The sequence below is a fragment of the Streptococcus sanguinis SK355 genome (genome assembly GCF_000212855.1).
In the GTDB taxonomy this organism is placed as follows: domain Bacteria; phylum Bacillota; class Bacilli; order Lactobacillales; family Streptococcaceae; genus Streptococcus; species Streptococcus sanguinis_A.
On the sequence record NZ_GL890993.1, the window covers coordinates 1,279,025 to 1,336,695 of the forward strand.

Annotated in this window: 58 protein-coding genes and 3 pseudogenes (1 of these 61 cut by a window edge); 53 read left to right on the forward strand and 8 right to left on the reverse strand. The window is 41.6% G+C overall.

The window, feature by feature from the left end:
• The 15 genes and pseudogenes from HMPREF9389_RS05030 to HMPREF9389_RS04955 form a co-directional block, all read left to right on the forward strand.
• Positions 1-267, forward strand: a pseudogene (locus tag HMPREF9389_RS05030) (methicillin resistance protein FmtA); the annotation flags it as partial.
• A 22-nt stretch (positions 268-289) separates the two neighbouring features.
• Positions 290-1,141, forward strand: a complete 852-nt coding sequence (locus HMPREF9389_RS05025; RefSeq protein ID WP_002929784.1) for a CPBP family intramembrane glutamic endopeptidase — start codon at positions 290-292, stop codon at positions 1,139-1,141.
• 27 nt (positions 1,142-1,168) lie between these two features.
• Positions 1,169-1,993, forward strand: a complete 825-nt coding sequence (locus HMPREF9389_RS05020) for a CPBP family intramembrane glutamic endopeptidase (protein ID WP_002929786.1) — start codon at positions 1,169-1,171, stop codon at positions 1,991-1,993.
• A gap of 128 nt (positions 1,994-2,121) precedes the next feature.
• Complete coding sequence (locus tag HMPREF9389_RS05015; RefSeq protein WP_002897963.1) at positions 2,122-3,030, forward strand: CPBP family intramembrane glutamic endopeptidase; 909 nt, start codon at positions 2,122-2,124, stop codon at positions 3,028-3,030.
• Between the two features lie 202 nt (positions 3,031-3,232).
• Complete coding sequence (locus tag HMPREF9389_RS05010; RefSeq protein WP_002897962.1) at positions 3,233-3,520, forward strand: autorepressor SdpR family transcription factor; 288 nt, start codon at positions 3,233-3,235, stop codon at positions 3,518-3,520.
• Positions 3,498-4,007 (forward strand): hypothetical protein, encoded by a 510-nt coding sequence (locus tag HMPREF9389_RS05005; protein ID WP_002906985.1) that lies wholly within the window; start codon positions 3,498-3,500, stop codon positions 4,005-4,007. Before HMPREF9389_RS05010 ends, HMPREF9389_RS05005 begins: the two co-directional genes overlap by 23 nt.
• Before the next feature lie 494 nt (positions 4,008-4,501).
• Complete coding sequence (locus HMPREF9389_RS04995) at positions 4,502-5,290, forward strand: YhfC family intramembrane metalloprotease (RefSeq protein ID WP_002929789.1); 789 nt, start codon at positions 4,502-4,504, stop codon at positions 5,288-5,290.
• A 28-nt stretch (positions 5,291-5,318) separates the two neighbouring features.
• Positions 5,319-5,549, forward strand: coding sequence for an ArsR family transcriptional regulator (locus HMPREF9389_RS04990; RefSeq protein ID WP_328262173.1), 231 nt, complete (start codon positions 5,319-5,321; stop codon positions 5,547-5,549).
• Positions 5,536-6,033 (forward strand): DUF1648 domain-containing protein, encoded by a 498-nt coding sequence (locus HMPREF9389_RS04985; protein WP_002929792.1) that lies wholly within the window; start codon positions 5,536-5,538, stop codon positions 6,031-6,033. The genes HMPREF9389_RS04990 and HMPREF9389_RS04985 overlap by 14 nt, the downstream gene beginning before the upstream one ends.
• Before the next feature lie 47 nt (positions 6,034-6,080).
• Positions 6,081-6,767: a Crp/Fnr family transcriptional regulator gene (locus HMPREF9389_RS04980; RefSeq protein WP_002929793.1), complete on the forward strand. Its 687-nt coding sequence runs from the start codon at positions 6,081-6,083 to the stop codon at positions 6,765-6,767.
• A gap of 289 nt (positions 6,768-7,056) precedes the next feature.
• Complete coding sequence (gene arcA / locus HMPREF9389_RS04975) at positions 7,057-8,286, forward strand: arginine deiminase (protein ID WP_002929794.1); 1,230 nt, start codon at positions 7,057-7,059, stop codon at positions 8,284-8,286.
• 50 nt (positions 8,287-8,336) lie between these two features.
• On the forward strand, positions 8,337-9,353 hold the full coding sequence (gene argF, locus HMPREF9389_RS04970) for an ornithine carbamoyltransferase (protein WP_002900826.1): 1,017 nt from the start codon (positions 8,337-8,339) through the stop codon (positions 9,351-9,353).
• A 166-nt stretch (positions 9,354-9,519) separates the two neighbouring features.
• A complete protein-coding gene (gene arcC, locus HMPREF9389_RS04965; RefSeq protein ID WP_002929795.1) occupies positions 9,520-10,467 on the forward strand; it encodes a carbamate kinase in 948 nt (315 codons plus the stop codon).
• 204 nt (positions 10,468-10,671) lie between these two features.
• Positions 10,672-12,183, forward strand: coding sequence for a YfcC family protein (locus HMPREF9389_RS04960; protein ID WP_002929796.1), 1,512 nt, complete (start codon positions 10,672-10,674; stop codon positions 12,181-12,183).
• 21 nt (positions 12,184-12,204) lie between these two features.
• Positions 12,205-13,542, forward strand: a complete 1,338-nt coding sequence (locus HMPREF9389_RS04955) for a dipeptidase (protein WP_002929797.1) — start codon at positions 12,205-12,207, stop codon at positions 13,540-13,542.
• 127 nt (positions 13,543-13,669) lie between these two features.
• On the opposite strand, the gene HMPREF9389_RS04950 is transcribed toward HMPREF9389_RS04955, so the two are convergent.
• The 3 genes from HMPREF9389_RS04950 to HMPREF9389_RS11730 are packed head-to-tail and all read right to left on the reverse strand — an operon-like array spanning position 13,670 to position 15,374.
• Positions 13,670-14,140 (reverse strand): arginine repressor, encoded by a 471-nt coding sequence (locus HMPREF9389_RS04950; protein ID WP_002929798.1) that lies wholly within the window; start codon positions 14,138-14,140, stop codon positions 13,670-13,672.
• 16 nt (positions 14,141-14,156) lie between these two features.
• Positions 14,157-15,185 carry a tRNA preQ1(34) S-adenosylmethionine ribosyltransferase-isomerase QueA gene (queA, locus tag HMPREF9389_RS04945; protein ID WP_002929805.1) on the reverse strand — a complete coding sequence of 343 codons (1,029 nt, stop codon included), beginning with the start codon at positions 15,183-15,185 and terminating at the stop codon, positions 14,157-14,159.
• Positions 15,186-15,194: 9 nt separating this feature from the next.
• On the reverse strand, positions 15,195-15,374 hold the full coding sequence (locus tag HMPREF9389_RS11730; protein WP_002929807.1) for a hypothetical protein: 180 nt from the start codon (positions 15,372-15,374) through the stop codon (positions 15,195-15,197).
• 134 nt (positions 15,375-15,508) lie between these two features.
• Here HMPREF9389_RS11730 and HMPREF9389_RS04940 point away from each other — a divergent pair, with 134 nt between their 5' ends.
• The 32 genes and pseudogenes from HMPREF9389_RS04940 to HMPREF9389_RS04795 all read left to right on the forward strand — a co-directional run bounded on the left by HMPREF9389_RS04940 (position 15,509) and on the right by HMPREF9389_RS04795 (position 43,739).
• Positions 15,509-16,216, forward strand: a complete 708-nt coding sequence (locus HMPREF9389_RS04940) for a glucosamine-6-phosphate deaminase (RefSeq protein ID WP_032906445.1) — start codon at positions 15,509-15,511, stop codon at positions 16,214-16,216.
• A gap of 151 nt (positions 16,217-16,367) precedes the next feature.
• Positions 16,368-17,723, forward strand: a complete 1,356-nt coding sequence (locus tag HMPREF9389_RS04935) for a DUF1958 domain-containing protein (RefSeq protein WP_080560764.1) — start codon at positions 16,368-16,370, stop codon at positions 17,721-17,723.
• A gap of 94 nt (positions 17,724-17,817) precedes the next feature.
• On the forward strand, positions 17,818-18,987 hold the full coding sequence (locus tag HMPREF9389_RS04930; protein WP_002929816.1) for an MFS transporter: 1,170 nt from the start codon (positions 17,818-17,820) through the stop codon (positions 18,985-18,987).
• 115 nt (positions 18,988-19,102) lie between these two features.
• Positions 19,103-20,053, forward strand: a complete 951-nt coding sequence (locus HMPREF9389_RS04925) for a competence protein CoiA (RefSeq protein WP_002929818.1) — start codon at positions 19,103-19,105, stop codon at positions 20,051-20,053.
• Positions 20,054-20,223: 170 nt separating this feature from the next.
• Positions 20,224-20,616 carry a DUF1310 family protein gene (locus tag HMPREF9389_RS04920; RefSeq protein ID WP_002929821.1) on the forward strand — a complete coding sequence of 131 codons (393 nt, stop codon included), beginning with the start codon at positions 20,224-20,226 and terminating at the stop codon, positions 20,614-20,616.
• 321 nt (positions 20,617-20,937) lie between these two features.
• Complete coding sequence (locus HMPREF9389_RS04915; protein ID WP_002929825.1) at positions 20,938-21,324, forward strand: DUF1310 family protein; 387 nt, start codon at positions 20,938-20,940, stop codon at positions 21,322-21,324.
• Positions 21,325-21,533: 209 nt separating this feature from the next.
• A complete protein-coding gene (locus tag HMPREF9389_RS04910) occupies positions 21,534-21,941 on the forward strand; it encodes a DUF1310 family protein (RefSeq protein WP_002929827.1) in 408 nt (135 codons plus the stop codon).
• A 137-nt stretch (positions 21,942-22,078) separates the two neighbouring features.
• Positions 22,079-22,489, forward strand: a complete 411-nt coding sequence (locus HMPREF9389_RS04905; RefSeq protein ID WP_080560765.1) for a DUF1310 family protein — start codon at positions 22,079-22,081, stop codon at positions 22,487-22,489.
• Between the two features lie 136 nt (positions 22,490-22,625).
• Positions 22,626-23,012, forward strand: coding sequence for a DUF1310 family protein (locus HMPREF9389_RS04900; protein WP_032906448.1), 387 nt, complete (start codon positions 22,626-22,628; stop codon positions 23,010-23,012).
• Positions 23,013-23,298: 286 nt separating this feature from the next.
• Positions 23,299-23,685, forward strand: a complete 387-nt coding sequence (locus tag HMPREF9389_RS04895) for a DUF1310 family protein (protein ID WP_002929835.1) — start codon at positions 23,299-23,301, stop codon at positions 23,683-23,685.
• Positions 23,686-23,895 carry a hypothetical protein gene (locus HMPREF9389_RS04890; RefSeq protein WP_002929836.1) on the forward strand — a complete coding sequence of 70 codons (210 nt, stop codon included), beginning with the start codon at positions 23,686-23,688 and terminating at the stop codon, positions 23,893-23,895.
• Between the two features lie 123 nt (positions 23,896-24,018).
• Positions 24,019-24,406: pseudogene (locus HMPREF9389_RS04885) on the forward strand (DUF1310 family protein).
• Positions 24,407-24,573: 167 nt separating this feature from the next.
• Positions 24,574-24,961: pseudogene (locus tag HMPREF9389_RS0111290) on the forward strand (DUF1310 family protein).
• A gap of 167 nt (positions 24,962-25,128) precedes the next feature.
• Positions 25,129-25,512: a DUF1310 family protein gene (locus tag HMPREF9389_RS04880; protein ID WP_002902670.1), complete on the forward strand. Its 384-nt coding sequence runs from the start codon at positions 25,129-25,131 to the stop codon at positions 25,510-25,512.
• 1 nt (position 25,513) lies between these two features.
• The gene (locus HMPREF9389_RS04875; RefSeq protein WP_002929840.1) at positions 25,514-27,103 is read left to right on the forward strand and encodes a hypothetical protein; all 1,590 of its coding nucleotides are present in this window, start codon (positions 25,514-25,516) and stop codon (positions 27,101-27,103) included.
• Positions 27,100-27,474: a hypothetical protein gene (locus HMPREF9389_RS04870; protein WP_002929841.1), complete on the forward strand. Its 375-nt coding sequence runs from the start codon at positions 27,100-27,102 to the stop codon at positions 27,472-27,474. Before HMPREF9389_RS04875 ends, HMPREF9389_RS04870 begins: the two co-directional genes overlap by 4 nt.
• A gap of 35 nt (positions 27,475-27,509) precedes the next feature.
• Positions 27,510-27,818, forward strand: coding sequence for a hypothetical protein (locus HMPREF9389_RS04865; protein ID WP_002929842.1), 309 nt, complete (start codon positions 27,510-27,512; stop codon positions 27,816-27,818).
• Positions 27,819-27,979: 161 nt separating this feature from the next.
• The gene (gene pepF / locus HMPREF9389_RS04860; protein ID WP_032906451.1) at positions 27,980-29,782 is read left to right on the forward strand and encodes an oligoendopeptidase F; all 1,803 of its coding nucleotides are present in this window, start codon (positions 27,980-27,982) and stop codon (positions 29,780-29,782) included.
• A gap of 1 nt (position 29,783) precedes the next feature.
• The gene (locus HMPREF9389_RS04855; RefSeq protein ID WP_002929848.1) at positions 29,784-30,467 is read left to right on the forward strand and encodes an O-methyltransferase; all 684 of its coding nucleotides are present in this window, start codon (positions 29,784-29,786) and stop codon (positions 30,465-30,467) included.
• 113 nt (positions 30,468-30,580) lie between these two features.
• Positions 30,581-31,588: a peptidylprolyl isomerase PrsA gene (gene prsA, locus HMPREF9389_RS04850; protein ID WP_002929849.1), complete on the forward strand. Its 1,008-nt coding sequence runs from the start codon at positions 30,581-30,583 to the stop codon at positions 31,586-31,588.
• Between the two features lie 140 nt (positions 31,589-31,728).
• Positions 31,729-32,310, forward strand: a complete 582-nt coding sequence (locus HMPREF9389_RS04845) for an LURP-one-related/scramblase family protein (RefSeq protein ID WP_173361645.1) — start codon at positions 31,729-31,731, stop codon at positions 32,308-32,310.
• A 37-nt stretch (positions 32,311-32,347) separates the two neighbouring features.
• Positions 32,348-34,966: an alanine--tRNA ligase gene (alaS, locus tag HMPREF9389_RS04840; protein WP_002929853.1), complete on the forward strand. Its 2,619-nt coding sequence runs from the start codon at positions 32,348-32,350 to the stop codon at positions 34,964-34,966.
• A 241-nt stretch (positions 34,967-35,207) separates the two neighbouring features.
• Positions 35,208-36,230, forward strand: a complete 1,023-nt coding sequence (argC, locus tag HMPREF9389_RS04835) for an N-acetyl-gamma-glutamyl-phosphate reductase (RefSeq protein WP_002929854.1) — start codon at positions 35,208-35,210, stop codon at positions 36,228-36,230.
• 17 nt (positions 36,231-36,247) lie between these two features.
• On the forward strand, positions 36,248-37,441 hold the full coding sequence (argJ, locus tag HMPREF9389_RS04830; protein WP_002929858.1) for a bifunctional glutamate N-acetyltransferase/amino-acid acetyltransferase ArgJ: 1,194 nt from the start codon (positions 36,248-36,250) through the stop codon (positions 37,439-37,441).
• 11 nt (positions 37,442-37,452) lie between these two features.
• Positions 37,453-38,190: an acetylglutamate kinase gene (gene argB / locus HMPREF9389_RS04825; RefSeq protein WP_002929860.1), complete on the forward strand. Its 738-nt coding sequence runs from the start codon at positions 37,453-37,455 to the stop codon at positions 38,188-38,190.
• 2 nt (positions 38,191-38,192) lie between these two features.
• Positions 38,193-39,335: an acetylornithine transaminase gene (locus HMPREF9389_RS04820; RefSeq protein ID WP_002929863.1), complete on the forward strand. Its 1,143-nt coding sequence runs from the start codon at positions 38,193-38,195 to the stop codon at positions 39,333-39,335.
• 309 nt (positions 39,336-39,644) lie between these two features.
• Positions 39,645-39,854, forward strand: coding sequence for a helix-turn-helix transcriptional regulator (locus HMPREF9389_RS12385; protein WP_032906456.1), 210 nt, complete (start codon positions 39,645-39,647; stop codon positions 39,852-39,854).
• Between the two features lie 97 nt (positions 39,855-39,951).
• Positions 39,952-40,716, forward strand: a complete 765-nt coding sequence (locus HMPREF9389_RS04815; RefSeq protein ID WP_002929865.1) for a DUF3169 family protein — start codon at positions 39,952-39,954, stop codon at positions 40,714-40,716.
• A 28-nt stretch (positions 40,717-40,744) separates the two neighbouring features.
• Positions 40,745-41,287 carry a DUF3267 domain-containing protein gene (locus tag HMPREF9389_RS04810; protein ID WP_002929866.1) on the forward strand — a complete coding sequence of 181 codons (543 nt, stop codon included), beginning with the start codon at positions 40,745-40,747 and terminating at the stop codon, positions 41,285-41,287.
• Positions 41,284-41,985 carry a CPBP family intramembrane glutamic endopeptidase gene (locus HMPREF9389_RS04805; protein WP_002929867.1) on the forward strand — a complete coding sequence of 234 codons (702 nt, stop codon included), beginning with the start codon at positions 41,284-41,286 and terminating at the stop codon, positions 41,983-41,985. Before HMPREF9389_RS04810 ends, HMPREF9389_RS04805 begins: the two co-directional genes overlap by 4 nt.
• 21 nt (positions 41,986-42,006) lie before the next feature.
• Positions 42,007-42,660, forward strand: coding sequence for a CPBP family intramembrane glutamic endopeptidase (locus tag HMPREF9389_RS04800; protein ID WP_002929868.1), 654 nt, complete (start codon positions 42,007-42,009; stop codon positions 42,658-42,660).
• 161 nt (positions 42,661-42,821) lie between these two features.
• Positions 42,822-43,739 carry a diacylglycerol/lipid kinase family protein gene (locus HMPREF9389_RS04795; protein WP_002929871.1) on the forward strand — a complete coding sequence of 306 codons (918 nt, stop codon included), beginning with the start codon at positions 42,822-42,824 and terminating at the stop codon, positions 43,737-43,739.
• A gap of 111 nt (positions 43,740-43,850) precedes the next feature.
• Here the strand turns inward: HMPREF9389_RS04795 and nrdF are convergent, their stop codons facing one another.
• The 5 genes from nrdF to HMPREF9389_RS04775 all read right to left on the reverse strand — a co-directional run bounded on the left by nrdF (position 43,851) and on the right by HMPREF9389_RS04775 (position 50,424).
• The gene (gene nrdF / locus HMPREF9389_RS04790; protein ID WP_002896021.1) at positions 43,851-44,810 is read right to left on the reverse strand and encodes a class 1b ribonucleoside-diphosphate reductase subunit beta; all 960 of its coding nucleotides are present in this window, start codon (positions 44,808-44,810) and stop codon (positions 43,851-43,853) included.
• A 23-nt stretch (positions 44,811-44,833) separates the two neighbouring features.
• On the reverse strand, positions 44,834-45,682 hold the full coding sequence (locus tag HMPREF9389_RS04785) for a DUF4238 domain-containing protein (protein ID WP_002929873.1): 849 nt from the start codon (positions 45,680-45,682) through the stop codon (positions 44,834-44,836).
• Between the two features lie 6 nt (positions 45,683-45,688).
• On the reverse strand, positions 45,689-47,848 hold the full coding sequence (gene nrdE / locus HMPREF9389_RS04780) for a class 1b ribonucleoside-diphosphate reductase subunit alpha (protein ID WP_002929875.1): 2,160 nt from the start codon (positions 47,846-47,848) through the stop codon (positions 45,689-45,691).
• Positions 47,849-48,008: 160 nt separating this feature from the next.
• Positions 48,009-48,227 (reverse strand): glutaredoxin-like protein NrdH, encoded by a 219-nt coding sequence (nrdH, locus tag HMPREF9389_RS0111300; RefSeq protein ID WP_002897920.1) that lies wholly within the window; start codon positions 48,225-48,227, stop codon positions 48,009-48,011.
• A 418-nt stretch (positions 48,228-48,645) separates the two neighbouring features.
• On the reverse strand, positions 48,646-50,424 hold the full coding sequence (locus HMPREF9389_RS04775) for a serine hydrolase domain-containing protein (protein WP_002929878.1): 1,779 nt from the start codon (positions 50,422-50,424) through the stop codon (positions 48,646-48,648).
• Between the two features lie 237 nt (positions 50,425-50,661).
• Here HMPREF9389_RS04775 and HMPREF9389_RS04770 point away from each other — a divergent pair, with 237 nt between their 5' ends.
• The 6 genes from HMPREF9389_RS04770 to HMPREF9389_RS04745 all read left to right on the forward strand — a co-directional run.
• Positions 50,662-51,240 carry a TetR/AcrR family transcriptional regulator gene (locus HMPREF9389_RS04770; protein ID WP_002929881.1) on the forward strand — a complete coding sequence of 193 codons (579 nt, stop codon included), beginning with the start codon at positions 50,662-50,664 and terminating at the stop codon, positions 51,238-51,240.
• Between the two features lie 191 nt (positions 51,241-51,431).
• On the forward strand, positions 51,432-51,695 hold the full coding sequence (locus tag HMPREF9389_RS04765; protein ID WP_002929889.1) for a phosphocarrier protein HPr: 264 nt from the start codon (positions 51,432-51,434) through the stop codon (positions 51,693-51,695).
• A gap of 1 nt (position 51,696) precedes the next feature.
• Positions 51,697-53,430 (forward strand): phosphoenolpyruvate--protein phosphotransferase, encoded by a 1,734-nt coding sequence (ptsP, locus tag HMPREF9389_RS04760; RefSeq protein ID WP_002929890.1) that lies wholly within the window; start codon positions 51,697-51,699, stop codon positions 53,428-53,430.
• 237 nt (positions 53,431-53,667) lie between these two features.
• Positions 53,668-55,092, forward strand: a complete 1,425-nt coding sequence (locus HMPREF9389_RS04755) for an NADP-dependent glyceraldehyde-3-phosphate dehydrogenase (protein ID WP_032906458.1) — start codon at positions 53,668-53,670, stop codon at positions 55,090-55,092.
• A 386-nt stretch (positions 55,093-55,478) separates the two neighbouring features.
• The gene (gene glgB, locus HMPREF9389_RS04750; RefSeq protein WP_002917499.1) at positions 55,479-57,389 is read left to right on the forward strand and encodes a 1,4-alpha-glucan branching protein GlgB; all 1,911 of its coding nucleotides are present in this window, start codon (positions 55,479-55,481) and stop codon (positions 57,387-57,389) included.
• Positions 57,390-57,395: 6 nt separating this feature from the next.
• Positions 57,396-57,671, forward strand: the beginning of a protein-coding gene (locus HMPREF9389_RS04745) for a glucose-1-phosphate adenylyltransferase (protein WP_002929892.1). 867 nt of this gene lie beyond the right edge of the window; the window shows 276 of its 1,143 coding nt (coding positions 1-276); the start codon lies at positions 57,396-57,398; its stop codon lies off the right edge, out of view.

Consider the following 57,671-nt stretch of genomic DNA (forward strand, 5'->3'; position numbering starts at 1 on the left):
CTGATTCTGGTCAGCTTGGTCAATCTAGCAGGTCTCGTCATAGTTGCCGTTTCGGGGAAGTACATGCCCGATTATCGTTGGCAAGTTATTCTCTTTGCCCTGCTTGCACTGATTTTCTTGGTTAATGCTGGGTTGCCAATCTTTCTGCGTTCAAAATTCCAAGTCAGCAAGGGTCGAAAAATCTTGACCTACTTGACCAGCAGCGCTTCACTTATCGTCGTTCTCAATATCCTTTATTGGAGCCTTTACCAGTGGTGGACTTTATAAATAACAGAAAGGAGCATTTCACATGCAGACTTCCATTTCAACTTCAACTATTAAAAAATTTCTCATCTGGGCTTATGGCATAGGTTGGTTTCTTATGATCTTCTTATGTTATTTCTCTCAGCAAAAACAAAACGTCATAGCCTCGGTCTTCTCTATTTCCGCTATGTTTGCGCCGAGTATCGCGGCTCTTATTTCCAAAGCTCCCATTAAAGAGGCCGGTTGGCGACCTAATCTGAGCAAAAAGTGGAAGTCCTATGCTGCAGTCTGGCTCTGGATTGCCTTTTATGCTATCTTTGGTGCGGTAGTTTATTTTAGCATTTTTCCCCAGCACTTTTCACTAGCCTTTAGCCTGCTTGCTAAAAGCATTGGAACTAGCAATCCAGCTCTAGTTCAATCCACGGTTTGGCAGTATGTCTTTAATTTTCTAACGTGGATAAATTTACTTTGTATCATTCCAGCTTTAGGTGAAGAGTTAGGCTGGCGGGGTGTGCTTTATCCTTATCTTAAGGAGCGCTACGGTCGGACGAAGGGTCGCTTTATCGGTGGTCTGATTTGGGCTTCGTGGCATTTACCTATGTTACTGTTTGCGGACAAATTATCACTAGACACCATTCTCTATATCTTTCCTTACTATATTATGGCGATTACTATGGGCTTCTTGTTAGATATTTATTATGTAAAAAGCAAAACCATTTGGTTGCCTGCTTTTGGTCACTCCACTATTGATACACTTGGCCCCCTGACTTCTTTGTTGGTCGCAGGAAATGTCAAACCTCTTGCCTATCTCGGGCCTGGAGCCAATGGGCTATTTGTAGGCTTACTAGCCATTGTAGTGGTTACTTGGCTAACCAAGCGGGAGGCGAAAGAAAACTAGAATTGAAAAAAGAAAGGAGCATTTTATATGCAAAACACAATTTCAACTTCAACCATTAAAAGGTTTCTAGCATGGGCGTTTGGGCTCGCTTGGCCAGGTATGCTAGCCATAGCTTACTTTTATGCGAACAATCAGAAACTTGTCGGTAACATTTTATCCGCAAGTGTGGTAATGTTCGCCCCTATGGTGGCTGCTTTTTTGGCTAAAGCTCCTGTCAAGTCTATCGGCTGGAAATTGAAGCTCGCCAGTAAATGGCGCGATTACCTAGCCTGCTGGTTAGCCATTTGTAGCATTATACTTGGCGGCGCACTTGTCTATTTTGCTGTCTTTCCGCAGCATTTGGCTTTTGCCCTGAACCCACAAGTCGCCCTTCAAATTTTAATGATTCTTACGGTCTTAACTCTAGTCATCAGTCTTTCTGGCTTGGGCGAGGAAGTCGGCTGGCGGGGTATTCTCTATCCTTATTTGAAAGAGCGCTACGGACGGACTAAGGGACGCATCATTGGTGGTCTCATCTGGGCTATTTGGCATTTTCCTGTCAATATGATTGGAGCAGGGACGCTGGGTGAGCGTTTCTTAAATTTAATTCCCTATTATATCATGGCTATTTCTTTTGGGATTATCCTTGATATTTACTATGTACGTAGCAAAACCATTTGGCTGCCAGCCTTTGGACATGGGGTCATTGATGCCGTTGCCATGATAACTACCGTTTTCACTGTTAGTGGGGTAGAAACGTTTAAATTCCTTGGTCCTGGTCCAACTGGACTTTTTAGCGCTCTCATTGCTCTTGTCATTGCCGTTTGGCTGACCAAGCGCGAAGAGAGAGAAAGTCAGCAGGGGATTTCTTAATCTTTTTTAGGTGATTTTTCTACCACTTACTAGCGCAATCTAACCACTTACCAAAAAGAGCTTGATTTGGTGTACTTCTTTTGTTAGGATAAGGGTGTAGGGGAAAATACACCTTAAGGAGGTCACACATGACACATACTTATCAAAAGACAGCCCATCGCTCTAGTCTGGAAATCTTGCAAGAAGAAGCAGGGGCAAAAAATTGGTGGCTGAGCCTGCCGCTGGCTTTTCTTGCGATTGCTGCGGGAAGCCTCATCAGCGGAGCTTTGTCCCAATGGCTCTTGCTGCCGAGCATGACGGACGCCAATCGCTTACTGATAGGCATCGTTTCTTTATCCGTCTTTTTAGGTAGCAGTTTACTCATCATTCTCTTCGTCGCTAAATTTTGGGAGCGGCGCAGCCTTGCCAGTTTTGGACTTTGGAAGGAAAAATTAGGGTTCAATCTGCTGCTTGGTACAGCACTGGGTTTCTTCTTAGTCCTTCTGGCTGTGGGCTTTAATCTGCTCGGCGGACAGCTCCACATTCAAGTCGAAAAGCAGTTCAATCTAGGAATTTGGCTCTTTTTCCTGGTCAATTTCTTCTTTCAGGCGCTGGCTGAAGAGATGATTTACCGCGGCTTTGTCATGAACAAACTCCGCACCAAGCTGGACTTGCTACCGGCTGTCCTGCTCAACTCCCTGCTCTTTGCGGTTATCCACATTTTTAAAGGTGGAACGCCCGTCCTTTATATCCTCAATGTCTTTCTGACCGGGATTTTCCTTTCCCTCCTTTTTGCACTGACGGACAATCTCTGGCTGGTCATAGCGCTGCATGCGGCTAATAACATGATTTATCTAGGTGTCTTTGGAGTGATTGGGACGGGCAACAATCTCCAGCACGGTAGTTTCTTACAGACGACTTTGACCAGTCAAGCCAACAGTTTCTTAGCAGGAACGCCAAGCGAACCTCTATCAGGCGGGCTGATAGCAGTCATCGTTATGGCGCTGGCTGCTCTTCTCACCGCCTATCTAGCCAAGAAAAAGCAAGTGTTTAGCTAAGCCCTCCTTGTCTTTTATCCTCAAAAACAGTATAATGGAGAAAAGAATTTGAAAGTTCTCTAAATAGTTTTAGGAGGATTGCTGGCAGAAAATCTTGTCCGTTTGAGTAGCGCCTTGCTTACATTTGTAGGAGCCATGACTTATCTAGAGCTAGTTGCTTTGTTTGTCCTTAGCTAGAAATCAATTTTAAGAGGTATCAAAATTGGGAATTAGTGAAACCATGAAAGCCCTAGCTGATCCAGTTCGGCGGGAAATATTAGAAATATTAAAAAAAGGTCCTAAGTCGGCTGGTGAAATCGCTCAAGTCTTCGATTTGACGGGAGCGACGGTATCCTACCATTTGTCCCAGTTGAAAAAAGCGGGGCTCATCTATGAAGAACGGCAGAAAAATTACATTTACTACCATTTAGATGCTACGGTTTTTGAGGAAATTTTGGTCTGGATTGCCGCGCTAGGAGGGAAAAATAATGAAAACGAAACTGAGAAATAACCTTAGAGAATTGCTGCTGACTTTCTTGGTTATTTGGCTGCCACTTGCTTATGCCTTATGGATTTATCCTAGTTTGCCAGAGAATATTAGGATCAATTTCACGTCGCCGATTAGCCCGACATTTAAGTATGTACCCAAATTTCTCTTTATCTGGGGTCTGCCAATCTTTATGACTTTGGCACAGCTGATTGTTTATGGGGCAACGGCTTACCGAGAAATCACCAAGCCAGCTTTTGCCCGCTTCGTCCTTTGGATTGTTCCCTTGACCCATATCATTGTCTATCTTTCTATTTTGTTCTATGCTCTCGATTCTCACTTCAATGTTAATAAGATTGCCTTGATTTTTTCAGGCTTGATGTTTATGATTTCTGGGAATTATATGCCCAAGAAAGTGGTGGTGGAAGAAAAACCAGCGCCGCGTTGGCTAGCCTACCTCTTTATCCTAGTCGGATTGACAGCCGTACTAGTGGGACTTTTTCTTTTGTAAATCAAGTGAAAACAAAGTGCACAGATTGTGCGCTTTTGTTTAGTCTCATTCTGACTCTTTGTCAACTGTAGTGGGTTGATGAGAAGTTATAATCTGGAGAGGACTAAATCAGTCCTCTCCTTTTTGATGTTCAAAGCGATGATTTCTTTATGAGTTCCAGCATCTAGAACATCCAAGATTATGATGTTAGGGTCTTTTATTCCCAGTAAGTTTGTGATAAAATTGAACTGTTCCATAAGAGTCTTTCTAATGATGGTTTTGTCGCTTTTCATTATAGGTCTTATGGGACTTTTTTTCTACAACAAATAGGCTCCATTATTCCTACAGTGGTTTTACCCACTACAGAAATTATAGAGCCGTTTTTTATTGCAGTAGAGCTTGATAATTTTTAGATTGAAGTTATTTAGAAAAAATTCGAAATAGATTTGACAGAAAGAAAGGAAAGATGTATAATCTATTTAGAAAAAAACCAAAACAGTTTAGGAGAAAAAACGATGATTTCCATTCATATCTTGATTGCTATGCTGCTGATTTTAGGGGCAGTCCTTGTTCCTTTGGTTTATTTTAAAAAGACCAAGCACATTTCTCTATTAGTCTTTCTTTTAGGGGGGGTTGGTTTTTATTTATCGAGTCAAGTTTTGGAAAATATCTTGCACCGTATCGTTTTACAGCCTCAGGCTGATGGGACTATCGCTTTGCAGACGGAAAATCCTTGGCTATATGTCCTTTATGGTATTGCTGCGGCAGCTATTTTTGAAGAAACAGCCCGCTGGGTCATCTTTTACTGGCTGCAAAAGAAGCGTCCACTGACCTTTAGGGATGGTGTGGCCTATGGCTTGGGGCATGGTGGTATTGAGGCTCTGTTTATTGGTATTGTCAGTCTCTTAAACTTTTGGGTTATAGCTCAAGTAGTGACTCAGGGGAATGCCCAGACGCTGGCTCAAATTCCTCAAGCAGTTATTGACAATGTCCGCTCTATGAGCGCTGGCAGCATCTATCTTTTAGCTTTTGAACGGATCTTGGCTATTCTCATTCAAATCCTACTAACATTCTGGGTTTGGAAGGCGGTCAAGGAGAAGGCTCCAGTGTATTTTTTAGCTGCTCTGGGACTTCACGCCCTGATTGACCTAGCGCCTGCTCTGGCTCAGGTAGGCTTTCTTCCGCCACTGGCTGTTGAGGCTCTGCTCTTAGTAGAAGTAGTGGCACTAGTCTTTCTGACCAAGAAAATCTTGAAAGTTTACCTGAAAGAAAGGTTCAATCATGGGGATCAGTCAAACGCTTAAAGCTCTAGCTGACCCAGTTTGAAGGGGGATTCTGGAAATGCTCAAGCATGGTCCGAAGTCTGCAGGGGAAATTGCCCAAGCTGTTGAGCTGACGCCTGCGACGGTATCCTACCACCTCTCTCAGCTAAAGAAAGCCGGTCTGCTCATAGAAGAAAAGCAGAAGAACTTTATATATTACAGCTTAGATGTCACTGTTTTTGAAGAAATTCTTGTCTGGTTTCAATCTCTTGGAGGAGGAAACGAAAATGAAAAAAAATAGTTTAGAAGAATTAGGCTGGGCACTTGGCGTCATGCTCTTGCCAGTTTTATATGCCATCTGGGTCTATCAAAAATTACCGGAAAACCTGGCTATTCACTTTGACTTATCTGGAAAAGGAAATGCTTTTTTACCTAAGTTTCTAATAGTATCTGCTTTTCCAATTGTCATGATGCTGCTAGAAGTTATGATCTATTGGACAACCATTGCCAAAGATATCTTGAATAGAACCTTTAAGCACCTTATTCGTTGGATGTTTCCTCTTACCTTTGTTTCGCTGTATCTAGCTACTATTTATCGGGGCTTAAATGAGAGTTTTGATGTGCGTAAAATAGCAACTATGCTAGTTGCTTTGGTTTTCATAATTGTAGGCAATTACTTGCCCAAAAAAGTACAAGCTGACAGAAATTCCATGAATAGAAAATGGGCACACCTCTTTGTTTTGTTGGGATTTCTTACTTTTATAGTCAGCATTTTCTATTTGTAAGCGGATTTATGCTATAATGGTATCAAGTATCAAATAAAAGGGTTATCATGATTACCAAGGAGCATTATCAATTTATCCGGCAGCACCCTGCCTTTGTCAATCTGCCAGTGGAGCTTTTCGATAAATTAGCAGTGGAGATTCAGTATCGCAAGATTCCAAAAGGGCAAATTATCTTTTTTGCAGGAGACCGGCGTGAGCGCCTTTTTCTCTTGTCTCAAGGCTATGTTCGGATTGAGCAGTATGATTCGACAGACACATTTTCTTATATGGATTATGTCAAGAAAGACAGTGTTTTCCCCTATGGAGGTATGTTTTTTGATGAGCGCTATCATTACACAGCCATCGCTGTCACCAATGTCGAATATTTGTCCATTCCTATCGATTTGTTTGAAGATTATTCAAAGAAGAGTGTGGACCAGCTGTTGTTCATTACCAAGCGCCTATCGCAAATCCTGGAATTTCAGGAATTGAGATTGCGCAATGTCGTAGCGGCCAGTGCCAGTGAGCGTGTTATCCAGTCTCTGTCGCTGCTCTGCATGGATTTGTGCAAGGAGGGGGATAGCCTGCCCTTTCCTATCAGTATGAAAGAGTTGGCAAAACTAGGAGCCACAACTCGGGAAACGGTCAATCAAGTTCTGAAAAAGCTCTTGGATGAAGGTCGGATTGAATACGAACATAAAAAATTAACTTTTAAAGAGAAAGAGTATTTTATGAAATATCTTGCTGGAAGCTAATCGGTTCTGATTAGCTTCTTTTTTGTTAAATAAATTCAAAATATTCTAATATTAACCATGTACTGATTTTATTTTTAAAAATAAATATTCACAAAAATAATATAATGCATAAAATATTCAAAGAAAACGCTTTAAAGAAGAATATTATAAAAATAGAAATAGAAAAAAGCAAAGGATTTGACATTTGCAATGTAGGATTTTTCTTGAAAGCGGTAGCATTAAATGCTAGAATAGTACATGTAAACGGGCTTAGGAAAACCTAAACCGCAAAGAAAAAGGAGGATAGTAGATGTCTACACATCCAATTCGTGTTTTCTCAGAAATTGGAAAACTGAAAAAAGTTATGTTACACCGTCCTGGCAAGGAGTTAGAAAACTTGCAGCCGGACTACTTAGAACGTCTTCTTTTTGACGATATTCCTTTCTTAGAAGATTCACAAAAAGAACATGACAACTTTGCTCAAGCGCTTCGTAATGAAGGAGTTGAGGTGCTCTATCTTGAGCAGCTGGCTGCTGAGTCACTGACTTCCCCAGAAATCCGCGAGCAATTCATCGAAGAATATCTGGAAGAAGCCAATATTCGCGGCCGTGAAACCAAGAAGGCTATTCGTGAACTGCTCCGTGGTATCAAAGATAACCGAGAGTTGGTTGAAAAAACGATGGCAGGGGTTCAAAAAGTTGAATTGCCAGAAATTCCTGAAGAAGCAAAAGGCTTGACGGACTTGGTAGAATCTGATTATCCATTCGCTATTGATCCGATGCCAAACCTTTACTTCACACGTGACCCATTTGCTACGATTGGTAATGCTGTATCGCTTAACCACATGTATGCGGATACTCGTAATCGTGAAACTCTCTACGGTAAATACATCTTCAAATACCACCCAGTATATGGTGGAAAAGTAGATTTGGTATACAATCGTGAAGAAGATACACGTATCGAAGGTGGGGACGAACTGGTTCTTTCAAAAGATGTGCTGGCGGTTGGTATTTCACAACGTACAGACGCAGCTTCTATCGAAAAACTCTTGGTCAATATCTTCAAGAAAAATGTTGGCTTCAAGAAAGTTTTGGCCTTTGAATTTGCCAACAACCGTAAGTTCATGCACTTAGACACTGTCTTCACTATGGTTGACTATGACAAGTTCACGATTCACCCAGAAATCGAAGGTGATCTTCGCGTTTACTCTGTGACTTATGTTGATGACAAACTTAAGATTGTTGAAGAAAAAGGTGATTTAGCAGAAATCTTGGCAGAAAACCTTGGTGTGGAAAAAGTTCACCTGATTCGCTGTGGTGGTGGCAATATCGTAGCTGCTGCACGTGAGCAGTGGAACGATGGTTCTAACACCTTGACCATCGCACCTGGTGTGGTAGTGGTGTATGACCGTAACACCGTTACTAACAAGATTTTGGAAGAATACGGCTTGCGTTTGATTAAGATCCGCGGAAGTGAATTGGTTCGCGGTCGTGGTGGACCACGCTGTATGTCTATGCCATTTGAACGTGAAGAAATTTAGGAATCCAGTATTTTACTGATACTCAAAGAATAGAAAGAGGAAATAATAGAATGACACATTCAGTATTCCAAGGACGTAGCTTCTTAGCAGAAAAAGACTTTAGCCGTGCTGAGTTAGAATACCTTATCGGTCTTTCAGCTCACTTGAAAGATTTGAAAAAACGCAATATTCAACACCACTATCTTGCTGGCAAGAATATCGCTCTCTTGTTTGAAAAAACATCTACTCGTACTCGTGCAGCTTTTACAACAGCAGCCATTGACCTGGGAGCACATCCAGAATACCTTGGTGCAAATGATATCCAGCTTGGTAAGAAAGAATCTACAGAAGATACTGCTAAAGTTTTGGGCCGTATGTTTGACGGGATTGAATTCCGTGGCTTCAGCCAACGCATGGTAGAAGAATTAGCAGAATTCTCAGGTGTTCCAGTTTGGAATGGTCTGACTGACGAATGGCATCCAACTCAAATGTTGGCTGACTACTTGACAGTTCAAGAAAACTTTGGCCGCCTGGAAGGTTTGACATTGGTATACTGTGGTGATGGACGTAACAATGTTGCCAACAGCTTGCTGGTAACGGGAGCTATCCTTGGCGTCAACGTTCACATCTTCTCTCCAAAAGAACTCTTCCCAGAAAAAGAAATCGTTGAATTGGCAGAAGGCTTTGCTAAAGAAAGCGGCGCACGTATCCTCATCACAGAAGATGCTGACGAAGCAGTTAAAGGTGCAGACGTACTTTACACAGACGTTTGGGTATCTATGGGTGAAGAAGACAAGTTTGCAGAACGCGTTGCCCTCCTCAAACCTTACCAAGTAAACATGGATTTGGTGAAGAAGGCTGATAACGAAAACTTGATTTTCTTGCACTGCTTACCAGCATTCCACGATACAAATACTGTTTACGGTAAAGATGTCGCTGAAAAATTCGGCGTAGAGGAAATGGAAGTAACAGACGAAGTCTTCCGCAGTAAATATGCTCGTCATTTCGACCAAGCAGAAAACCGTATGCATACAATCAAAGCGGTTATGGCTGCAACTCTTGGAAACCTCTACATTCCAAAAGTATAATCTTACCTAAGAAACCGTCTACCAACAGCTATGAGGGCTGCGACTAATAGCTTTAGTCCGGCCCTCTTTTATATGATAAGAAATGTTCATTTTCTTATTGAAAATTTGAAAATCTACTAAAATAAATTGGAAGCGCATTCATTAGGGCGCAATTAAGGAGAATTTAATGGCAAATCGTAAAATCGTTGTAGCCTTGGGAGGCAACGCCATCCTTTCATCTGACCCCTCAGCGAAAGCACAGCAGGAAGCCTTGGTGGAAACTGCTAAGCACTTAGTGAAATTGATTAAAAACGGGGATGACCTTATCATTACCCATGGAAATGGTCCACAGGTAGGGAACTTGCTGCTGCAACAGTTGGCAGCGAACTCTGAGAAGAATCCTGCTTTCCCACTAGACTCTCTTGTGGCTATGACAGAAGGCAGCATCGGCTTCTGGCTGCAAAATGCTCTGCAAAATGCTCTCTTGGATGAAGGTATTGAAAAGAATGTCGCTTCTGTTGTGACGCAAGTAGTAGTTGATAAGAACGATCCAGCCTTTGTCAACCTCAGCAAGCCAATCGGTCCTTTCTACTCAGAAGAAGAAGCAAAAGCGGAAGCTGAAAAGAGCGGAGCGACTTTCAAAGAAGATGCTGGCCGCGGTTGGCGTAAGGTTGTTGCTTCACCAAAACCAGTGGATATCAAGGAAATTGAAACGATCCGTACACTTTTGAATCAAGGTCAAGTAGTGGTAGCTGCAGGTGGTGGCGGGATTCCTGTCGTTAAAGAAGACAATGGCCATCTTACTGGTGTTGAAGCCGTTATTGACAAGGACTTTGCTTCTCAGCGCTTGGCTGAGTTGGTTGATGCGGACCTCTTCATCGTCTTGACTGGTGTGGACTATGTCTTTGTTAACTACAACAAACCAGACCAAGCAAAACTGGAACATGTGAATGTTGCTCAATTGGAAGAGTACATCAAGCAAGAACAATTTGCACCAGGCAGCATGCTTCCAAAAGTAGAAGCAGCTATCGCCTTTGTCAATGGCAGTCCAGAAGGTAAAGCAGTTATTACCTCTCTGGAAAATCTGGGAGCTCTGATTGAGTCTGAGAGCGGCACGATTATTGAAAAAGGCTAGGCATAGAATTGACTGAAAAGCGATAGTAAGTAATCTCTATTGCCGATGGAAATCTTTTCTTGAAAATCATTTATAATTTTCAAAAATACTGGCTTTTTCAATGTTAATATGGTAAAATAAAAACAAAGTAAGCGTTTTCTTGTTTACTCATGCAGGGAAATGCAGGTTCGTAACCTCGTAAAAAACGTTTAGGAGGAAAAACAAATGAGTGAAAAAACAAAAAAAGGGTTTAAGATGCCTTCATCTTACACCGTATTGTTGATAATCATTGCCATTATGGCAGTGCTTACTTGGATTATCCCAGCCGGGGCTTTTGTAAAAGGTGTTTATCAGCCTCAGCCACAAAATCCACAAGGAATTTGGGATGTCCTGATGGCACCGATTCGTGCTATGCTGGGCACGCATCCTGAGGAAGGATCCTTGATTAAGGAGACAAGCGCAGCCATTGATGTTGCCTTCTTCATCCTCATGGTGGGTGGTTTCCTTGGTGTTGTTAACGAAACTGGTGCTTTGGATGTGGGAATTGCCTCTATCGTTAAGAAGTATAAGGGCCGCGAAAAGATGCTGATTGTTGTCTTGATGCCTCTCTTTGCCCTTGGTGGTACTACCTATGGTATGGGTGAGGAAACCATGGCCTTCTATCCGCTTTTGGTACCAGTGATGATGGCGGTTGGTTTTGACAGTCTGACTGGGGTGGCTATCATATTGCTTGGTTCGCAAATCGGATGTTTGGCTTCTACGCTAAATCCATTTGCAACTGTTATCGCTTCAGAGACTGCTGGTGTTGGAACTGGTGAAGGGATTGTCCTTCGTCTCATCTTCTTGGTTATTCTGACTGCTCTCAGCACTTGGTTTGTTTACCGCTATGCAGATAAGATTCAAAAGGATCCGACCAAGTCATTGGTTTACAGCACTCGCGAAGAAGATTTGAAACACTTTAACGTTGAAACTTCTTCATCTGTTGAGTCAACTCTGAGCAAAAAACAAAGAACAGTTCTATTCCTGTTCATCATGACATTTGTCATTATGGTATTGAGTTTCATTCCTTGGACAGATCTCGGTATTACTATCTTTAAGGATGTCAATACCTGGCTGACAGGTCTTCCAGTACTCGGTAAGATTATTGGTTCATCTACTTCTGCACTGGGTACTTGGTACTTCCCAGAAGGAGCGATGCTCTTTGCCTTCATGGGAATCTTGATTGGTGTTGTGTATGGTCTGAAAGAAGACAAGATTATCTCAGCCTTCATGAACGGTGCAGCTGACTTGCTTAGCGTAGCCCTGATCGTAGCAATCGCCCGTGGTATCCAAGTTATCATGAACGATGGTATGATTACAGACACTATCCTCAACTGGGGCAAACAAGGACTCAGCGGTTTGTCATCACAAGTATTTATCGTCTTGACTTACATTTTCTACCTGCCAATGTCCTTCCTTATCCCATCATCATCTGGTCTAGCTAGTGCAACTATGGGAATCATGGCTCCGATGGGAGAATTTGTCAATGTCAAGGCTAGCTTGATCATCACAGCTTATCAGTCTGCTTCAGGTGTGCTGAATCTGGTTGCACCAACTTCTGGTATCGTTATGGGAGCTTTGGCACTCGGACGTATCAATATCGGTACTTGGTGGAAATTTATCGGCAAGCTGATTGTAGCTATCATTGCTATCAGTATTGGTCTCTTACTCCTAGGAACTTTCTTACCGTTCCTATAAGCTAGAAGCTGAGGTGATTCCATGAAAAATTTTATAACGGAAGAGATTAAAGAAGATTTTCTTGAATCTTTGAAAACAATCGTTTCTTATCCTTCAGTGCTAAATGAAGGTCAAAATGGAACACCTTTTGGACAAGCTATCCAAGATGTCCTAGAAAAAACTTTAGAAATCTGTCGAGAGTTAGGTTTTACCACCTACCTCGACCCTAAAGGTTATTACGGATATGCAGAAATCGGTCATGGAGCTCAGCTCCTGGCCGTTCTCTGTCATTTGGATGTTGTTCCATCAGGTGATGAGTCGGACTGGCAGACGCCTCCCTTTGAAGCTACTGTCAAGGATGGCTGGATTTTCGGCCGTGGGGTTCAGGACGATAAGGGACCTTCTATGGCCGCTCTTTATGCGGTAAAAGCATTGCTGGATAGCAGAGTGGAATTTAAAAAGCGGGTTCGCTTTATCTTTGGTACAGATGAGGAGACGCTTTGGCGCTGCATGGCTAGGTATAATCAGCTTGAAGAGCAGGCTGCACTTGGATTTGCACCAGATTCTTCCTTCCCTTTGACCTATGCTGAGAAAGGGCTTCTGCAGCTCAAGCTGGAAGGGCCGGGCTCTGACACTTTAGAGCTCGAAGCTGGTCAAGCTTTTAATGTCGTTCCTGCCAAGGCTTCCTATTCAGGCAGCCTACTGGAGTCAGTAGTTGCTGGCTTGAAAGATTTAGGCTATGAATATGAGCGAACGGCAGAAGAAGTAACGGTTATCGGCTTGCCCAAGCACGCCAAGGATGCCGCCCAAGGAATCAACGCCATTATTCGCCTAGCCAAGGTCTTGCAGACCCTGGATTCACATCCAGCTCTTGTCTTTCTGGCTCAGGCGGTTGGTGAAGATGCGACAGGCAGCCATCTCTTTGGGCCTGTGTCTGATGAACCGTCGGGTTTTCTTTCCTTTAATGTTGCCGGTCTGACTTTAAGCTCTGACCGCTCTGAGATTCGGATTGACATGCGAATTCCGGTCTTGGCAGACAAGGATAAGTTGGTTGAAAAGCTGGCAGAGATAGCCAGTCAATATGAGCTGACATATCAGGAGTTTGACTACTTGGCTCCGCTCTACGTACCTTTGGACAGCGAGTTGGTCAGCACCCTGATGGAAATTTATCAGGAGAAAACAGGAGACAACAGTCCAGCTATGTCTTCTGGCGGAGCGACCTTTGCTCGTACTATGCCTAACTGTGTTGCCTTTGGCGCCCTCTTTCCGGGAGCTGATCAGACAGAGCATCAGGTCAATGAACGATTCCGCCTAGATGATCTGTATCGGGCCATGGATATTTACGCAGAGGCCATTTATCGTTTGGCTACAACACCTTAAATGAACCATCTTCAAATCTTATTTGTACTGCATTGCTCTGGTCAAGTATAGCTTGCTGATTTACTAATAGCTTTCATTGAGACAAAAATCGTAAATAGAAAAAGCTGAGGCAATTTTGTCTCAGCTTTTATTTACTAAAGAAAAATGGTGGGGTGAATTCTTTGAGCTTCTCAAAGCAGTCAAGGGCACCTTGGTTATCCTCGCAGATAATCAGACAGACGTCATCACCGCAGACAGTAGCAACAATCTGTGGCAGCTCTAGAGCGTCTAAGATTGCACCGAAAGACTGGGCCAGACCAGGCAGGGTTTTCATGACGACTTGGTTTTGAACTGGCCGCAGCATGACCAAAGCATCTTCCATGTAGAAGCGAAGCCGTTTTTCCCAGCGGGATGGTGCAATACTGTTGATGATATAGTAGGAAGTATCGTTTTCACTGACCTTGACCAGATTGAGTGCTTTCATATCTCGTGAAAGAGTGGACTGGGTAACAATGACGCCGTTTGCTTCCAAATGCTCCTGAAGTTCTTGCTGGGTATGGATTTTTTTCTCCATGATTAAGGAGCGGATGAGACGGTGTCTGCTTTCAATTTTATTCATAAATTTTCACCTATAGTTATTTGATAAACATAGCATCACCAAAGCTGAAGAAGCGATAGCGCTCAGCAATAGCGTGCTCATAAGCTTTAAGCGTTAAGGAACGTCCGGCAAAGGCAGAGACTAACATGACCAGAGTTGACTTGGGCAGGTGGAAGTTGGTTGAAAAAGCATCAACGACCTTCCAATCGTATCCAGGCTTGATAAAAATATTGGTCCAGCCAGAGTCAGCCTGAATCTGCCCCTGGAATTTACTACCAATTGTCTCCAAGGTGCGGATAGATGTCGTGCCGACTGCAATGACACGGCCTCCCTTAGCCTTGACCTGACGGAGTATCTGGGCAGCTTCTTCGGACAGACTGTAAAATTCGGAGTGCATCTCGTGATCATCTAAGCTGTCCACAGAAACCGGTCGGAAAGTTCCCAGTCCGACATGAAGGGTCAGATAGACCAGTTTGACTCCCTTGGCAGCAATCTGCTCTAGCAGCTCTTCTGTGAAATGAAGTCCAGCAGTTGGCGCAGCAGCAGAGCCGTTTTCCTTGGCATAGACAGTCTGGTAGCGTTCGCGGTCTGACAGTTTTTCGTGGATATAAGGCGGAAGCGGCATTTCTCCCAAACTTTCCAAGACCTCTAGGAAAATCCCTTCGTAGCCAAAGCACACAATTCGTCCGCCATGCTCAAGCTCATCTACCACAGTAGCAGTTAAGCGGCCATCGCCAAAGGAAATCTGAGCACCTACTCTGAGGCGCTTGGCTGGCTTGGCTAGCACTTCCCAGTCATCTCCCTGAGTATTTTTCAGCAGTAGCAGCTCGACATGGCCTCCTGTCTCAGGTTTGATACCATAAAGGCGGGCAGGCAGGACACGCGTATTATTCATAACTAGGGCATCGCCGGGCTGGAGCTGATCAATAATCTGGTCAAAGTGCTGGTCGGAGAAGGTCCCCGTTTCTTTATCAACCACTAGCAAGCGGGAAGCATCCCTTTTCTCTAAAGGCGTCTGAGCAATCAGTTCTTCGGGCAAGTCAAAATCAAAATCAGCGGTATTCATCGTATCTCCTTATATTGTTTTCATCAGCCAGAGTAGGTAGGCGGCTAGTAGGAAGGGACTAGCTGTAAGCAAGCCACCCAAAATCAAACTTAGCATCTGCAAGCCTGGCTGTTTTTTTATGAGGAAACTCAAGCTGCAGAGTAAGACTCCGACAAAAAATAAAATCAATAAAACAATCAGTAAAAACATGTCTCTATTATAACACGATTTGCCGCAAAAGGAAGCAAGCACGACTAGAAAGTATGTCTATTTTGCAGACTTTTTCTTGACAAAAATCGGTCTATACCATATAATAGAATTAAGAAAAGATGTGGAGGTGGAAAATGAAAATTATTCAAGTGGAAAACCAAGTAGAAGGTGGCAAAGTAGCTCTTGAACTGCTTAAAGAAAAGCTAGCTCAAGGAGCAAAAACTTTGGGGTTGGCCACAGGAAGCAGCCCAGAAGAATTTTACAAGCAGATTGTTGAGAGCGACCTTGATTTTTCAGAGATGACCAGTGTCAATCTGGATGAATATGTCGGTTTGCAGGTGGAGGATCCTCAGTCTTATCGTTATTTCATGAATCAGCACCTCTTTAACCAAAAGCCTTTTAAAGCAAGCTTCCTGCCTAATGGAGCAGCGAAAGATTTAGAAGCAGAAGTGGCGAGGTACAATCAGCTTCTTACAGAGCATCCAGCTGATTTGCAGATTTTGGGAATTGGTACGAATGGTCATATCGGTTTCAATGAGCCGGGGACCAGTTTTGACAGCCAGACTCACTTAGTGGATCTGACACCGTCCACCATTCAGTCCAATGCTCGATTCTTCAACAAGATGGAAGATGTTCCGACTCAGGCTATTTCCATGGGGATTGGCAACATTCTCAATGCTAAGTCCATCATCCTCTTTGCTTACGGTTCAGCTAAGGCCAAGGCTATAGCAGGGACTGTTGAGGGGGAAGTGACAGAGGAGCTGCCAGGCAGTGCTCTCCAGAAGCATCCGGATGTTGTAATTATCGCTGATAAGGAAGCACTTAGCTTGTTAAAACACTAAGATTTTAATGTTGTTGCTATAAAACTAGTTTTGCCAGATAAAAGTCTCTTAATTTCCTATCTATTTTTTTAGGTAGGATTTTTAGATTTATGGTTGACTTTGCGTAAAATATGATATACTAGATAGGTATAATTGTTCTTTGGAGGATCCTGTGAAGAAAAAGCTTTTGTTATTGGGAATTGTGTTCCTGACCTCGTTAGCACCACTAGCTGCTAGGGCTGATGAATTGGTGGATATGGCTAAAAAAATGTATCCGCATGATAATGTTCAGGCGATTAATCGTCCCAAGTCTTCTCTCGTTATTGACGGCAGTACAGGCGATGTTGTATGGGAGGATAATGTCGATGAGGTACGTGACCCAGCAAGTATGAGTAAGCTCATGACGCTTTACTTGGTCTTTGAAGCGATTAAGGAAGGAAAAATCAGCGAAAAGACGGTCATTACAGCTACACCTCAGGATCAGGCCATCGCTAATATTTATGAAATTTCTAATAATAAAATTGTTGCAGGTGTGGACTACACTGTATCTGAGCTCATTACGATGACCATCGTGCCTTCATCCAATGCGACAACTGTCATGCTGGCCAATTATCTATCGGATAATGATCCAGATGCTTTCTTGGATCGGATGAATGCCAAGGCTCAAGAGCTGGGTATGACCAATACCAAGTGGTTCAATGCCAGCGGTGCAGCGGCAGTTTCATTCAAGGGATATTACAATCCTCAGAATTACGATAATACTCTCAGCAACCAGACAACAGCCCGTGATTTGGCGATTCTGGCCTATAACTTTGTCAATCACCATCCTGAGATTCTAAACTATACTAATAAAGCAAAGGTTACGGTTAAAGCTGGAACTCCTTACGAGGAAACATTTGACACCTATAATTATTCCCTGCCAGGTGCTAAATACGCACTCAAGGGAGTAGATGGTATGAAGACGGGTTCTAGCCCTAACGGTGCTTTCAACTATATCGCGACTATTAAGCGTGGCGATCAGCGCATGATTGCTGTGATTATGGGAGTTGGCGACTGGTCTGACCAAGACGGTGAGTATTACCGCCATCCTTTTGGTAATGCCTTGATTGAGAAAGCATATGCGGACTACGAGTACAAAAAGCTCCTCTCCAAGGGTGAGCAGGAGATCGATGGTCAGAAGTATAAGCTGCCTGAGGATTTCTACGCTACTGTTAAAAAGGGAACCGAGCCTAAAGTCAAGGTTGAAAACAATGTTCTCAAGGCTGAAAATGGCTTGAAGACCTTGTCTAGCAAGATCTCTGATGAAATGAAAGTCGAGAAAGTTGAGAATCCAGTTGCTCAGGCCATTGAAAATGTGACTGGCAGCAAGTCGGAAAGCAAGCCTTGGTATGGTGTGTTCTTCAGCGATAAGATGTTGATTCTGCTGCCTGTTGGCATCCTGCTGATCATTCTGTACTTTGAATACCGCAGTCGCCAAAAACGCAAGGCTGCAAAGCAGGAACGTCGTAGAAATACAGATGTTGAATAAAGGGAATGTCCTCTGTCACATACGAACGGAATGACTTTCCAAGCTAAAACTCAGTGATTTTGCTGAGTTTTCTTTCTGTTTTAAGGAGATTTTCATGCGAAAAAAGTTTCACAACAGCTATCTAGCTCATTTTTTACTTTTTAATTTTTTCTTTCTGGCCTACTCTCTTTTTTCGACCCTGATATCAGTCTATATGCAGGACTTAGGCTATTCTAATGCCCAAGTATCTCTAGTAGTGTCGTCTTCCTTCTTTGCCTCCATGTTGGCTCAGCCGATTTTTGGAGTTCTCAGCGATGCTTTGGGAATTAAAAAGATTTTCCTTTTTAGTTTTTTAGTCATGATGGTTGGGGCTGTCTTTTTTATGAAGGCAACTCAGCTCTGGCAGCTGTTAGTCTGGTATAGTCTGGTTCTCATGTTGATCAACGGGGTCAATCCAGTCATGGATGTTTTAGCGGCTCAAAGTCCTTATACTTATGGGAAGATTCGGATTTGGGGAACTATCGGCTATGCCTTAGGATCTCAGCTGGCAGGACTAATCTATCAAAGAGTCGCACCGCAGGCTATTTTCCCAGTCTTTATTGGTATGATGCTTATCAGCAGTCTAGGACTATTGGGAATCCAGCCCAAGCATGACCGAGCAGCCTTAGATAAAAAGGACATCCGCAAGCAGACAGGTCTGGGGAAACTCTTGACCAACAAAACCTATCTTTTTTACCTCCTTTTGGTCGTCCTTTACTCTGGGGTGGGGAATACTGGTCATACCTATATCCCGGCCATGCTACAGCATAGTGGCTTAGAGGTGGATAGGGCTTCGACTGTCGTTGCCTTATCAGTTCTGGTTGAAGCGCCTTTTATCTTTTATTCCTATCTCTTTATGGACAAGATTTCGATGAAGAAGCTTCTTTATATCTGTTTGGGAATCATCTTTCTCCAGTACAGTGTTTATGCCTTGGACCTAGGTTTGATTTCGAAAATCGGGATGACTCTCCTTTCCAAACACGTGACTGGCATGGTTTTGATTATGGTGACCCTGAAAATCGTAGCCAGTCTGGTTGATGAAAAATACCTGGTTACAGCCATTGCTCTGGTCCAGACAGCCCGCAGTCTAGGAACCATTCTCATTCAAAATCTGACCGGCCATTTTCTGGACAGTTGGGGTTACGAAGGAATGAACCTATTTCTAGTAGCAGTTATCTTTCTGGTCTGTCTGCTGGCCCTCTTTCTAAAATTACCAGAAGGAAAAAGAAATCAGTTATTTGGATAATGAGAAACGAGTCGGAGAGATGCTCTCTCGACTCGTTTTTTTATCTAGATAGTTTCTTTTTTCTTTTGCGAATATTTTAGTAAATGAGAGAAATTTTTAGAGGGGGGGCTAGGATATGTTTGTGGCGCGAAATCATAAGGGGCTTTTGTGTAATGCTCTGGAGGAGAAGATTGAGAAGGGAGCTGATTTCGTCTGCCCCGCTTGTTCAGGGGCAGTCCGTTTTAAAAAAGGGAAGGTTATGCAGCCGCATTTTGCGCATATTTCGCTAGAAGAGTGTCGTTTTTATAGGGAAAATGAGAGTGCTGAGCACCTCAACCTTAAGGCCGAGCTTTTTCGCTGGGCTGTCCAGACAGAAGAAGTTGAGGTGGAGACTTTTTTGCCTGCACTGCAGCAGATTGCTGATTTGCTAGTTGATAAAAGACTAGCGCTTGAAGTCCAGTGCAGTCCTCTAAGTATAGAACGGCTGCAGGAACGGACGCTTTCTTACCGCCAGCATGGCTATCAGGTTCTCTGGCTTTTGGGGCGAAAACTTTGGCTCAAGGATTCCCTAACCCGTCTGCAGAAGGATTTTCTCTATTTTAGTAAAAATATGGGCTTTCATCTCTGGGAGCTGGATCAAGAAAAGCGAGTTTTGCGTCTAAAATACCTGATTCACGAAGATCTGCATGGAAAAGTCCAGCACAAGACCAAGAACTTTCCCTTTGGTCACGGCCGGCTTTTGGATATTTTGCGTTTGCCCTTTCAAAAGCAGGAGATGAACAGCTTTCTGGCCCAGCAAGATCCGCAGATCTGCAATTATATCCGCCGTCAGCTTTATTACCAGCAGCCTAGATGGATGTGGCTGCAGGCCCAGCTCTACCAGAATGGCGATAATCTCTTGACTAAGACTGCAGAGGATTTCTATCCACAGATTCGCCCAATACAAGCTGCCTCCTTCTGTCAGATAACTACTGATTTGACTGGCTATTACCAGCAGTTTGAGAATTATTACGCCAATCTCCAGCAAAAAAATCTGCAAATTGTTTATTCACCGGCTTTTTATGAGATGACAAGAGAAAATTGCTAAGTATCGTTAGTTTCCCATTGATGAAGCCATAAACTTTTAGTTATCCTTTCAGTTTTAGAATATTTGAGAATCCTGTATAATATAATAAAGTAATAAGTTAGATAGTTAAAAATTCTAAATCGTGCTAATTCAGCTAGCTTTAGCAAAGATGAGAAACGAAAGGAACCACCATGAAGAAAATTTTTGTAATCTTTTTGAGTATCATCACGCTCAGTTCAGCTATGCTTCTAGGAGGGTGTAGCATGCTAAATAGTCGTTCAGAAAAAGAAGAAATGATTCAGATTGCGGAAAGTACAAAAATGAAGAAGGCGATTGAGAAAGAGTTGAGAGAACTGGATCCTAAAGCTCTGACACCAGAGGGGAAGATTAAAACGTATAAAATTGAAAAGAATAAATTAGATTTCAATCCGATGGGAGGATTAGACATCTATTTAATAATTAATGATAATAAGAAGTTTGAATTAGACATGACTTTTCAAGAAAATTCAACTACTGGCGAATACGAAGCGGGTGGTTATGGCATGTCTCCAGAATTTAACGAGCTAATTAGAGGAGAAAAGTAATACGCCTGATTATAAAAACCCTGTTGATGTTAAAGAATATGAAGATAAACAACTTGGTGGAACTTATTTATATGAGTATGGGAGTATGCATGTTGTAAAGAATATGATGTAAAAGGGAGGATTATTTAGGCACCGTCTCCCAAATTTATAAAAATATCAAGCGTGATGGAGAACGAGTTTTTGTCTTTACAACTCTTTATCCGTACTGGAGTACTTGAGACTTCTAAAAAAAGTATAACAATGATAAGATAAAACATTAATCCAAATCCATTTTCATTAGGACATCAGTTTGAGCAAAGGTAACAAACTAAAGGAGTCATCATGAAGAAATATTTTGTCATCTTTCTGACTATCATCACGATTAGTTCAGCTATGCTTCTAGGAAGCTGCAGCATTCTAAACAGTCGGTCAGAAAAAGAAGAAATGATTCAGATTGCAGAGAGTAAAAAGATGGAGAAAGCCTTGGAAAATTTTCTCAAAGGTTTAGATTCTAAAGCTTTGACACCAGAAGGAAAGATTAAATCCTATGAAATTCAAAAGGATCAGTTAGAATATAATCCAATGGGAGGGATAATGATTCAAATGTTTATTAACGGAGATAAGAATATAAGTTTAAGTGTAACAGTAGTAGAAGATTCAACTACTGGTAACTATGAAATTGCCACAAATTCAAGAAGTCCGAAACTTAGTGATCTATTGGTGAAATAGAATACATAGTCTCCGTGTCTCAAATTTACAACAGTATAAAAGATGATGGAGAACGATTTTTTGTCTTTACATCTCTTTATCCGTAGTGGCGCTCTTATAACGTTAAAAAAATAGTATAAAAATGATAATATCAAACATTAATCCAAATCCACTTTCCCATTTCGTTAAGGCATTAGCTTTAGTAAAGATAACAAGTTAAAGGAGCCACCATGAAGAAAGTTTTTGGAATATTTCTGACTATCATTACGCTAAGTTCAGCTATGTTTTTAGGAGGCTGCAGTATGTTAAACAGTCGTTCGGAAAAAGAAAAAATGATTCAGATTGCAGAAAGTAAAAAGATGAAGAGTGTTATTGAGGAAGGGCTGAAAAAGATTGACCCTCAAGCATTAACACTTGAAGGGAAAATTAAAAGTTATGAAATTGATAAGAAGTCACTAACTCAGAACCCAATGGGAGGATTAATGTTTGATTTAATCATTAATGGTGACGAAGAAGTAACACTAGGATATGTCATTACAGAGGATGAAAATGGGAAATTTCACAGGGATGGGACTGTGTGGTCACCGAAGCTTACAGAACTAATGGATGAAGAAAATGTAAATGGCAATGAAGAATAAGGTTTTTCTAGATAACTTCCTAACAATGATTGCGCTATTATGTTCTTTGGGAAAATAGTATAATAATCAATATAAAACATTAATCTAAATCTAGTTTCCCATTTTTGCTAAGGATCCAGCTTTAGCAAAGATGAGAAGTGAAAGGAGCCACCATGAAGAAAATTTTTGTCATTTTTCTGAGTATCATTATGCTAAGTTCGTCTATGTTTTTAGGAGGATGCAGTATGCTAAATAGTCGGTCAGAGAAAGAAAATGAAAATAGTCAAATGATTAAACTTGTAGAAAGTAAAGAGGCTGAAAAAGCATTTTATCATTGGTTCACTTATGTTGATCCTCAAGCATTTAAAAAAGAAGGCTTTATACAAAGTTATGAAATAGATAGAAACTCAATTTCAAAAAATCCAATGAGCGGGATAGATTTCGATATTATAATAAATGGAGATTCTGATTTTATTATTAGCTGCAATATAAATAAAAATAGTGATGGAGAGATAGAAAGCACTAGTGCCACTTATTCTGATAAGTTATCCCAAGCATTGGAAAGATAGGAGTTTGGCAAGGTATTAATAGATGATGGATAATTAAATGATAAGCAACATGTGGATATTGCATTAAGAGAATATCGTATTGATTCAAAAACTAAAGATGTGGTAATTGGGGAAGAGGGAAACGAAAGGAGTCATTATGAAGAAAATTTTTGTAATCTTTTTGAGTATCATCACGCTCAGTTCAGCTATGTTTTTAGGAGGGTGCAGTATGGTAAACAGTCGGTCAGAAAAAGAAGAAATGATTCAGATTGCGGAGAGTAAAAAATCTAAGAGATTGATTAAGCAAATGTTAAAGAAGAAAGATCCTGAAGCATTGACAGAAAAGGGAATAATCAAAAAATATACAATAAACGAAAAAAATCTTGAGTATAATCCCATGGGAGGTTTAATTGTTGAGCTTATAATCAACGATGATCCTGACTTGACAATTACAACAACATTAACGGAAGATTCTAATGGACAGATGGAGTATTCTGGATACGTAATTTCTGGTGAACTCGCAAAGAAATTGAGGGGAGAATGATATGACATATGATGAATCATTTAGTGATAAACAGAAAGTAAACATTGCCATATAAGAATATGAGATAAAACGTGTTAATTAAGAAGTTGAACTAAGTGACGAAACCTATGTTGGAACTGTTCCCCAAATTTACGACAATACAAATGGCAATGAAGAGCAATGATTGCGCTTTCATATTCTTGAGAAAAATAGTATAATAATCAATATAAAACATTAATCTAAAACTGGTTTCTCATTTTCGTTAAGGTATCAGCTTTAGCAAAGATGAGAAGTGAAAGGAGCCATCATGAAGAAAATTTTTGTAATATTTCTGAGTATCATTACGCTCAGTTCTGGCATGATTTTAGGAGGTTGTAGTATGGTAAACAGTCATTCAGAACAAGAAGAAATGATTCAGATTGCAGAGAGTAAAAAGATGAAGAAGGCGATTGAGAATGAGTTGAAAGCACTAGATCCTAAAGCTCTGACAGCAGAAGGGAAAATTAAATCTTATGAAATTCAAAAGGATAAGTTGGAGTACAATCCTATGGGAGGAATGTTGGTTTATGTGGTTCTCAATAATGACCATGAGTTAAATATGAATATGACGGTATTAGAAGAAAAGACGGGTGAATATAGAATAGCGAGTTATTTTGCATCTGATGAACTTGACGAACTTGTTGGAGGTGTATAAATGGATGGCTGCTTAAGTCCTATTGATGGCACAGGATATACTGATAGACAACATGTAGATATTGCTATGTTTGAATATGCCGAAGATATAACTGTTGGAAAAAAAGCTAAAGTTGGTGATGTTGGCTACAGAGGCACCGTCTCTCAAATTTACGACAATGTACATGGCAATGAAGAACAATATTTTATCTTTACAAATTTCTATCAATGATTGCGCTTTCGCATCCTTTGGAAAAATAGCATAATAATTAATATAAAAAGTTAATCTAAATCTAGTTTCCCATTTTTGTTAAGGCTCCAGCTTTAGCAAAGATGAGAAGTGAAAGGAGCTATCATGAAGAAAATATTTGTCATTTTTTCTGAGTATCATCACGCTCAGTTCAGCTATGTTTTTAGGAGGTTGTAGCATGCTAAAAAGTCAATCAGAAAAAGAAGAAATGATTCAGATTGCGGAGAGTCAGAAATCTAAAAAGTTAATTGAGGAAATGTTAAGGAAGAAAGATCCTGAAGCATTGACAGAAAAGGGGATAATAAAAAAATATACAATAAATGAAAAAAATCTCAAATATAATCCTATGGGCGGCTTAATCGTTGAACTTATAATCAATGATAATCCAGAACTAACGATTACCACAACATTGATGGAAGAGTCTGATGGGAAGCTAGAACATACAGGGTACGTAATTTCTGGTGAGCTTGCAAAGAAGTTGAGGGGAGAATGACATGACATATGATAAAGCATTTTATATTTATGAATCTTTGATGATTCCGTTTTTATATTCTTTGGGAAAATAGTATAATAATCAATATAAAACATGAATCCAAATCCATTTTCCCATTTTTTATAAAGCATCAGATTTAGCAAAGATGAGGAACGAAAGGAGCTGTCATGAAGAAATTTTTTGTCATTTTTCTGAGTATCATCACGATTAGTTCATCTATGCTTCTAGGAAGCTGCAGCTTGCTAAATAATCGGTCAGAAAAAGAAGAAATGATTCAGATTGCGGAGGGGAAGAAAGCGCAGAAAGCAATAGAAGAATTACTAAGACAGGAAGATTCTAAAGCATTGACTGAGGAGGGGATTATAAAAGAATATTCAATTAACAAAGATAAATTAGAGTATAATCCTATGGGGGGGGGTAATCGTTGAACTTATAATCAATGGTGATCCAGAATTAACTATTAAAACAACATTGATGGAAGAATATGAAAGGAAATTAGAGCATACAGGTTATGTAATATCTGGTGAGCTTGCAAAGAAGTTGAGGGGAGAATGACATGACATATGATAAAGCATTTTATATTTATGAATCTCCGATGATTCCGCTTTCATGTTCTCGATAAAAATAGTATAATAATCAATGTAAAACATTAATCTAAATCTAGTTTCCCATTTTTGCTAAGGCTCCAGCTTTAGCAAAGATGAGAAGTGAAAGGAGCTATCATGAAGAAAATAGTTATTATTTTTCTGAGTATTGTAACACTCAGTTCAGGCATGATTCTAGGAGGTTGTGGTATGTTAAACAGTCGGTCAGAAAAAGAAGAAATTCTTCAGATTTCAGAAAGTAAAAAGATGAAGAAAGCCTTGAAAATTCTTCTTAGGGAATTGGATCCCAAAGCTTTGACACCAGAAGGAAAGATTAAAACCTATGAAATTAAAAAGGAAATGTTAGAATATAATCCTATGGGAGGATTAAATGTATACATAACAATTAACGGGGACGAAAAACTATATATTAACATGACTGTTCAGGAAGAAGAAGCAGGTAATTATGAAGTAGTCAGTTATGGCGTTTCCCAGGAATTAAGTCAGTTAATTGGAGAATAATATGGCTAATAATAAGAACTACACAGATCAACAAAATGTTGAGGCTGCTATGGTGGAATATAGACCTTTAAAAGTAGGAGAAAACCACTCAATTAAAGGCGAAAATGGATATATCGGTAATGTCTCCCAAATTTACGACAATGTAAACGGCCATGAAGAACAAGTATTTGTATTTACAAATAATGGTAAAGGCCCTGAGCAATCTCCAGTTCCCTACTCAGCTTCGGATGCTGAGCGTGCTCAGGTGCAGGATGTGACAGTCATGATGCAGGGCTCTCAGACCAAGACGCACACTCCTAAGTTAATCCACGATACTGTTACGGATTGGCTGCCTACAGACTTTGTGACGGCATCTCACCGTCTGGGACCTGTAGGTGCAGTAGAATATGCTACCCCTTTTGTTTATCGTCATTCAAAAAATATTATTACTCAAAAAAGCCGAGAAGAACTAGATAAGGCAGATCGAGACGTAAGTAATAAGATAGGAAATGTAGTCGGAATCTTTAATAAAGATGCTGGTCAAGCTGTGAAGCAGAGCCTTAATTCTCTCAATAAAAATCCCTTTAATGAGCTGAGGAAGAATGTTATATCAAATCTTGCAGGTGTTTCTGGCGGAACTTTCACGACAGGAATTGCTGCACCGAATATTTTGGTAGCTGCTAGTTATCTCAAAAAGACACAAGAGTTTCCTCCGGCTCAGTTTAAGGATGCGGCTAAGCATCTTAAGGAAACCATTCGTAAGTACCCTAATGCCAAGATTGATCTTTACGGACACTCTTTGGGTTCTATGGATATCCAGTATGCTCTATCCACCCTGACAGAGGAGGAGATGCGCCATATTGGCACAGTCCATATCTACAATGGCCCTAATATCTATCCTCTCTTGCCCAAGGAACAGCAGGCACGACTGGATAGCGCTAAGTATAAGATTTTTAATCATATCGACCATAAGGATATCGTCAGCTTAGGCTACAGCTTATCTGGCAGTGAAAATGCTGCTGGTATTGTACGCCATATTGCGACTGTCGAAAAAGAAATCGGCGATCAGCATATGATGGAGGGCTATATCTACGATAAAAATAAAAATTTTGTGCTTATGGATGGGACGGGTAAGACGACTATCAAGGATACCATCAAAGCAAATATGATTCCTTACCAGAATATGAAGAAGTATCTGTCTAAGGGGGGATTTAGCAGTAATGAAAAGATTTATCTGGATAGTTTTCAAGCCCAGGCAACTGTTCAAAATTTAGTAAATGTAACCAAACTAGGCTATGACACGTTGCAGCAGGCTAGAGATCAGGTTGTTAGCGAAGCGGAAAAGCTAGCAGAGCAGTTGGGAAAGGTTCCTCAGGGCTTCAGTCTTAGTCCAGATGAGGTGACTGCAGCCTATCAGGCTGGAGGTGCAGATTATCAATCATTGGTCGGATCTTTACAAGAGCACTTTGAAAGTCGATTGTCTAAATTTCAGATGCTTCTAACTATCTTTGAAGTTTTGCAAGGTCAGATTGAAGCTGGAATTGAGCAGCTGCTGGCTAAAGATCAGACATTAGCAGGAGATTTTGAGCAATGGAACCAAATCAATCAATGAAGCAGGATATAGCTAAAAAAGAAAAAGAGTTGGAGGAGCTTTACTCAGAACTTCAGCGGGAACGCTTGAAGATTGATAAAGAACGAGATGTCATCCTATCTAAGAAAAAAGCTTTTTCCGACATGCTACAAGAAGAGTATGAAATGGCGACTGCTATTTTGCGGAAACAAGAAAGGGACACTAGTATCGAATGGCAGGCTCTAAATCAGTATATAGAATCCTATGATATATTGGCGGAAGAGGCTAGCAGCGAGGAACTGAAAAATCTTGATCTAAAAGATGAGAAAGTTTTGGAAACATTCTCTAAGCAGAGACGCCGTTTAGAATGGGAAATTGAAGATAGCTATTCTCATCTTCGTGATTCTAAATAAATCTGCTGTTTAGAGTAGAGGAAAGGAAAAAGTCTATGTTTATATCAGAAATAGCTTCAACACCAGTAAAAAGTTACTTTTCACCATCTAAAACATCTGATTTGGCAGAAATTAGAAAAGCAATAGAAAAGCAAATTATAACGAATGTTCTAGCTCCTCTTTTGTTAGCTCAAAAAAGCAGTCTTCAAAGCAATTATGATACTCTTTTTACCGATGTCGCAAAGACTGTTCAGGAGAGCGTGAAAGTAGCTGCAGATCAGATAGATAGCTCGATGAAAGGGCAATTTTCTAAAAAAGTTGTAAGCGTTATAGACAACAGCAGTACGAAATTTGAAGAAATTTAGCAATGAACTCTTTGGAATCTAATTTTTGTTTGGTCAGGAATTAGAATCAAAGAGTTTTTTTAAAACTAAGTCAGTCTGCATAGCTACTAAGAGATTTTGGTACTTGAGTTTTATAAAAAGTGGAATTTTGTGATAGAATAGGGGAGTCGGAGGATTTTTTTATGGCAAAACAAAGAAATGAAATTGAAGAAAAATATACTTGGGATTTGAGCACCATTTTCCCAACAGATGAAGCCTTTGAAGTTGAGCTGGCGCAGGTTTCAGAAGAAGTGAAGAAAGCAGCTAGTCTGGCTGGACATTTGCTAGATTCAGCAGACAGTCTTTTGACAACGACAGAAATCCAGTTAGACTTGATGCGTCGTATTGAAAAGCTTTATTCTTATGCTCACATGAAGAATGACCAGGATACACGTGTGGCCAAGTACCAAGAGTATCAGGCTAAAGGCATGACTCTTTACAGTGATTTTGGTCAAAGCTTTGCCTTCTACGAGCCCGAATTTATGGCGATTACAGAAGAACAATACCAAGCTTTCTTAGCTGAGCAGCCAGCCCTGCAGCTGTATCAGCATTATTTTGACAAGCTTTTGAAAAAGAAAGCTCACATCCTGACACAGCGTGAAGAAGAACTATTGGCTGGTGCTGGTGAAATCTTTGGGGCAGCGGGCGAAACCTTTGCTATCTTGGATAATGCAGATATTGTCTTTCCGATGGTGCATGATGAAGATGGAAATGAAGTTCAGCTCAGCCACGGTAACTATATTACTTTGGTCGAGTCTAAAAATCGAGAAGTCCGTAAGGAAGCTTACGAGACTCTCTACAGCGTATACGAGCAGTATCAGCATACCTACGCTAAGACTCTGCAGACCAATGTCAAGGTCCACAACTACAATGCGAAAGTCCGCAAGTTTTCATCTGCCCGTGAAGCGTCTTTATCAGCGGACTTTATTCCAGAAAGTGTCTATGACAGCTTAGTTTCAGCTGTCAATAAGCATTTGCCTCTTTTGCAGCGTTATATTGCTTTACGAGCGAAGATTTTAGGCATTTCTGACTTGAAGATGTATGATATGTACACACCTTTGTCAGAGACAGACTACAAGTTCACTTATGAGGAAGCCTTGGCTAAGTCTGAGGAAGTTCTGGCTATTCTGGGTGAGGATTATTTGAGCCGAGTCAAGACAGCTTTTTCAGAGCGTTGGATTGATGTTCATGAAAATCAAGGCAAGCGATCAGGGGCATATTCAGGCGGTTCTTACGATACCAATGCCTTTATGTTGCTCAACTGGCAGGACACGCTGGATAATCTCTTTACCTTAGTGCACGAGACGGGTCACAGTATGCACTCCAGCTATACTCGTGAGACCCAGCCTTATGTCTATGGAGACTATTCTATCTTCCTAGCTGAGATTGCTTCGACGACCAATGAAAATATCTTGACAGAAAAGCTCTTGGAAGAAGTAGAAGACGACGCTACCCGCTTTGCTATCCTCAATCACTTCTTGGATGGCTTCCGAGGTACAGTCTTCCGTCAAACCCAGTTTGCTGAGTTTGAGCATGCTATCCACAAGGCTGACCAAGAAGGTCAAGTTTTGACCAGTGAGTTTCTCAATGAGCTCTATGCTGATTTAAACGAGAAATACTATGGATTGAAAAAAGAAGACAATCCGCAGATTCAGTACGAATGGGCTCGGATTCCTCATTTCTACTACGATTACTATGTTTTCCAATATTCGACAGGATTTTCAGCTGCTTCTGCCTTGGCCGAAAAGATTGTCCATGGTAGTCAGGAAGACAAGGACAAGTATTTGGACTATCTGAAAGCTGGGAACTCTGACTATCCACTCAATGTCATCAAAAAAGCAGGTGTGGATATGGAAAAAGAAGACTACCTAAATGCTGCTTTTGCTGTCTTTGAGCGTCGTCTGGATGAATTTGAAGCCTTGGTAGAAAAGTTGGGACTGGCATAAAATGGTCGAGACTTATAATCAAAACTCTAATCCCAATATGCGCCGGCCAGTGGTCAAAGAAGAAATTGTAGACTTTATGAGACAGCGTCTCCAGCCAGTTACTGGTGGACTCAAGGCTCTGGAAGATTTTGCCAAAGCTGAAAATGTACCTGTGATTCCCCATGAGACAGTGGCATATTTCCGCTTGCTTCTTGAAAGTCTGCAGCCAGAGAAGATTTTAGAAATCGGTACTGCTATTGGCTTTTCTGCCCTTTTGATGGCGGAACATGCGCCTCAGGCTCAGATTACGACTATTGATCGCAATCCAGAGATGATTGAGCTGGCCAAGGCTAATTTTGCTAAGTATGACAGCCGTCAGCAAATCACCTTGCTGGAAGGCGATGCAATGGATCTGCTTGAGACATTAGAGGATTCCTACGACCTGGTCTTTATGGACTCTGCCAAGTCCAAGTATGTAGTCTTTCTGCCTCAGGTCCTCAAGCGCCTCAATCCTGGTAGTCTGGTTCTCATTGATGATGTCTTTCAAGGTGGCGATGTTGCCAAGCCTTTTGAGGAAATTAAGCGTGGCCAGCGAGCTATTTACCGAGGACTGCACAGCCTGTTTGACGCAACATTGGACAATCCAGATTTGACTGCGAGTCTGCTTCCCTTGGGAGATGGTCTGCTTATGATTAGAAAAAAATGACATCTCTGATTTTTTCCTAATTTCCAAAAATTTTTAGTAAAATTTAAGATATCAATTCAAATTTGTGCTACAATAGAAAACGTGAACTTTTAAGAATAAGGAGTCAATATAAAATGAAGAAAAAAATATTTGCAGGAGCTGTGACACTCTTGTCAGTCGCTGTATTAGCAGCATGTTCTAACTCAGAAGGCAAGGACATCGTGACCATGAAAGGAAACACGATTACTGTCAATGAATTCTACGATCAAGTGAAAAACAATGGTGCAGCTCAGCAGGTCTTGCTGCAGATGGCTATCAAAGACATCTTTGAAGAAAAATACGGCAAAGATGTAAAAGACAAGGATGTTAAGGATGCTTTCGAAAAGTCTAAAACTGCTTACGGTACAGCTTTTGCCCAAGTCTTGGCTCAAAATGGATTGACCGAAGATGCCTACAAGGAACAAATCCGTACCAATATGCTGGTAGAGTATGCCGTTAAGAAGGCTGCTGAAAAAGAGCTGACTGACGAAAACTACAAGGCTGCCTTTGAAAACTACACGCCAGAAGTAACAGCTCAAATCATCAAGGTTGCCAGCGAAGACAAAGGTAAGGAAGTTCTTGAAAAAGCTAAAGCAGAAGGAGCAGACTTCAGTCAAATCGCTAAGGAAAACTCTACCGATGCTGCCACTAAGGAAAAAGGCGGAGAAATCAAGTTTGACTCTGGCTCTACTGATGTTCCAGATGCTGTCAAAAAAGCTGCTTTTGCTTTGGAAGAAAATGGCGTTTCAGACCTTGTGACTGTACCAGATTCACAGTATTCAGCAAGCTACTATATTGTTAAGCTAGTCAAGAAGTCAGAGAAATCTTCTAACTGGAAAGACTACAAAGATAAGCTGAAAAAGATTATCATTGCGCAAAAAGAAAAAGATACTAGCTTTATCCAAAGTGTTGTAGCTAAAGAGCTGAAAGATGCCAACATCAAGGTTAAGGACAGTGCTTTCCAATCTGTCTTTGCTCAGTATATTGAAACGACAGGCTCTTCAACTTCTTCATCAAGTGCTGCCAGCAGCTCAAAGACTTCTGAGTCCAGCTCAGCAGCCGAAAGCAGTTCGGCAGAAGCTTCATCATCAGCCGCAGAATAAGGTTGACGAAAAGACAATAAGCAAGTATAATAAGACTGGTGAGAATTGATTTTTCAAGTTCTTAGTTCAGAGAATTGGCGGTGCTGCGAGCCATCTGAGGCGGAGAATCATGCTACTCATCTAGCAAAATAGAATACGAAATGAGAATGACAAGTTCATTGAATGAAGGTGGTACCGCGGTTTTTCGCCCTTCGGACAAGGAACTTGTCTTTTATGTTGACTCTGGAGGTAACATAATGAAAACCTATCTTGTCAAACAGAAATTTCGCTTAGGCGGCGAACGCTTTGATATCAAGGACGATCGAGGAAATGTGGATTACCAAGTGGAGGGCTCTTTCTTCCAGATTCCTAAGACCTTTACTATCTATGATAGTCAGGGGCAAATCGTCAGTCAGATTACCAAGACCGTTCTAACCTTCCTGCCCCAGTTTGAAATCAAACTCAGCAGCGGGCATAGCTTTTATATTCGTCAAAAATTCACTATTTTGCGTGATAAGTATAAATTTGATAATTTGGGGCTACGGGTTGAAGGGAACATCTGGGATTTAAACTTTCGTCTGCTGGATGACAGCAATCAAGTCGTTGCAGAGATTACCAAGGAGCTCTTCCATCTAACCTCTACTTATCAGGTTCATATCTATGAAGAGTCTTATTCAGATTTGGTGATTTCCCTCTGTGTCGCTATTGATTATGTCGAAATGCTGGAAAGTTCGTCATCATAATGCAATTTTTTAGAAAAAATTTAAGGAGAAAAAACAAATGAAACAAATGTCAAGTGCTCAGGTTCGTCAAATGTGGCTGGATTTTTGGGCAACTAAAGGTCATGCAGTAGAACCATCTGTCAGCTTGGTGCCGGTCAACGATCCAACCTTGCTCTGGATTAACTCTGGTGTAGCAACTCTCAAGAAATATTTTGATGGAACCATCATTCCAGAAAATCCTCGGATTACCAATGCGCAAAAGGCCATTCGGACCAACGATATTGAAAATGTTGGAAAGACTGCCCGCCACCATACCATGTTTGAAATGCTGGGCAATTTCTCTATCGGCGATTATTTCCGTGATGAAGCGATTGAGTGGGCTTATGAGCTTTTGACTAGTCCTGAATGGTTTGATTTTCCCAAAGACAAGCTCTACATGACTTACTATCCAGATGACAAGGACTCTTACAACCGCTGGATTGCTATGGGCGTTGAGCCTAGTCATTTGATTCCGATCGAGGACAACTTCTGGGAAATCGGTGCGGGACCTTCTGGACCAGATACAGAGATTTTCTTTGACCGAGGTGAGGCTTTTGATCCAGAAAATATCGGGGTTCGTCTCTTAGAAGAAGATATTGAAAATGACCGATATATCGAAATCTGGAATATTGTCTTGTCACAATTCAATGCTGACCCTGCTGTACCGCGTAGCGAGTACAAGGAATTGCCACATAAGAACATTGATACGGGCGCAGGTTTGGAGCGTTTGGTCGCTGTTATCCAAGGTGCTAAGACTAACTTCGAGACCGACCTCTTCATGCCAATCATTCGTGAAGTAGAGAAGCTGTCTGGCAAGGTCTATGACCAAGATGGCGACAATATGAGTTTCAAGGTTATCGCAGACCATATCCGCTCGCTCTCCTTTGCCATTGGTGATGGCGCTCTTCCTGGAAATGAAGGCCGCGGCTATGTCCTTCGTCGTTTGCTTCGTCGTGCTTCAATGCATGGCCAAAAGTTGGGTATCAATGAGCCTTTCCTTTACAAACTTGTACCAACTGTGGGCAAGATTATGGAAAGCTACTATCCAGAAGTTCTTGAAAAGAAAGACTTTATTGAAAAGATTATCAAGAGTGAGGAAGAATCTTTTGCTCGTACTCTGCACTCTGGTCAACACTTTGCCCAAGGCATCGTAGCAGATCTGAAAGAAAAAGGTCAAACAGTCATTTCTGGTCAAGATGCCTTCAAACTCTACGATACTTACGGTTTCCCGCTGGAGTTGACTGAGGAAATTGCTGAAGAAGCAGGCATGACTGTAGATCGTGCTGGCTTTGAAGCGGCTATGAAAGAGCAGCAAGATCGGGCACGTGCTTCTGTTGTCAAGGGCGGATCAATGGGCATGCAAAATGAAACCCTGCAGGCTATCACCGTAGAGAGTGTCTTTAACTACGAAAAAGAAGAGCTGACAGCTGAACTTCTTGCTATTGTAGCGGATGATGCAGCAGTGGAGTCTGTTGAGACAGGCATGGCTGCCCTCATCTTTGCAGAAACACCATTCTATGCTGAAATGGGTGGTCAGGTGGCCGACCACGGTCAAATCTTTGATGGAGCAGGCAATCTGGTAGCGCAAGTTACGGATGTGCAAAAAGCACCAAATGGTCAGCCACTGCATACTGTAGAAGTTTTGGCTCCTCTGGCTCTGGGTCAAAGCTATAAACTGGAAATTGACCACAGTCGTCGCCATCGTGTGATGAAAAACCACACGGCGACTCACCTCTTGCATGCAGCCCTGCATAATGTTCTTGGTAACCATGCAACCCAAGCAGGCTCTCTGAACGAAGTAGAATTCCTGCGCTTTGACTTTACGCATTTCCAAGCGGTGACAGCAGAAGAGCTGCGTGCTATCGAGCAAGAAGTCAATGAGAAAATCTGGGAAGCTCTTGCCATTGAGACAGTAGAGACAGATATTGACACAGCTAAGGAAATGGGTGCCATGGCGCTCTTTGGCGAAAAGTATGGTAAAGAAGTTCGTGTCGTAACCATCGGTGACTACTCTGTGGAACTCTGTGGTGGTACCCATGTTGCCAACACTTCTGAAATCGGCATTTTCAAGATTGTCAAAGAAGAAGGTATCGGATCTGGAACTCGCCGTATCTTGGCAGTCACCAGCAAGGAAGCTTTTGAAGCCTACCGTGAGGAAGAAGAGGCGCTTAAGGCTATTGCAGCGACCCTCAAGGCACCGCAAATCAAGGAAGTGCCTCACAAGGTTGAAGCACTGCAGGAGCAGCTGCGTCAACTCCAAAAAGAGAATGCAGAGCTAAAGGAAAAGGCAGCAGCAGCGGCCTCTGGTGAAGTCTTCAAGAATGTTCAAGAGGCAAATGGACATAGCTTTATCGCTAGTCAGGTCTCTGTGTCTGATGCAGGTGCCCTGCGTACCTTTGCGGACACATGGAAGCAGAAGGACTATTCAGATGTTCTCATACTGGTCGCAGCAATTGGAGACAAAGTCAACGTCCTTGCAGCCAGCAAGACCAAGGAGGTCCATGCTGGTAATCTGATTAAGGAATTGGCGCCGATTGTAGATGGTCGAGGCGGCGGTAAGCCAGACATGGCTATGGCCGGCGGCAGCAAGCAATCAGCTATTCCAGACTTGCTAGCAGCAGTTGCTGAGAAGTTGTAATGTTAGATAAACGATAGATAAAAAGGTCTGCTCTTTGGGCAGACCTTTTTCTGTGCCCTTAGCTCTCTTACTTCTCTGTATGAAAAGTCAATAGGCCGCTTTTCGGCAAGAAATTATGAATTGTTTTAGAATAAATAATGATATTTTCAAAAATATTGCATAAAAATACAGAAAATACTTGACAAAGGGAAAATATACGAGTAAAATAAAACGCATATTTATACGGAGGTTTTTTAAAAATATGCGTATTTCGATTGTAGGAATTACTGGTTACTCAGGAATGGAACTCCTCCGTATTTTACTGCAACATCCGCAGGCGGAAGTCGTTTCCCTTCATGCCAGCCAAGATATGGAGTCTCCTGTGTCAGAGCTTTATCCTCATTTGAAGGGGATTTGCGACCTGAAAATAGAAGCTTTTGACAGTCAGGAAATTATGCGACGAGCAGAACTTGTTTTCTTTGCAACGTCAAGCGGAGTGGCTAAAGATTTGTCAAAAGATTTTGTGGAAGCAGGATTTCCGGTTATTGACCTTTCTGGTGATCATCGTTTACCAGGGAATATTTATAAAAAATGGTATCAGAAAGAGCCAGCAGAAGACTATGTTCAAAAAGCGTTTATTTATGGGCTGTCTGAGTTTACAGATGTCAAAGGGAAGCGATTTATTGCTAATCCCGGCTGTTATGCGACAGCTACAGAGTTGGCCTTGATTCCCTTGCTGAAGGCTCAGGCTATTGAGCTGGACTCCATTATTGTTGATGCCAAGAGTGGCTTGACAGGGGCGGGGAAAAATCCAGCTGCATCTAGCCATTTTGTTCATGTGCACGATAACTATGTGACTTACAAGTTAAATCAGCATCAGCATATTCCTGAGATTGTGCAGCAGTTGCAGCGTTTTGATGAGGGATTGCAGCAGATTCAGTTTTCAACTTCCCTCATTCCGCTCAATCGTGGCATCGTGGCGACGGTTTACAGCAAGTTGAAAGAACCTTTGACTCGGGAAGAACTGGCTGCTATTTACCAAGAATGCTATCAGGGCAAGCCATTTGTCCGTATCCAAGCTGCTCTGCCGAATCTGCACCAGGTTGTCGGTACTAATTATACAGATATTGGTTTTGACTATAATCCTGTGACAAATATTTTAACTGTAGTGGCTGTGCTGGATAACCTGATCAAAGGGGCTGCTGGTCAGGCGGTTCAAAATATGAATCTGATGCTGGGCTTTCCTGAAACAGATGGTCTGCTCAGTCAACCGTCCTATGTCTAGATGAGAAAGGGTTAGATATGAAGATTATTGATGGAACGATTGCCAGTCCGCTAGGCTTTTCGGCTGACGGTTTACACGCTGGCTTTAAGAAAAAGAAGTTGGATTTTGGCTGGATTGTCTCAGAAGTACCAGCCAGTGTGGCTGGAGTCTACACAACTAATAAGGTCATTGCTGCTCCGCTTCTAGTGACCAAAGCATCGATCCAAAAGAGCCAGAAATTGCAGGCTATAGTGGTTAATTCTGGTATTGCCAATTCCTGTACAGGCCAGCAGGGGTTGGACGCTGCCTATGATATGCAGCGATTGGCTGCTCAAAAGCTGAAGATTGATCCCGACTTGGTAGGTCTGGCTTCTACAGGAGTCATCGGTGAGCAGCTTCCAATAGATGCTCTGAAAAATGGTCTGTCACAGATTCTAGTGAGTGGCAAGGCAGAAGATTTTGCTGAGGCTATCTTAACAACGGATACTTGCACCAAGACCTGTATAGTCACAGAAGAGTTTGGCTCAGAGCTGGTGACTATGGCAGGGGTGGCTAAGGGATCGGGCATGATTCATCCGAATATGGCGACCATGCTGGCCTTTATCACCTGTGACGCTAATATTTCAAGTGCTACCCTGCAAGCGGCTCTCAGTCAGCATGTGGAGACGACTTTCAACCAAATCACGGTGGATGGAGATACATCGACCAATGACATGGTGCTAGTCATGGCTAACGGCTGCCGACAAAATGAAGAAATTCTGCCAGATACGGAAGAATTTGAAAAGTTTTCCAAGATGCTCCGCTATCTTATGGCTGACTTGGCTAAGAAAATTGCCAAGGATGGAGAGGGAGCAACCAAGCTGATTGAGGTCAATGTTCGGCATGCCAAGGATGAACAGAGCGGCCGTATGATTGCTAAGAGTGTCGTTGGCTCTAGCTTGGTCAAAACAGCTATTTTTGGTCAAGATCCCAATTGGGGCCGAATCTTAGCAGCTATCGGCTATGCGGGAGCAGATGTCTCGGTTGATGACATTGATATTTGGATTGAGGGGATTCCAGTTATGCAGGCTTCTAGTCCTGTGGCTTTTGACCCCGAGGAGACTAGTGATGCCATGGCTGGGGAGCTGCTGACCTTGACCATTGACCTGCACGATGGGGAAGCTGAGGCTCAGGCCTGGGGCTGCGATCTATCCTATGATTATGTGAAAATCAATGCCCTCTATAGAACCTAAGGAGAAATGCAATGAAAGATGTGATTGTTATAAAAATTGGTGGCGTTGCTGCGCAAAAGCTGTCTACTAAGTTTATCAAGCAAATGCAAGCGTGGATAGCAGCTGGTAAGAAAATCGTGGTTGTTCACGGGGGCGGTCTGGTCATTAATCAACTCATGAAAGAGCGGCAGCTGCCTACTCGCAAGGTTAAGGGGTTGCGTGTGACAGCTAAGTCTGACTTGCCTATCATTGAGCAGGCCTTGCTAGGTCAAGTCGGCCGAACGCTGACACAAGAACTGAACGACTCAGATATTGAAAGCCTTCAGCTGGTTTCACATTTGGGAAAGACAGTTTCGGCAGATTTTATCGATAAAGACCTCTATGGCTATGTCGGTCTGGTGAAGGCGATTCAAACTGCTTATCTAGAGAAGCTGCTGGATGCGGACATAGTCCCGGTGCTGGCTTCGTTAGGAGAAAATGCAGCTGGCGATCTCTTAAATATCAATGCAGACTATCTAGCTGCGGCAGTTGCTAGCAGCTTGCAGGCAGAGAAGCTAATCCTGATGACAGATATAGAAGGGGTTCTAGAGGACAAAAAGGTCCTGCCCCAGCTTCTGACCAGTCAGGTTTCCAAGAAGATTCAGACAGGTGTCATCAAGGGTGGGATGATTCCCAAGATTGAGAGCGCTGTTCAGACTGTGCTTTCCGGTGTCGGGCAGGTTCTGATTGGTGACAATCTTTTGACGGGCACCTTGATAGCAGAGGGATAACGATGGCTTATTTATTTGAAAACTACAAGCGGGCGCCTATTGAGTTTGTTAAAGCAGAGGGCACCTATCTGATTGACAGTGAGGGAAAGGCTTATTTGGATTTTTCGTCGGGGATTGGCGTAACTAATCTTGGCTTTCACCCGCAGGTCCAGCAGGCTTTGATCCAGCAAGCAGGGCGCATCTGGCACAGTCCCAATCTCTATCTTAGCTCTCTGCAAGAGCAGGTAGCTCAGGAACTGGCAGGTTCTTATGATTATTTGGCTTTTTTCTGCAATAGCGGAGCAGAAGCTAATGAAGCAGCTATTAAGCTAGCTCGCAAAGCTACTGGCAAGCAAGGCATTATAACTTTTCAGCAATCCTTTCACGGTCGGACCTTTGGCGCTATGGCCGCAACAGGACAGGATAAGATCAAGGAAGGATTTGGTGATGGGGTTCCTCATTTCAGCTATGCGGTTTACAATGATCTGGCCAGCGTAGAAGACTTGGTCAATCAGGATACGGCAGCTGTCATGCTGGAATTGGTCCAAGGAGAATCAGGAGTTCGTCCAGCAGAAGCAGCCTTTGTCAAAGACTTGGCAGATTTTTGCCAACGAGAGGGGATTTTACTGATTGTTGATGAGGTACAGACAGGTATGGGGCGCACGGGTCAGCTTTATTCCTTTGAGCATTATGGGATTATACCGGATATTGTGACACTGGCTAAGGGTTTAGCCAATGGCCTGCCCGCTGGTGCTCTATTAGGAAAATCCAGCTTGGCTCCTGCTCTTGGACCTGGCAGTCATGGCTCTACCTTTGGTGGCAATAAATTAGCCATGGCAGCTGCCTTGGAGACCTTGCATATCATGAAAGAGGCGGGCTTTCTAGAAGAAGTCAGGTCTAAGAGTGCCATCTTATTGGAGCAACTGCAGCTTGCTTTTCAGGACCATCCAAAGATTTCTGCTGTTCGCGGCCTGGGCATGATGATTGGGATTGAAACAAGCGCCAGTCTGTCAAGGCTTGTTGAAGCCGCTCGTCAGAAGGGCTTGATTATCCTAACAGCCGGAGAGAATGTTATCCGTCTCCTGCCGCCTTTGACTATCAGCAGGGAGGAAATCCAGCAGGGGATTGCTATTTTAAAAGAAGTATTTTCTCAAGTAGATGAATAAAGGAAAAGAGAGTGGGACAGAAATCGGTAATTCGTTAGAATTCGATTTCGTCATCCCACCTCCGCACAGTTGAGTAGGGCTGTAAAAGCTGATGAAATCAGCGTAGTAGAGCCCACTCAACCACTGCGTCTTGCTCGACAATCCAAAGACAATTGAGAGGCTAGGACTTTTATCCCAGTCTCTTATTTGTCTATGATAATGGTGTTTTTGACAATGATTATTATTTTTTTGACAAAGATACTTGTCAAAAAGAAAAGAATCTGTTACAATAATTTTATCCAAGGGAGAATAATAAATAAGGAGTTTATGATGCAGCTTAGAAATCGACTCAAGGAGTTGAGGGCGCGTGACGGTCTCAACCAGACAGAACTGGCTAGGCTGGCCGGTGTTTCCAGGCAGACAATCAGCCTTATAGAGAGAGGCGAATATACCCCATCGATTGTGATTGCTTTTAAGATTGCCCATATTTTCAACGAAAGTGTTGAGAATGTCTTTCGGCTGGTGGAGGAAGCAGAATGAAGAAGCAATTAGAATTCATTTCAACAGGAGCTAAAACAGTCCTTCAGCCTCAGCATTCTTGTATCATCTATTGTAAAAAAATAAAGGAGAAGAAGTCGTGAAAGAGCAAAAACGTATATCTAAACAGAAAAGAGTTTTATATAATGTCCTCATATTGCTAGCTGGAGCTTTTGTAGGTGGTCTGTCTATTTTGTTTTCTGAAACTGGTCTGCTAAAAAACATCAGTTGGTCGGCTATTTTTTCTGTTCAACTGCTGCGCCAGCTAGGCTGGGCCAGTCTTATCATCCTCTATCCATTGGCTTTTTTCTTGAATTATCGGACTCGTAAATACAATGAAGCCTATGAAAAAGAAGCAGATGAGGATAAGAATTATGAATGGTACCGGCTAACCTTTAAAAATCTGGAATATGCGGGCATTGTCTTTAATATCAGCAATATTATCTCCCTTTTTACGCTTCTAGTGGGGGTTACTTATATCGAACATATCACCAATAGACAGAGCTCGCTGCAATGGGGCTACATAGAGTATGTGATTGTGATCCTCATGTTTGTTTCACAAGCTGCCTTTTTAAAGACAGTTCAGATGGTGAGGCACTATAAGCTATCAGCCTTTCCGACTACTGAGGAAATAAAAGAATTTGTGCTCTCTTATGATGAATCAGAGCTGCAAGCCAATTATGAACAGTGCTATCTTATTCTCTTTAATGTAAATCAAAGACTTCTGCCAATCCTCTATATTGTTTTAGGAATAGTGGGAACTTTCACACCCCTTAATGTCGTTTCCGGTTTTGTAGTTCTGGTGGTGATCCATATCTATATCAATCTTATGTATTATCCAATGGTAAGAAAATATTTCAAATAAGCTTATTTCTCGATGAAAGGAGGAAATTATGAAACTACTGAAAGAACTTGATTTTATCCATAATAAAAAGGTCAATCTGGCTCTGAATATAATGGCTGTATTGCTGATCTTCCCTTTTCTAGCCCTCTTTACCTGGATTGCTATTCTGATGTATGGCAAGGGTAGCGAAGTTTTTCATTTCTTTGACTTATTCTACCTCCTTGTTCTAATGGTCATTCATGAGCTGATCCACGGCTTTTTCTTCAAGGTCTTGGGGGATGAAAATACCAAGGTCAAGTTTGGTTTTAAGAGCGGCATGGCCTATGCGACTAGCCCAGGCAGTCGTTACAGTCGGAAAAGGATGCTCGTCATTATCCTGGCACCATTCTTTCTGATTAGCCTAGCCTTGACTTTGATCTATGGCTTGCATATTCTAACTGCGGCTTCTTATATCGTCCTTGCTAGCTTCCATGCAGCCGGCTGTGCAGGAGATTTTTTCCTTGCTGCCGCTATTCTCCGGCAGAAGGGGGATATCTCTGTTGAGGATACGGAAGTTGGTATTAATATTTATCAAAAGGAGAGTACAAAATGAACAACTTCAAATCAACTGCTTTAGGACTTGTAAAATGGATAGGCTTAATTGCTCTTAGCCTTCTTATAAATGTTGCTCCGATGCTATTCTTAAGGCTCGGGAAGAGTTTACCTATTTATGCAGAAATCTTATTGGTAGCCTTGTATCTGATTTTAGTTTTCCTTATTTTTCGTAGCTTATGGCGGCGATACCAAAAGCATGTACCTGAAGAAAAGAAAAAATTTAAACTGTCTGGCAAGGACATCGGTTTTGCTTTTCTATTCTTTTTCCTTGCGAGAGTGGCTGCTATTGTTGGTGTTTATCTTAATCTCATCCTGAGCGGCAATTCCCAGACTAGTAATGACAGTGCCATACAAGGGCTAGGGGGAATGATGTCTTCGCAGCATATCTTTTTTGCCTTGCTCTTTGTTGCAACAATTGCTTTTATCGCTCCTATCATGGAAGAATTAATTTTCCGCGGTTTTGGTACTGCCTTCTTTTTCAAAAATAATCAAAAAGTTTTGGCTGCCATTGTGACTTCTGTGGTCTTCACTCTGCCTCATATCACCCAATTGACTGAGTTCCCAATTTATTTTGCACTTGGACTGGTTCTTTATTTATCCTATGCTCGTCGGGGGAATATAAAAGATTCCATGTTGGTTCATATCCTGAACAATCTCCCTATGGCTATAATACTGCTGTTAGCCATGTTTAAGTAAATCAATCTATAAGGAATCACTATGAAATTAAAAACTTTCTTTACTAATTTTGGCCTTTATATTCTTGTCCTCTTGGCCTATTTCTATATATTTTCGGCTATAGTTCTCTTCACTATAGGTTCTCTGACAGGAGGAGCTTCTCAACTATTGATTTTGCCGATTTTTGTCATACTTGCAAGTCTCTATTCTTTTGCCATGTGGAAATGGTACCAGAAAGATTTGCAACTGGAAATCAAAAATACCAAGCTGACAAGCTCTATCTGGCTTCCCAGCGTCCTCTTGCTTGCTTTTATCATCTTCCAGCAGCTCGTTCCCATTGAATCTTCTGCCAATCAGAATACTGCTGTACAATTGATTCAGCAGCAGCCAGCCTTTGCCTTCCTATACATGGTAATCTTTGCTCCTGTTCTCGAGGAGTTGCTGACACGAGGATTTTTGGCTAAGTTTCTCTTTCCCGACCAAAATAGCTTGGCGAAAATCCTGCTCTATTTAACTGTATCTGCCAGCTTTTTCTCTCTTTTGCACATGCCGGGCAATCTAGTCCAGTTTCTGGTTTACTTCATCTTGGGGGCAATCTTTGGCTTAGGCTATCTAGCTAAGAAGGATCTGCGCCACTCAATGGCCTTACATCTGGCCAATAACCTAATTGCCTTTCTTCTCATTGTCTTCTTTTAATAGAAAAACTAAATAGCAGACAGCACTTCTAAAGTTAGGCAGAAAAATCTAACTCCAGAAGTGTTTTTCTGTGGAATGGAGTTTAAATACCAAACTGCTTTTCTGGTCTCTCGAGAGCCAGCAGTTTCAAAAAGTTGTGAAAGTGTTTTCCAGATGGTATAATGAGCTATCAAATGAAAAGAGGTTTCCTTATGTCTAAAGTCCTATTAATTGTCAACCCTAGCTCGGGAGGCGAAAAAGCCAAGTCCTATGAAGACTTGGCAAGAGAAAAGCTGGCAGAATGTTTCAATGAGGTAGTGGTTAAGCATACTGAAAAAGGCGGAGACGCAGCAGCTTTTGCTAAGCAAGCCGCAGAAGACCATTATGATAGCGTCTTTGTCATGGGTGGCGATGGAACAGTCAATGAAGGAATCAGCGGTCTGGCTGAACTAGACTATCGTCCGACTTTTGGCTTCTTTCCACTTGGTACGGTCAATGACTTGGCGCGTGCTCTCAGCATTCCCTTGGACGCTGAAGAAGCCATCCAGAATCTGGATATCAACAAAGTCAAGCCACTTGATATCGGCAAGATTAATGACCAGTACTTTATGAATGTGGTTGCCATTGGAACTATTCCTGAGTCGATCAACAATGTAGATTCTGAAGACAAGACCAAGTGGGGCAAGTTTGCCTACTTTATCTCTGGCTTCAAGCAGTTAATGGATACTAGTTTTTACGAATTTCACTTGAAGATTGATGGAGAAGAGCGCACGATAAAGAGTAGCACACTCTTGATTGGCTCTACCAACTCAATCGGAGGTTTCGAGAGCATTCTCCCTGAAGCTACTGTCAATGACGGCTTGCTTCATCTTTTGTATCTTAAGGATAAAAACCTCTTGGACACCTTGGTTTCTGTGCCGGATTTGATTTCGGGCAATGGAGAAGAAAGTGATAATATCGAGTATCTGACCTTTAAGGAAATCACAGTTGAGTTGACTGATGACAAGGCAGAGCTCAGCGTCAACGTTGATGGAGATGAGGGCGACCAATTGCCAGTAACGATTCGTGTCTTGCCTTCTCACTTGAATGTGTATTGCTAATTATTTTGGGAAAATCAGAAATGCTAGATGATGTTTGCTTTATCTGTTCTCCTTGCTAGTTTAGATTACAAAACCCCTCTTTCCAAAATATGGAAAGAGGGGTTCTTTGTCTTATAAACCGTAATTATAGTCGTCATCCTGCATAGCTTCAACTTCGCCCAGCAGGTAGCCGTTACCTACTTGGGAGAAGAAGTCATGGTTGGAAGTACCAGTTGAGATACCGTTCATGACGATAGGATTGACATCGTCCGCTGAGTCTGGGAAGAGTGGATCTTGTCCTAGATTCATCAGAGCCTTATTAGCATTGTAGCGCAGGAAGGTCTTGACTTCTTCAGTCCAGCCGACTGTGTCATACAGGCTTTCAGTGTAGCCTTCTTCATTTTCATAGAGGGTGTAGAGCAGGTCGTACATCCATTCTTTGAGTTTTTCTTGCTCGTCTTCTGGCAGCTCGTTAAAGGCTAGCTGGAACTTATAGCCGATATAGGTTCCATGGACAGATTCATCACGGATGATGAGCTTGATAATCTCCGCAACGTTGGCCAGTTTGTTATTCCCCAGATAGTAGAGCGGAGTGAAGAAACCAGAGTAGAAGAGGAAGGTTTCCAAGAAAACGCTGGCTATTTTCTTTTCCAGAGCTGTACCGTTCAGGTAAATTTCGTTGATAATCTCTGCTTTCTTTTGCAGGTATGGATTGGTGTTGGTCCAGGCAAAGATTTCATCAATTTCTGACTTGGTGTTGAGCGTAGAAAAGATAGAAGAGTAGGATTTGGCATGAACGGACTCCATGAATTGGATGTTGTTGAAAACTGCTTCTTCGTGGGCTGTTCGAACATCCTTGCGCAGGGCATCCACACCAGACTCAGACTGGAGGGTATCCAGCAGGGTCAGGCCACCGAAGACCTTGCCGACCAGGTCTTTTTCCTTGTGAGACAGCTTTCTCCAGTCATCCAGGTCATTGGATAGGGGAATCCGCGTATCCAGCCAGAATTGCTCAGTCAGTTTTTCCCAAGTGGACTTATCGATAACATCTTCGATAGCGTTCCAGTTAATGGCTTTGTAGTAAGTTTGCATGACAATCTCCTATGAAATAATTTTTAATTTTTAAAGTGACGAGAGTCGTGTATCCAATTTATATTTTTAAAGCGATTATAAATATACATTTGTTGTGTAATATTAAAAGGCTTATTTGATATTATATAATAGTTGGCAGTATTAATAGTGGCTTCATTAATATAGCGCAATTTCTCATTTGTCATTTTCACCCATAAATTATCAGAGCAATTCATTTCATTATTTTGGAATTCAAAACACAAATAAGGGGAAATAGGCATTAGAATTTGAAAACCATTTGGAATGTTTGGAGGTCCGAATGTTGAAATAACTGGATTGTCGCTGGTTAAAAATCCATTACCTCTAGAAATATGAAAATTCATTTGTTTAGGCTTTTTAAAAAAACTGAGAAAACTTTCTAAATTTTTATCTTTTTTCATTACTTTATTAAAAATATTTATGTTTTCTGGGTTGTTTTTTATTTCAGCTAATTCAATTGGAAACTCTCGTGATTCTGAGAAATGATTAATAAAATTAGATACGAACCTTACTCTGCCAGAGTCAGTTCTAATTTCTTGGAGAAATATATATTTCCAGATTGTTTCAATTTCACTTTGATTTAAGATGTATGATTCTCCTGCTGATACGATATGTTCAATAATTTTAGAAAATTCTCCTTCAAATCTACTAAGCTTATTTTCAAGAATATTATCAACTATAATACGATCATCTGATCTTTTTTCCTCGTAGGTATATTTCTTGTAACAGATACTTTCATAGTGGACATATAGTTCCTTATCAGCAATGCGATTATAAACATGAAACTTGCTTGTATTATCAGCAAAATATTTAAGTAAGGTTCTTGGATAATAATGTTGTTTTTTTGTAACCATAAGTAATCAGATCACACAGCTTTCACAATGGTTGGCACCTACTTCGCCCCCATCATCAGTGAAGGTACGGACGTAGTAGATGGACTTGATACCCTTGTTGAAGGCGTAGTTACGCAGGATAGAAAGGTCGCGGGTTGTTTGCTTGCTTTCTTTTTTCCATTCGTAGAGGCCTTTAGGAATATCGCTGCGCATAAAGAGAGTCAGGGAAAGACCTTGGTCCACGTGCTCAGTTGCGGCTGCATAGACATCGATAACCTTTCGCATGTCCATGTCATAGGCACTGGTGTAGTAAGGGATAGTCTCAGTTGATAGACCAGCAGCAGGATAGTAGATCTTACCGATTTTCTTTTCTTGACGTTCTTCAATCCGTTGAGTAATTGGATGGATTGAAGCAGAAACGTCATTGATGTAGCTGATAGAGCCATTTGGTGCAACGGCTAGGCGGTTTTGGTGGTAGAGACCATCAGCCTTGACCTTGTCGCGCAGCTCTGCCCAATCTTCTGCAGACGGGATAAAGATACCTGCGAAGAGTTCTTTGACACGGTCAGACTTAGGTACAAATTCACCCGTCAGGTATTTGTCAAAGTAAGTGCCATTGGCATAATCAGATTTTTCAAAGTTATGGAAGGTCACACCGCGCTCGCGAGCGATATTGTTAGACTCAACCAAGGTCCAGTAGTTCATGAGCATAAAGTAGATGCTGGTGAACTCTACAGCTTCTGCTGATCCATAGTCAATCAACTGCTGAGCCAAATAGCTGTGCAGTCCCATAGCTCCCAGACCAAAGGTGTGAGCCAGGCTGTTACCATTGTCGATAGATGGCACAGCTGTGATGTGCGAGCTGTCTGTGACAAAGGTCAGGGCGCGTGTCATAGTCCGAATGGATTTTCCAAAGTCAGGCGAAGTCATCATGTTGACAACGTTGGTAGAGCCTAAGTTACATGACACATCTGTTCCCAAGTGAAGATACTCTTGCGCATCATTCAAAAGGCTAGGCTCTTGCACCTGCAGGATTTCAGAGCAAAGGTTACTCATGACGATTTTACCGTCGATTGGATTTGAACGGTTGGCCGTATCAATGTTTACGACATAGGGATAGCCAGATTCTTGTTGGAGTTTGGAAATTTCTGTTTCCAAATCACGGGCCTTAATCTTGGTCTTAGTGATATTTGGATTAGCGACCAACTCATCGTATTTTTCAGTGATGTCAAGGTAGGCAAATGGCACACCGTACTCACGTTCAACAGAATATGGGCTGAAGAGGTACATTTCTTCATTCTTACGCGCTAATTCGTAGAACTTATCCGGAATCACGACACCAAGTGAGAGGGTTTTAACCCGAACTTTTTCGTCAGCATTTTCTTTCTTAGTAGAAAGGAAGGCGATGATATCTGGGTGGAAGACATTGAGGTAAACAACCCCAGCACCCTGACGTTGGCCCAGCTGGTTAGAATAGGAGAAGCTGTCCTCAAAGAGTTTCATAACAGGCACAACGCCAGACGCAGCTCCTTCATAACCCTTGATAGGTGCTCCAGCTTCCCGCAGATTGCTGAGGGAAATACCGACCCCGCCTCCGATACGAGACAATTGCAGGGCAGAGTTGATAGAGCGGCCGATTGAGTTCATATCATCTGTTACTTGGATGAGGAAGCAGGACACCAATTCACCGCGACGAGCCCGACCAGCGTTGAGGAAGCTTGGTGTCGCCGGTTGGTAGCGCTGGTGAATGATTTCATTGGCAATATCCTTGGCAATGGCTTCATCTCCGTTGGCAAAGTAGAGGGCGTTGAAGAGTACCCGATCTTCCATGCTTTCCAGATAGTATTCACCATCATTTGTCTTCAGTGCATACTGGTTGTAGAACTTATAAGCTGCCATGAAAGATTTAAACTTGAAATCTTGAGCATGGATAAAAGCAGTCAGCTCCTCGATGTATTCTGGAGAATAGAGCTGAATAAATTCCTTTTCCAAATAGTTTTCTTCTATTAAATATTCAATCTTTTCTGTAATAGAAGAAAATTGCTTGGTGTTCGGCTCAACATTTTCCTTAAAGAAAGCCTCCAGGGCTTCTTTGTCCTTGTGGAGCATAATCTGTCCGTTAATCGGACGGTTGATTTCGTTGTTGAGTCGGAAGTATGTCACATCCTCTAAATGTTTGAGTCCCATGTTTTCCCTTTTCTATATAAATAAGATAATTAGCTAGCGGAAAAAGTTCCGCCTTACAAAAGAAACGGCTCCTATGAGCATAGGAGCTGCAGTTTGCCCTGATAATATGTCTTTTAGTTTATCTCCCGATCAAGGCGCGCTGCCCTCAAAATAAACTACATTAAGACAGTTTTTTCAATTTACCAGGTTGGAAACCAGAAAATGCCTCAGTTGCTGTCTGAATCACAGGAGCAGCATTGAAACCAAGATCTTTGACATGGTCAATAAATTCTGGCTGCTCGTCCAAGTTGATTTCGCGGTATTCTACATGATTAGTATCTAAGAAGCGCTTGGTCATTTTGCACTGAACGCAGTTGTTTTTTGAGTAAATAGTTACCATTAAAGATTCCTCTAAACTTTCATTTTTTTCTTTTAAATAATACGAATCTAGTATATCTAAAAGAAAATAGAATGTCAATAGTTTTGAACTAAATATTGTGTGATATTTTGTTATAGGATAGATTACAATACAATATATAGTGTTTATATAAACAATGAAAAGAAGTGAAAAATTGCAGAAAAGGAGCAAAATGCTGATAAGGCAATGCTTAAACAAGTCTTAAAACTTTAGATAAATGACTGGTAGCTTTTCCTTCCAAAAACCAAAATCCAATATCTTGTGTTACAGAATTTAGGGAATCACTAGGAGGAGTGGAGGGAGGAGTTTTTGGATCTGAATTCGAGCTAGATATTTTTTATTGGAATGTAAAAACTCCCTGCAAATGTCGCTGCAGGGAGCTAGGGATAACATGTTATTTTTAGTAGGCAGCCCACCATTGATAAAGAGACCAGTAGAGAATATTAGCGACCATGATTAGAGAGGATAGGCTGGCAATACTAGTGATAAATAATTTACTCTTACTCCATTTTTCCTTGTTTTTAAGGTAGAAAGGATAAAGAGAGCCGATTGCAAGAAGCAGAGCTAGAATGGCTAATGTTATAAAGTTCCAGTTATAGTCAGCATCTGCAGCATTCATAAGTTTAGTAAAGATATTGAATAGGTTGAAAGGGATGCTCAAAATAGCGGCATTGGTTAGGTATATCCATATTTTCCATGCTAATGAAGTCTTCTTTTGGGATTTTTTTAGGATAAGGCGATAAAGATCGATACCTGCATTGGTAAGGAGACTAATCGCACTAAACAAAATAGCCAATCCAGCAAGAAGGAGCATCCCATAATCTTTTATAAGATCCCAATTAGATTGCCGAAGTGCATCGCCATAAACTATCGTGATTTTTTCTTGTCCTTGAGATTCACTAGCGACCCAGAAATTTCCATTGAGCTGAGCAGCATCTGCTTTTTCATTAATATAGTAGGTATATCCCGGAATTGTTCTTAAGAAAGAGAAGGGACCACTATTGAAAGTACGGGCGCTGCGATAGTAACCAGGATGGAACTTTGCATAAGATTGTTTATTTGGAGATTTTTTAGGACCAAATACTAGCTCAGGCATCTTGTAATTATAGATTTTTTCTTGAAATTGGTTTGTCATAATGACTTGGCCAATACCAGACTCTAAGTCAAGTAAAATGTAAGAAGAAAATCCTCCAGAATTGCCGCCGTGTCCAATAACTCTGACACCATATTCTTGATACCAAAATCCGTGTGCATTCAGAGGGATATCTGTACCTGGATAGGTAGAGCTTGCAGTATATAGAGTCTTCCAAGTCTCAGGATGTTTGAAAAGTTCTTTCTTTTTTAGAAGGGCTTGGGCAAATTTCTGTAAGTCATCTAAGGTTCCTGTGGCACGACCGACAGGATAGAGACTTAGTTCAAAGTCTGAATCTTTTTTATAATTTCCATTAGCATCATAGCTTTTGACTTCTTTATGTTTTTCATAGACATATGCATTATCGGACAAGTCAGGCAAAATAGCCGTTTTTTCCATCTCTAGGGGTTTAAAGATGTGCTCATGGGTATAGTCGGAAAATGATTGTCCACTAATTCGCTCAACAATATAAGCGGCTAGTCCGGTACCAAAGTTAGAATAGGCAGTAGTTGTACCTGGTTCAAATACTTGATTGGGTTGTCTGGTCTTCATCAGTTCTTCAATACTTTTATCCCCTTTTAGGTAAGTATTTTGCTCGTCAAATCCGGCTTGATGATTCATCAAATCTAGCATAGTAATAGGTTTATCGAAATTTAAATGTTTGAGAAAGTCCTTGGGCAGGTAGTTTTTTATATCAGTCTCAAGATCAATTTTTCTTTCTTCCCAGAGCTGCATGACAGATATCCAGACAGTCAGCTTAGTGATAGAACCCCATTCAAAAATGGTGCTATCATCAGCTTTGGTCTGTTTTTCCTTATCAATATAGCCGAAATTTCCTCGATAAATGGTTCCATTTGTATCAAAAACAGCTGTTTCCATAGCAGCGGATGTCTTTTCATTTTTTTTATAAAAATCTTCTATCTTTTGACCAATCTGTTCATAGCTATCCCCTGTAGGTAAAGTCTTACTATCCGCCAATACAGGGCTTGGAATGATAATGCTAAGTACAGGGAGTAGTGAGCAGATGAATAATAGTAATTTCTTCATAGCGTCTTCCTTTCGTAAAAATAGAGACTGGACCGTCTATAACCTCTATTTCTTTTCTATTAAATATAGCGCGCCTTCAATAGACAGAAGAAATAGAGAAATCAGTTCTTTTCTATAAAAAAGATTGCAATTGTAGCTAAAGTAAGATATATTTAACGAGTAGCTACAAAACAATTATACCATATGACTGAAATTGTGTAAATAGTCATATACGATTTTTAAAAAGAAAGGAAAACTATGCCAAAAGGGTTTACAATAGAAGAAAAGAGAATATTAATTGAAAAATTTAAGGATGCTTGCAGTCAAAGCTGGATGAATTTTGGCTATAAGAAAACGAGTGTTGATATTCTCTGTCAAGAAGTTGGGATTGCAAAAGGTTCCTTTTATACCTTTTTTAAAAATAAAGAAGAGCTCTTCTTTCAGGTTTATCGCGATGCACAAGACAGGATTTTTTCCATTTTTGAAGCTATTTTGAAGGATAATCCATCAAAGGAGGGGCTGTCTAAAGCTTTGAAGGCAGTCTTTAAAGAGTATGAAAAAAGTACATTTGTCTTTGATACAAAGAATCCTGATTACTTAAACTTTAATAATAAACTGAGTCTTGAACAGCGACAAGAAATTGATGCTCAAACGGCTCGTCTGAATGAAGAAATTTTTTCTCAGTCCTTTCTAAGTTTAAAGATTGATAAGGATTTAGCTATTTCTGTTTTATTTGCAACTATGTCTACCATTACACATAAGGATCAGTTACCTGTTGATATTGAACAAGTTTTTGATTTTATGATTGAAAATTTGGTGGAAGTCATTTTTGAATAAAGCTTGGTGAGTGTGGGCTTTAGCTTTGAAATTCTACCTTCAATATAATAAGAAGTGCTTTCATTTCCTAAGAAATATTTTGTAAGCGGGCCATAAAATTCTTGAAAAAGATTTCAAAAGGTGATATAATATCAACTTGTAAGGGTTATCACAATAACTCAAAAAGAATTATTTAAAAGGAGAGTCTAACTATGGCTTCTAAAGATTTCCACATTGTAGCAGAAACAGGTATTCACGCACGTCCAGCAACTTTGTTGGTTCAAACTGCTAGCAAATTCGCTTCAGACATCACGCTTGAATACAAAGGTAAATCAGTAAACCTGAAATCAATTATGGGTGTTATGAGTCTTGGTGTAGGTCAAGGTGCAGACGTAGTTATCTCAGCTGAAGGTGCAGATGCAGACGATGCCATCGCTGCAATCTCCGAAACAATGGAAAAAGAAGGATTGGCTTAATATGACAGAAATGCTTAAAGGAATTGCAGCATCTGACGGTGTTGCCGTTGCTAAGGCATATCTATTAGTTCAACCGGATTTATCATTTGAGACTGTTTCAGTCGAAGATACGAATGCAGAAGAGGCTCGTTTGGATGCAGCTCTTGAAGCTTCACAGAACGAGCTTTCTGTTATCCGTGAGAAAGCAGTAGATAGCCTTGGTGAGGAAGCCGCTCAGGTATTTGACGCTCACTTAATGGTACTTGCTGACCCTGAAATGGTTGGGCAAATCAAAGAAACAATCCGTGCGAAAAAGACCAATGCAGAAGCTGGTCTGAAAGAAGTAACGGACATGTTTATCACTCTCTTTGAAAACATGGACGACAATCCATATATGCAGGAACGTGCGGCAGATATCCGCGACGTGACCAAACGTGTTCTTGCTAACCTTTTGGGCAAGAAATTGCCAAACCCAGCGTCTATCAATGAAGAATCAGTTGTCATTGCTCATGACTTGACTCCATCTGATACTGCACAGCTGGATAAGAAATTTGTTAAAGCTTTTGTGACCAATATCGGCGGCCGGACAAGCCACTCTGCAATTATGGCGCGTACGCTTGAAATCGCAGCAGTATTGGGAACTAATAACATTACTGAGCTTGTAAAAGACGGCGATGTGATTGCAGCTAACGGTATCACTGGTGAAGTGATTATCAACCCAACTGAAGATCAAATCGCAGCATTCAAGGCAGCTGGTGAGGCTTATGCTAAGCAAAAAGCTGAATGGGAATTGCTTAAAGATGCTCAGACTGTGACGGCAGATGGCAAGCACTTCGAATTGGCTGCCAATATCGGTACACCAAAAGACGTTGAAGGTGTCAATGCTAACGGTGCAGAAGCAGTTGGTCTTTACCGGACTGAGTTCCTTTATATGGATTCTCAAGACTTTCCAACAGAAGATGAGCAGTATGAAGCATACAAGGCTGTGCTTGAAGGCATGAATGGAAAACCAGTTGTTGTTCGTACGATGGACATCGGTGGTGATAAGGAACTTCCTTACTTCGATATGCCACATGAAATGAACCCGTTCCTCGGTTTCCGTGCTTTGCGTATCTCTATCTCTGAAACTGGCGATGCTATGTTCCGTACACAAATCCGCGCTCTCTTGCGTGCTTCTGTACATGGACAATTGCGCATCATGTTCCCAATGGTAGCTCTTCTCACAGAATTCCGTAAAGCTAAAGCGGTTTATGACGGAGAAAAAGCTAAATTGCAGGCTGAAGGTGTTGCAGTAGCAGATAATATCCAAGTGGGTATCATGATTGAAATCCCAGCAGCAGCTATGCTGGCTGATCAATTTGCCAAGGAAGTAGATTTCTTCTCAATCGGTACCAACGACTTGATTCAGTACACTATGGCAGCTGACCGTATGAATGAACAAGTCTCTTACCTCTATCAACCTTACAACCCATCTATCCTTCGCTTGATCAACAATGTTATCAAGGCGGCTCATGCTGAAGGCAAGTGGGCAGGTATGTGTGGAGAAATGGCTGGCGACCAAACAGCGGTGCCATTGCTCGTAGGTATGGGCTTGGATGAATTCTCTATGAGCGCGACTTCTGTCCTTCGGACTCGTAGTCTCATGAAGAAGCTGGATACGAAGAAGATGCAAGAACTGGCTCAGCGTGCACTGACTGAATGTGCAACGATGGAAGAAGTTCTTGAGCTTGAAAAAGAGTATCTCGACTTCGATTAATCTGAAAAATTAAGATCAGATCAGGAAAAATTTCCTGGTCTTTTTTTGTTGTGGCCTCATAGTAAGAGGGAGAAAAAAGTGGAAGCCAAAGAAAAAAATAGCAAATAAGCAAGTAGAATATGAACGAACTAAGATAATCTATTTAATTTGTGAAAAAATTCCTTAAATTCACGGATTTTAGTTGAAATTTTCAGAAAATTTGGTAAAATAATATTTAATAAAATTTTGGAGGGACAAGTGACACAATATAAAAACTATATAAATGGAGAGTGGAAAGTTTCTGAAAATGAAATTACCATCTCATCTCCTATCAACAATGAAACTTTAGGAACAGTTCCTGCCATGACTCAGGCAGAGGTAGACTATGCTATGGCGAGCGCTCGTGCAGCTTTGCCAGCTTGGAGAGCTCTTTCAGCAGTTGAACGTGCAGCTTATTTGCACAAGGTTGCGGATATTTTGGAGCGTGATCAGGAGAAGATTGGCGAAATCCTTGCTAAAGAAGTTGCCAAGGGGATCAAAGCGGCAGTCGGAGAGGTAGTCCGGACAGCAGACTTGATTCGCTATGCGGCTGAAGAGGGGATTCGTATCCACGGTCAGGTTATGGAAGGTGGTGGCTTTGAAGCTGCCAGCAAGAAAAAACTAGCTGTAGTCCGCCGTGAGCCTGTAGGAGTTGTATTAGCTATTGCGCCATTCAACTATCCAGTTAATCTGTCAGCTTCGAAAATTGCTCCTGCTCTTATCGGCGGAAATGTCGTGATGTTTAAGCCACCTACTCAAGGTTCAATCTCTGGTCTGCTCTTGGCTCAGGCTTTTGCTGAGGCAGGTCTGCCTGCTGGTGTTTTCAATACCATCACTGGCCGTGGTTCAGAAATCGGGGACTACATCATTGAGCATAAGGAAGTAAACTACATTAACTTTACGGGCTCCACTCCAATCGGTGAACGCATCGGTAAGTTGGCTGGTATGCGTCCAATTATGCTTGAATTGGGTGGTAAGGATGCTGCAGTTGTGCTGGAAGATGCTGACTTGGAACATGCAGCTAAGCAGATTGTTGGTGGGGCATACAGCTATTCCGGTCAGCGCTGTACGGCCATCAAGCGTGTAATTGTCATGGAGAGCGTGGCAGATAAATTAGCGGCGCTGATTAAGGCAGAGGTAGAGAAACTGACGGTTGGTGATCCCTTTGATAATGCGGATATCACACCAGTCATTGATCATGCATCAGCAGATTTCATCTGGGGCTTGATTGAAGATGCTCAAGAAAAGGGAGCGTCAGCCTTGACAGAAATCAAACGTGAAGCAAATCTCATCTGGCCTGCCTTGTTTGACCATGTGACACTGGATATGAAAGTAGCTTGGGAAGAGCCATTTGGTCCTGTTCTTCCGATTATTCGTGTGACTTCCGTTGAAGAGGCTATCCAGATCTGTAACCAGTCAGAATTTGGTCTTCAATCTTCAGTCTTTACAAATGATTTCCCGAAAGCATTTGAAATAGCTGAAAAACTGGAAGTGGGTACTGTACATATCAATAATAAGACCCAACGTGGTCCAGATAACTTCCCATTCCTTGGTGTTAAGGGGTCTGGAGCTGGAGTGCAAGGGATTCGTTACAGTATCGAAGCCATGACACAAGTGAAATCCATCGTGTTTGATGTGAAATAATGAGAAAGGCGGCTTTGTGCGGCCTTTTTTCTTACTTTGATGAACTTGTAAATCTAACAAGATTATCGGACCATTTGAAAAGAACCAAGTATTTATATATTTAATTACTTATTATTTTAAAATGTAAATTTACATATTGGTCTATATCTTTATGAAAATTTTCATCTTTTTCTTGTCTGGAGTAGGGGGCTATATTTAGAGAAAAAGGAATGAAAAATAATTAAGGGATACAAAATGCAGTGGTTTCTATCTTATTTATTCCTAATTTCGGCTAATGTTCGGTTTTAGTAATTTTCCGTAAGGATATTTGAAATTTACTTGAAAAAGAGATAAAAATAATGTAGAATAGTATTATAGAAAACGCTTACAAATAGAAAGGTGATCGCATGGATAAGAACGAAGCATTAAGAACCTTTACAACAGGTGAAAACTTTCATTTACAGCATTATCTAGGGGCGCATCAGGATGAAGTGGACGGCAAGTCTGGCTACTCTTTCCGCGTTTGGGCGCCTAATGCTCAGAGTGTCCATTTGATTGGAGATTTCACCAATTGGTATGAAGAGCAGATTCCTATGGTCCGAAATGAAGCGGGCGTTTGGGAAGTCTTCACAGAGCTGCCTAAGGAAGGAGATATTTACAAGTACAATATCAAGCGCAGCAGTGGTCAGGAAATTTTAAAAATTGATCCGCTGGCTATCTATCTGGAAGAGCGTCCAGGCACGGGAGCAGTTATCCGCACTATTCCTGAGAAAAAGTGGAAAGATGGTCTTTGGCTGGCACGCCGGAAGCGTTGGGGCTTCTTCTCTCGGCCGGTCAATATCTATGAAGTGCATGCCGGCTCGTGGAAACGCAATGAAGACGGCAGTCCTTATAGCTTTGCCCAGTTAAAAGAAGACTTGATTCCTTATCTGGTGGAGATGAACTACACACATGTGGAATTCATGCCGCTTATGGCTCATCCGCTGGGACTTAGCTGGGGCTATCAGCTCATGGGCTACTTTGCCTTTGAGCACACCTATGGCACACCTGAGGAATTTCAAGACTTTGTCGAAGAATGTCACTTGAACAATATCGGTGTCATTGTAGACTGGGTACCAGGTCATTTCACTATTAATGATGATGCTCTGGCCTACTATGATGGGACACCGACTTTCGAGTATCAGGATCACGACCGGGCTCATAACTATGGCTGGGGTGCTCTCAACTTTGATTTGGGCAAGAATCAGGTTCAGTCTTTCTTGATTTCCAGTATTAAATTCTGGATTGATTTTTACCATCTGGATGGGATTCGGGTTGATGCTGTCAGCAACATGCTCTATCTGGACTATGACAGCGGTCCATGGCAGCCAAATAAAGATGGAGGCAATCGTAACTATGAGGGCTATTACTTCCTGCAACGCCTCAATACGGTTATCAAATTAGCCCATCCTGATGTCATGATGATTGCAGAGGAAAGCTCTTCAGAAACCAAGATTACTGGTATGAGAGAGCTGGGTGGTCTTGGATTTGATTACAAGTGGAATATGGGTTGGATGAATGATATCCTTCGCTTCTACGAGGAAGATCCGATTTATCGTAAGTACGATTTTAATCTAGTGACCTTCAGCTTTATGTACGCTTTCTCTGAAAACTTCCTCCTGCCATTCTCGCATGATGAAGTGGTCCACGGCAAGAAGAGTCTTATGCACAAGATGTGGGGTGACCGTTACAATCAATTTGCAGGGCTCCGCAACTTGCTGACCTACCAAATCTGCCATCCGGGCAAGAAACTGCTCTTTATGGGCTCAGAATTTGGTCAGTTCCTAGAATGGAAGTCAGAAGAGCAGCTAGAATGGTCTAATCTGGACGATCAGATGAACAAGAAGATGCAGGGCTTTACTGCTACGCTCAATGCTTTCTATAAAGACAATCGTCCGCTTTGGGAAATTGATCTGAGCTATGATGGCATCGAAATCATTGATGCGGATAATACTGATCAAAGTGTCCTCTCTTTTATCCGTAAGACGGAAAAAGGAGATATGTTAGTTTGTGTATTTAATATGGCGCCGGTAGAGCGGAAGAACTTTACCATTGGTGTTCCAGTGGAAGCCATTTATGAAGAGGTATGGAACACTGAATTAGAAGAATGGGGAGGTGTTTGGAAGGAACATAACGAAACAGTTCAGTCTCAAGAAGGACTTTGGAAAGATTATCCACAGACCTTGACCTTTACACTGCCAGCTCTTGGAGCCAGCATCTGGAAGATCAAGCGTCGGATTGCTCGCAAAAATGTTAAAAAAGATTCCACAAAGGAGTAATAGTCTATGAAGAATGAAATGCTAGCTTTGATTCTTGCCGGCGGGCAAGGAACTCGTCTTGGAAAGCTCACACAGAGTATCGCAAAACCAGCGGTACAGTTTGGCGGCCGCTATCGTATTATTGACTTCGCCTTGTCTAACTGTGCCAACTCCGGTATTCACAATGTCGGTGTCATTACTCAATACCAGCCATTAGCTCTGAACAGTCATATCGGAAATGGTTCTAGCTGGGGTCTCGATGGTATTAACTCAGGCGTATCCATTCTTCAGCCTTATTCTGCG

Coding starts and splice junctions, on each gene's coding strand:
- HMPREF9389_RS05025 (WP_002929784.1), top strand. CDS start 290: ATGCAGACTTCCATTTCAACTTCAACTATTAAAAAATTTCTCATCTGG.
- HMPREF9389_RS05020 (WP_002929786.1), top strand. CDS start 1,169: ATGCAAAACACAATTTCAACTTCAACCATTAAAAGGTTTCTAGCATGG.
- HMPREF9389_RS05015 (WP_002897963.1), top strand. CDS start 2,122: ATGACACATACTTATCAAAAGACAGCCCATCGCTCTAGTCTGGAAATC.
- HMPREF9389_RS05005 (WP_002906985.1), top strand. CDS start 3,498: ATGAAAACGAAACTGAGAAATAACCTTAGAGAATTGCTGCTGACTTTC.
- HMPREF9389_RS04995 (WP_002929789.1), top strand. CDS start 4,502: ATGATTTCCATTCATATCTTGATTGCTATGCTGCTGATTTTAGGGGCA.
- HMPREF9389_RS04985 (WP_002929792.1), top strand. CDS start 5,536: ATGAAAAAAAATAGTTTAGAAGAATTAGGCTGGGCACTTGGCGTCATG.
- HMPREF9389_RS04980 (WP_002929793.1), top strand. CDS start 6,081: ATGATTACCAAGGAGCATTATCAATTTATCCGGCAGCACCCTGCCTTT.
- arcA (WP_002929794.1), top strand. CDS start 7,057: ATGTCTACACATCCAATTCGTGTTTTCTCAGAAATTGGAAAACTGAAA.
- argF (WP_002900826.1), top strand. CDS start 8,337: ATGACACATTCAGTATTCCAAGGACGTAGCTTCTTAGCAGAAAAAGAC.
- arcC (WP_002929795.1), top strand. CDS start 9,520: ATGGCAAATCGTAAAATCGTTGTAGCCTTGGGAGGCAACGCCATCCTT.
- HMPREF9389_RS04960 (WP_002929796.1), top strand. CDS start 10,672: ATGAGTGAAAAAACAAAAAAAGGGTTTAAGATGCCTTCATCTTACACC.
- HMPREF9389_RS04955 (WP_002929797.1), top strand. CDS start 12,205: ATGAAAAATTTTATAACGGAAGAGATTAAAGAAGATTTTCTTGAATCT.
- HMPREF9389_RS04950 (WP_002929798.1), bottom strand. CDS start 14,140: ATGAATAAAATTGAAAGCAGACACCGTCTCATCCGCTCCTTAATCATG.
- queA (WP_002929805.1), bottom strand. CDS start 15,185: ATGAATACCGCTGATTTTGATTTTGACTTGCCCGAAGAACTGATTGCT.
- HMPREF9389_RS11730 (WP_002929807.1), bottom strand. CDS start 15,374: ATGTTTTTACTGATTGTTTTATTGATTTTATTTTTTGTCGGAGTCTTA.
- HMPREF9389_RS04940 (WP_032906445.1), top strand. CDS start 15,509: ATGAAAATTATTCAAGTGGAAAACCAAGTAGAAGGTGGCAAAGTAGCT.
- HMPREF9389_RS04930 (WP_002929816.1), top strand. CDS start 17,818: ATGCGAAAAAAGTTTCACAACAGCTATCTAGCTCATTTTTTACTTTTT.
- HMPREF9389_RS04925 (WP_002929818.1), top strand. CDS start 19,103: ATGTTTGTGGCGCGAAATCATAAGGGGCTTTTGTGTAATGCTCTGGAG.
- HMPREF9389_RS04920 (WP_002929821.1), top strand. CDS start 20,224: ATGAAGAAAATTTTTGTAATCTTTTTGAGTATCATCACGCTCAGTTCA.
- HMPREF9389_RS04915 (WP_002929825.1), top strand. CDS start 20,938: ATGAAGAAATATTTTGTCATCTTTCTGACTATCATCACGATTAGTTCA.
- HMPREF9389_RS04910 (WP_002929827.1), top strand. CDS start 21,534: ATGAAGAAAGTTTTTGGAATATTTCTGACTATCATTACGCTAAGTTCA.
- HMPREF9389_RS04900 (WP_032906448.1), top strand. CDS start 22,626: ATGAAGAAAATTTTTGTAATCTTTTTGAGTATCATCACGCTCAGTTCA.
- HMPREF9389_RS04895 (WP_002929835.1), top strand. CDS start 23,299: ATGAAGAAAATTTTTGTAATATTTCTGAGTATCATTACGCTCAGTTCT.
- HMPREF9389_RS04890 (WP_002929836.1), top strand. CDS start 23,686: ATGGATGGCTGCTTAAGTCCTATTGATGGCACAGGATATACTGATAGA.
- HMPREF9389_RS04880 (WP_002902670.1), top strand. CDS start 25,129: ATGAAGAAAATAGTTATTATTTTTCTGAGTATTGTAACACTCAGTTCA.
- HMPREF9389_RS04875 (WP_002929840.1), top strand. CDS start 25,514: ATGGCTAATAATAAGAACTACACAGATCAACAAAATGTTGAGGCTGCT.
- HMPREF9389_RS04870 (WP_002929841.1), top strand. CDS start 27,100: ATGAAGCAGGATATAGCTAAAAAAGAAAAAGAGTTGGAGGAGCTTTAC.
- HMPREF9389_RS04865 (WP_002929842.1), top strand. CDS start 27,510: ATGTTTATATCAGAAATAGCTTCAACACCAGTAAAAAGTTACTTTTCA.
- pepF (WP_032906451.1), top strand. CDS start 27,980: ATGGCAAAACAAAGAAATGAAATTGAAGAAAAATATACTTGGGATTTG.
- HMPREF9389_RS04855 (WP_002929848.1), top strand. CDS start 29,784: ATGGTCGAGACTTATAATCAAAACTCTAATCCCAATATGCGCCGGCCA.
- prsA (WP_002929849.1), top strand. CDS start 30,581: ATGAAGAAAAAAATATTTGCAGGAGCTGTGACACTCTTGTCAGTCGCT.
- HMPREF9389_RS04845 (WP_173361645.1), top strand. CDS start 31,729: ATGAGAATGACAAGTTCATTGAATGAAGGTGGTACCGCGGTTTTTCGC.
- alaS (WP_002929853.1), top strand. CDS start 32,348: ATGAAACAAATGTCAAGTGCTCAGGTTCGTCAAATGTGGCTGGATTTT.
- argC (WP_002929854.1), top strand. CDS start 35,208: ATGCGTATTTCGATTGTAGGAATTACTGGTTACTCAGGAATGGAACTC.
- argJ (WP_002929858.1), top strand. CDS start 36,248: ATGAAGATTATTGATGGAACGATTGCCAGTCCGCTAGGCTTTTCGGCT.
- argB (WP_002929860.1), top strand. CDS start 37,453: ATGAAAGATGTGATTGTTATAAAAATTGGTGGCGTTGCTGCGCAAAAG.
- HMPREF9389_RS04820 (WP_002929863.1), top strand. CDS start 38,193: ATGGCTTATTTATTTGAAAACTACAAGCGGGCGCCTATTGAGTTTGTT.
- HMPREF9389_RS12385 (WP_032906456.1), top strand. CDS start 39,645: ATGCAGCTTAGAAATCGACTCAAGGAGTTGAGGGCGCGTGACGGTCTC.
- HMPREF9389_RS04810 (WP_002929866.1), top strand. CDS start 40,745: ATGAAACTACTGAAAGAACTTGATTTTATCCATAATAAAAAGGTCAAT.
- HMPREF9389_RS04805 (WP_002929867.1), top strand. CDS start 41,284: ATGAACAACTTCAAATCAACTGCTTTAGGACTTGTAAAATGGATAGGC.
- HMPREF9389_RS04800 (WP_002929868.1), top strand. CDS start 42,007: ATGAAATTAAAAACTTTCTTTACTAATTTTGGCCTTTATATTCTTGTC.
- HMPREF9389_RS04795 (WP_002929871.1), top strand. CDS start 42,822: ATGAGCTATCAAATGAAAAGAGGTTTCCTTATGTCTAAAGTCCTATTA.
- nrdF (WP_002896021.1), bottom strand. CDS start 44,810: ATGCAAACTTACTACAAAGCCATTAACTGGAACGCTATCGAAGATGTT.
- HMPREF9389_RS04785 (WP_002929873.1), bottom strand. CDS start 45,682: ATGGTTACAAAAAAACAACATTATTATCCAAGAACCTTACTTAAATAT.
- nrdE (WP_002929875.1), bottom strand. CDS start 47,848: ATGGGACTCAAACATTTAGAGGATGTGACATACTTCCGACTCAACAAC.
- nrdH (WP_002897920.1), bottom strand. CDS start 48,227: ATGGTAACTATTTACTCAAAAAACAACTGCGTTCAGTGCAAAATGACC.
- HMPREF9389_RS04775 (WP_002929878.1), bottom strand. CDS start 50,424: ATGAAGAAATTACTATTATTCATCTGCTCACTACTCCCTGTACTTAGC.
- HMPREF9389_RS04770 (WP_002929881.1), top strand. CDS start 50,662: ATGCCAAAAGGGTTTACAATAGAAGAAAAGAGAATATTAATTGAAAAA.
- HMPREF9389_RS04765 (WP_002929889.1), top strand. CDS start 51,432: ATGGCTTCTAAAGATTTCCACATTGTAGCAGAAACAGGTATTCACGCA.
- ptsP (WP_002929890.1), top strand. CDS start 51,697: ATGACAGAAATGCTTAAAGGAATTGCAGCATCTGACGGTGTTGCCGTT.
- glgB (WP_002917499.1), top strand. CDS start 55,479: ATGGATAAGAACGAAGCATTAAGAACCTTTACAACAGGTGAAAACTTT.